General features: G+C 65.2%; 41 protein-coding genes and 2 pseudogenes. 22 read left to right on the top strand and 21 right to left on the bottom strand.

The window, feature by feature from the left end; genetic code table 11:
* Nucleotides 1–1006: pseudogene (locus SPHV1_RS02145) on the bottom strand (PD40 domain-containing protein); the annotation flags it as partial.
* Between the two features lie 94 nt (nucleotides 1007–1100).
* The gene (locus tag SPHV1_RS02140) at nucleotides 1101–1709 is read right to left on the bottom strand and encodes an FMN-binding negative transcriptional regulator (RefSeq protein WP_054944464.1); all 609 of its coding nucleotides are present in this window, start codon (nucleotides 1707–1709) and stop codon (nucleotides 1101–1103) included.
* Between the two features lie 217 nt (nucleotides 1710–1926).
* Here SPHV1_RS02140 and SPHV1_RS02135 point away from each other — a divergent pair, with 217 nt between their 5' ends.
* From SPHV1_RS02135 to SPHV1_RS02115, 6 genes and pseudogenes are all read left to right on the top strand, one after another.
* A complete protein-coding gene (locus SPHV1_RS02135) occupies nucleotides 1927–3390 on the top strand; it encodes a PLP-dependent aminotransferase family protein (protein ID WP_054944463.1) in 1464 nt (487 codons plus the stop codon).
* Between the two features lie 392 nt (nucleotides 3391–3782).
* Nucleotides 3783–3947 (top strand): annotated as a pseudogene (locus SPHV1_RS25625) (amidohydrolase family protein); the annotation flags it as partial.
* A gap of 165 nt (nucleotides 3948–4112) precedes the next feature.
* Nucleotides 4113–6272, top strand: a complete 2160-nt coding sequence (locus SPHV1_RS02130) for a TonB-dependent siderophore receptor (protein ID WP_054944462.1) — start codon at nucleotides 4113–4115, stop codon at nucleotides 6270–6272.
* A 117-nt stretch (nucleotides 6273–6389) separates the two neighbouring features.
* Nucleotides 6390–7343, top strand: coding sequence for an alpha/beta hydrolase (locus tag SPHV1_RS02125; RefSeq protein ID WP_054944467.1), 954 nt, complete (start codon nucleotides 6390–6392; stop codon nucleotides 7341–7343).
* Nucleotides 7344–7404: 61 nt separating this feature from the next.
* Nucleotides 7405–9039 carry an NAD(P)/FAD-dependent oxidoreductase gene (locus SPHV1_RS02120; RefSeq protein ID WP_054944461.1) on the top strand — a complete coding sequence of 545 codons (1635 nt, stop codon included), beginning with the start codon at nucleotides 7405–7407 and terminating at the stop codon, nucleotides 9037–9039.
* Nucleotides 9036–10226 carry an NAD(P)/FAD-dependent oxidoreductase gene (locus tag SPHV1_RS02115; protein WP_054944460.1) on the top strand — a complete coding sequence of 397 codons (1191 nt, stop codon included), beginning with the start codon at nucleotides 9036–9038 and terminating at the stop codon, nucleotides 10224–10226. Before SPHV1_RS02120 ends, SPHV1_RS02115 begins: the two co-directional genes overlap by 4 nt.
* Nucleotides 10227–10275: 49 nt before the next feature.
* On the opposite strand, the gene SPHV1_RS02110 is transcribed toward SPHV1_RS02115, so the two are convergent.
* The 4 genes from SPHV1_RS02110 to SPHV1_RS02095 all read right to left on the bottom strand — a co-directional run bounded on the left by SPHV1_RS02110 (nucleotide 10276) and on the right by SPHV1_RS02095 (nucleotide 14792).
* Nucleotides 10276–11463 (bottom strand): hypothetical protein, encoded by a 1188-nt coding sequence (locus SPHV1_RS02110; RefSeq protein WP_156367202.1) that lies wholly within the window; start codon nucleotides 11461–11463, stop codon nucleotides 10276–10278.
* A 93-nt stretch (nucleotides 11464–11556) separates the two neighbouring features.
* Nucleotides 11557–12231, bottom strand: a complete 675-nt coding sequence (gene msrA / locus SPHV1_RS02105) for a peptide-methionine (S)-S-oxide reductase MsrA (protein WP_054944458.1) — start codon at nucleotides 12229–12231, stop codon at nucleotides 11557–11559.
* 107 nt (nucleotides 12232–12338) lie between these two features.
* Nucleotides 12339–13385, bottom strand: coding sequence for a LacI family DNA-binding transcriptional regulator (locus tag SPHV1_RS02100; RefSeq protein ID WP_054944457.1), 1047 nt, complete (start codon nucleotides 13383–13385; stop codon nucleotides 12339–12341).
* 87 nt (nucleotides 13386–13472) lie between these two features.
* On the bottom strand, nucleotides 13473–14792 hold the full coding sequence (locus SPHV1_RS02095) for an MFS transporter (protein WP_054944456.1): 1320 nt from the start codon (nucleotides 14790–14792) through the stop codon (nucleotides 13473–13475).
* A gap of 517 nt (nucleotides 14793–15309) precedes the next feature.
* Between SPHV1_RS02095 and SPHV1_RS02090 the strand changes: the two genes are divergently transcribed.
* The gene (locus tag SPHV1_RS02090; RefSeq protein ID WP_054944455.1) at nucleotides 15310–20052 is read left to right on the top strand and encodes an NAD-glutamate dehydrogenase domain-containing protein; all 4743 of its coding nucleotides are present in this window, start codon (nucleotides 15310–15312) and stop codon (nucleotides 20050–20052) included.
* 66 nt (nucleotides 20053–20118) lie between these two features.
* Here SPHV1_RS02090 and SPHV1_RS02085 read toward each other — a convergent pair whose 3' ends face one another.
* On the bottom strand, nucleotides 20119–20580 hold the full coding sequence (locus tag SPHV1_RS02085; RefSeq protein WP_054944454.1) for an Lrp/AsnC family transcriptional regulator: 462 nt from the start codon (nucleotides 20578–20580) through the stop codon (nucleotides 20119–20121).
* 107 nt (nucleotides 20581–20687) lie between these two features.
* Between SPHV1_RS02085 and phhA the strand changes: the two genes are divergently transcribed.
* From phhA to SPHV1_RS02055, 6 genes are all read left to right on the top strand, one after another.
* Nucleotides 20688–21554, top strand: coding sequence for a phenylalanine 4-monooxygenase (gene phhA / locus SPHV1_RS02080; protein ID WP_054944453.1), 867 nt, complete (start codon nucleotides 20688–20690; stop codon nucleotides 21552–21554).
* Entirely contained in the window at nucleotides 21551–22666 is a 1116-nt protein-coding gene (gene hppD, locus SPHV1_RS02075) for a 4-hydroxyphenylpyruvate dioxygenase (RefSeq protein ID WP_054944452.1), read from the top strand. Before phhA ends, hppD begins: the two co-directional genes overlap by 4 nt.
* A 115-nt stretch (nucleotides 22667–22781) precedes the next feature.
* The gene (locus tag SPHV1_RS02070) at nucleotides 22782–23351 is read left to right on the top strand and encodes a VOC family protein (RefSeq protein WP_054944451.1); all 570 of its coding nucleotides are present in this window, start codon (nucleotides 22782–22784) and stop codon (nucleotides 23349–23351) included.
* 14 nt (nucleotides 23352–23365) lie between these two features.
* Nucleotides 23366–24001: a maleylacetoacetate isomerase gene (gene maiA / locus SPHV1_RS02065; protein WP_054944450.1), complete on the top strand. Its 636-nt coding sequence runs from the start codon at nucleotides 23366–23368 to the stop codon at nucleotides 23999–24001.
* A 131-nt stretch (nucleotides 24002–24132) separates the two neighbouring features.
* Nucleotides 24133–25098 (top strand): GGDEF domain-containing protein, encoded by a 966-nt coding sequence (locus SPHV1_RS02060; RefSeq protein ID WP_231634405.1) that lies wholly within the window; start codon nucleotides 24133–24135, stop codon nucleotides 25096–25098.
* A complete protein-coding gene (locus tag SPHV1_RS02055) occupies nucleotides 25065–25700 on the top strand; it encodes a phosphatase PAP2 family protein (RefSeq protein WP_082430731.1) in 636 nt (211 codons plus the stop codon). The genes SPHV1_RS02060 and SPHV1_RS02055 overlap by 34 nt, the downstream gene beginning before the upstream one ends.
* Nucleotides 25701–25718: 18 nt before the next feature.
* Here SPHV1_RS02055 and SPHV1_RS02050 read toward each other — a convergent pair whose 3' ends face one another.
* From SPHV1_RS02050 to zwf, 10 genes are all read right to left on the bottom strand, one after another.
* Nucleotides 25719–26981, bottom strand: coding sequence for an N-succinylarginine dihydrolase (locus SPHV1_RS02050; protein WP_054944448.1), 1263 nt, complete (start codon nucleotides 26979–26981; stop codon nucleotides 25719–25721).
* A 9-nt stretch (nucleotides 26982–26990) separates the two neighbouring features.
* A complete protein-coding gene (locus tag SPHV1_RS02045) occupies nucleotides 26991–28010 on the bottom strand; it encodes an arginine N-succinyltransferase (RefSeq protein WP_054944447.1) in 1020 nt (339 codons plus the stop codon).
* Complete coding sequence (locus SPHV1_RS02040) at nucleotides 28010–29212, bottom strand: hydrolase (protein WP_054944446.1); 1203 nt, start codon at nucleotides 29210–29212, stop codon at nucleotides 28010–28012. The genes SPHV1_RS02045 and SPHV1_RS02040 overlap by 1 nt, the downstream gene beginning before the upstream one ends.
* Nucleotides 29209–30627, bottom strand: a complete 1419-nt coding sequence (astD, locus tag SPHV1_RS02035; RefSeq protein WP_054944445.1) for a succinylglutamate-semialdehyde dehydrogenase — start codon at nucleotides 30625–30627, stop codon at nucleotides 29209–29211. Before astD ends, SPHV1_RS02040 begins: the two co-directional genes overlap by 4 nt.
* Entirely contained in the window at nucleotides 30624–31655 is a 1032-nt protein-coding gene (locus SPHV1_RS02030) for a 2-oxoadipate dioxygenase/decarboxylase family protein (RefSeq protein ID WP_054944444.1), read from the bottom strand. Before SPHV1_RS02030 ends, astD begins: the two co-directional genes overlap by 4 nt.
* Before the next feature lie 183 nt (nucleotides 31656–31838).
* Nucleotides 31839–34625, bottom strand: coding sequence for a phosphoenolpyruvate carboxylase (locus SPHV1_RS02025; protein ID WP_054944443.1), 2787 nt, complete (start codon nucleotides 34623–34625; stop codon nucleotides 31839–31841).
* On the bottom strand, nucleotides 34622–35248 hold the full coding sequence (gene eda, locus SPHV1_RS02020; RefSeq protein WP_054944442.1) for a bifunctional 4-hydroxy-2-oxoglutarate aldolase/2-dehydro-3-deoxy-phosphogluconate aldolase: 627 nt from the start codon (nucleotides 35246–35248) through the stop codon (nucleotides 34622–34624). The genes SPHV1_RS02025 and eda overlap by 4 nt, the downstream gene beginning before the upstream one ends.
* On the bottom strand, nucleotides 35245–36219 hold the full coding sequence (locus tag SPHV1_RS02015; protein ID WP_054944465.1) for a glucokinase: 975 nt from the start codon (nucleotides 36217–36219) through the stop codon (nucleotides 35245–35247). The genes eda and SPHV1_RS02015 overlap by 4 nt, the downstream gene beginning before the upstream one ends.
* Before the next feature lie 14 nt (nucleotides 36220–36233).
* Nucleotides 36234–38048 carry a phosphogluconate dehydratase gene (gene edd / locus SPHV1_RS02010; RefSeq protein ID WP_054944441.1) on the bottom strand — a complete coding sequence of 605 codons (1815 nt, stop codon included), beginning with the start codon at nucleotides 38046–38048 and terminating at the stop codon, nucleotides 36234–36236.
* A gap of 78 nt (nucleotides 38049–38126) precedes the next feature.
* Nucleotides 38127–39569 carry a glucose-6-phosphate dehydrogenase gene (gene zwf / locus SPHV1_RS02005; RefSeq protein ID WP_054944440.1) on the bottom strand — a complete coding sequence of 481 codons (1443 nt, stop codon included), beginning with the start codon at nucleotides 39567–39569 and terminating at the stop codon, nucleotides 38127–38129.
* A 304-nt stretch (nucleotides 39570–39873) separates the two neighbouring features.
* Here zwf and SPHV1_RS02000 point away from each other — a divergent pair, with 304 nt between their 5' ends.
* Entirely contained in the window at nucleotides 39874–40872 is a 999-nt protein-coding gene (locus tag SPHV1_RS02000) for a cell wall metabolism sensor histidine kinase WalK (RefSeq protein WP_054944439.1), read from the top strand.
* Nucleotides 40873–40922: 50 nt separating this feature from the next.
* Here the strand turns inward: SPHV1_RS02000 and SPHV1_RS01995 are convergent, their stop codons facing one another.
* On the bottom strand, nucleotides 40923–42350 hold the full coding sequence (locus SPHV1_RS01995; RefSeq protein ID WP_054944438.1) for an OprO/OprP family phosphate-selective porin: 1428 nt from the start codon (nucleotides 42348–42350) through the stop codon (nucleotides 40923–40925).
* Between the two features lie 349 nt (nucleotides 42351–42699).
* Here SPHV1_RS01995 and SPHV1_RS01990 point away from each other — a divergent pair, with 349 nt between their 5' ends.
* From SPHV1_RS01990 to phoB, 7 genes are all read left to right on the top strand, one after another.
* Nucleotides 42700–44103 carry a porin gene (locus tag SPHV1_RS01990; RefSeq protein ID WP_054944437.1) on the top strand — a complete coding sequence of 468 codons (1404 nt, stop codon included), beginning with the start codon at nucleotides 42700–42702 and terminating at the stop codon, nucleotides 44101–44103.
* 265 nt (nucleotides 44104–44368) lie between these two features.
* Nucleotides 44369–45415: a substrate-binding domain-containing protein gene (locus SPHV1_RS01985; RefSeq protein WP_054944436.1), complete on the top strand. Its 1047-nt coding sequence runs from the start codon at nucleotides 44369–44371 to the stop codon at nucleotides 45413–45415.
* A gap of 18 nt (nucleotides 45416–45433) precedes the next feature.
* Nucleotides 45434–46807 (top strand): phosphate ABC transporter permease subunit PstC, encoded by a 1374-nt coding sequence (pstC, locus tag SPHV1_RS01980; protein WP_054944435.1) that lies wholly within the window; start codon nucleotides 45434–45436, stop codon nucleotides 46805–46807.
* Nucleotides 46800–47690, top strand: coding sequence for a phosphate ABC transporter permease PstA (gene pstA / locus SPHV1_RS01975; protein ID WP_054944434.1), 891 nt, complete (start codon nucleotides 46800–46802; stop codon nucleotides 47688–47690). The genes pstC and pstA overlap by 8 nt, the downstream gene beginning before the upstream one ends.
* Nucleotides 47691–47694: 4 nt before the next feature.
* Nucleotides 47695–48456, top strand: a complete 762-nt coding sequence (gene pstB / locus SPHV1_RS01970; RefSeq protein ID WP_054944433.1) for a phosphate ABC transporter ATP-binding protein PstB — start codon at nucleotides 47695–47697, stop codon at nucleotides 48454–48456.
* Nucleotides 48457–48469: 13 nt separating this feature from the next.
* Complete coding sequence (gene phoU / locus SPHV1_RS01965) at nucleotides 48470–49165, top strand: phosphate signaling complex protein PhoU (protein WP_007012105.1); 696 nt, start codon at nucleotides 48470–48472, stop codon at nucleotides 49163–49165.
* Nucleotides 49162–49848 (top strand): phosphate regulon transcriptional regulator PhoB, encoded by a 687-nt coding sequence (phoB, locus tag SPHV1_RS01960; protein WP_054944432.1) that lies wholly within the window; start codon nucleotides 49162–49164, stop codon nucleotides 49846–49848. The genes phoU and phoB overlap by 4 nt, the downstream gene beginning before the upstream one ends.
* Nucleotides 49849–49955: 107 nt before the next feature.
* Here phoB and SPHV1_RS01955 read toward each other — a convergent pair whose 3' ends face one another.
* Together SPHV1_RS01955 and SPHV1_RS01950 are read right to left on the bottom strand one after the other, a co-directional pair.
* Nucleotides 49956–51026, bottom strand: coding sequence for a glycosyltransferase family 1 protein (locus SPHV1_RS01955; protein ID WP_054944431.1), 1071 nt, complete (start codon nucleotides 51024–51026; stop codon nucleotides 49956–49958).
* The gene (locus tag SPHV1_RS01950) at nucleotides 51023–51940 is read right to left on the bottom strand and encodes a UDP-2,3-diacylglucosamine diphosphatase (protein ID WP_054944430.1); all 918 of its coding nucleotides are present in this window, start codon (nucleotides 51938–51940) and stop codon (nucleotides 51023–51025) included. The genes SPHV1_RS01955 and SPHV1_RS01950 overlap by 4 nt, the downstream gene beginning before the upstream one ends.
* A gap of 177 nt (nucleotides 51941–52117) precedes the next feature.
* On the opposite strand from SPHV1_RS01950, the gene SPHV1_RS01945 reads away from it, so the two are divergent.
* A complete protein-coding gene (locus SPHV1_RS01945) occupies nucleotides 52118–52792 on the top strand; it encodes a response regulator transcription factor (RefSeq protein ID WP_054944429.1) in 675 nt (224 codons plus the stop codon).
* Between the two features lie 6 nt (nucleotides 52793–52798).
* On the opposite strand, the gene SPHV1_RS01940 is transcribed toward SPHV1_RS01945, so the two are convergent.
* Nucleotides 52799–53374: a TMEM165/GDT1 family protein gene (locus SPHV1_RS01940; RefSeq protein WP_054944428.1), complete on the bottom strand. Its 576-nt coding sequence runs from the start codon at nucleotides 53372–53374 to the stop codon at nucleotides 52799–52801.
* Between the last annotated feature and the right edge of the window lie 311 nt (nucleotides 53375–53685).

Genomic DNA, 53685 nt, shown 5'->3' with positions numbered 1-53685 from the left:
CGCGCGCGGTCAGCTTGCGCGCGATCGCCCGACTGCTGCCGTCGGCAATCGCGCGCCGTTCGAAACGTCCGCCATGGCTGAGGATCAGGGCATCCCCGATGGGCGTGAAGGCCATGCCCGGGACCATGCCCTGCCATGACGATGCTTGCAGCGCGTCGAGCTCGGTTTCGCCCAAGGCCACGTCCTCACCGGTTTTCAGGTAGCGCAGGCGCAGGAAGCTGCGTCCCTCGCGCCGCGTAACGTAGGCGAGTTGGGTGCCATCGGGTGAGATGTGCGGGGCGAAGAACGTCTCTTCCCCGGTACCGCGTCCGCCCGATCCGGCGATCACTTCCACTTCCTTGCCGGTGGCAAGGTCACGGCGCAGGATCGTCCATTTTGTCGGCACGTCGAATTCGAGCCCGTCGATCCGGCGCGCATAGTAGAGATATCGCCCGTCGGGCGACGCCGCCGCGCCGAGCGTGGACCGCCAAGCCGAACGTGGCGCGTCCTTGGCCGGCTTGATCGGTTCGAGCAGGCTGGCCGCGCCGGTCAGGGGAAATCGCCAGAACTCGTAGTTGTTGAGGTCGGGCCGGTAGCGGCTGGCATAGACTGTCCTGCCGTCGGCGCTCCAGGTCGGCGAGGCCATCGCGGTATCGTCGTCGAAGGCGGAAATGCGCCGGGCCTGCGAGCCGTCAGCATGCGCGATCCAGATGTTTTCCGACCCGCTGCGGTCACTGGTGAAGGCGATCCATCGCCCGTCGGGCGAGAAGGTGGGCTGCGTATCGAAGGCCAGGCCCTCGCTGATCTGCAGCGCTTTCCCGCCGCTGGCAGGCATCGTGTAGAGATCGCCGAGCACGTCGAAAACCAGCGTGCCGCCATCGGGAGAAACCGTCACCGAGGACCATGTCGTGCGATCGGGATGGAGCGTAAGCACCCGCTCGGGCCTCAGCGGAAGATCTGCCAGTGCCGCGCCGGGCAGGCCCAGCGCCGTGGCAAGCAGTGCGGCGGCGAGTGCTTTGCGCATCATGTCCCCGTGTGCTGGCGGCCCGTCAGGCCGCTGCGGTGTTGCATCGGTATGGCCGCCGGTCCGGTGTCATGGCAATGGGCGAGGTCGAACGCCCTCACTTGCGCCGGTCCCGGTTGAACGCCTCCATCCACTCCCGCAGATCGGCGTCCGGGTGGCTGGCAAGGATGGCCTCCAGCACGTCCGGGCTTTCGTCCTGCCCCAGCTTGAACGTGGCATCGAGCGCGGTGACGCGCGCCTCGAAGCCGATGATCATGCCGAGCATGCCGGTATAGCGCTCTTCCAGTTCGGCAACGTTCCAGGGCTGCTCGCGCCCTTGCTCGCAGGTGGAGACAAGGCGCGCGACGGCCTGCGCGGTCAGCGTCTCGTCGATGTGCACATCGGCTTCGATGCGCGCTTGCGCGTAGTTCCACGTCGGCCCCCACTTGCGGCGACCGGCATGTTCGGCCGAGACATAGCCTTGGGGACCGGTGAACAGGAACTGGGCCTTGCCCTCGCGTTCGAACAGTGCGTGCAGAGGATTGCGGCGCGACATGTGGCCGACAAGGCCGGTGAGCGCGCCGTCTTCGCCATATGTCCCCAGCATCGGCAGCAGGCTGGCCGATGCCGCGGGCGCACCCGGGCAAAGCACCCAGGCGAGCGGATATTCGGCGATCAGCCGCCGCATGTCCTCATGGCTGTAATGGTCGAATGCCGGGTTCAGCATGGGCCTGCGATCCGTTTCATGCCGTCCTGTCTTGCGCGCGCGGTCCAGTCTGCGCCCATTGTCTTGCCCCTGTCGTCGTGCCCGAGTGTCCTTGATCATCGTCGGACTGGTCCAGCACAAGTGCCAATACCGAATATCTCTATGGTCCAACGCGCTGGGGCCTGTTAGGCAGGCGGCGTGGAGGGCGCGTGAACGACGCCCACGGGAGACTGAAAATATGCTGCGGCCCTGGCAGGTCACCTTGAGTGAACGGATCGATCCCGAACGCGGGACGCCGATCTACATGCAGATCATCCACGCCCTGATCCGGGATATCGAGACCGGGCGCCTGACCTCCGGCACGTTCCTGCCCAGCAGCCGCGAACTGGCCGGCGCGCTGGGCGTCAACCGCAAGACCGTGGTCCTCGCCTACGAGGACCTCATCGCGCAAGGCTGGCTCTCGACCGAGGGGACCCGCGGCACCATGGTCTCGCGCTCGCTGCCCAGCAGCCCGTCGCCGCAGGCGAGCGCCGAACCGGGCATGAAGCTCGACCAGATCCACTACCGCTTCGCCGAGCCGCCCGAGCGCGCACTGGCCCTGCCCGGCGGCAAGGGGATCAAGCTCGACGAAGGCGCGCCGGACGGGCGGCTGTTTCCCGCCGACCAGCTCGCCCGAGCCTATCGTTCGGCGATCAGCCGGGCCTCGCGCGCGAACCGCCTGCAATACCGCGATCCGCGCGGATCGGAGGGTCTGCGCGAACAGGTGGCCGAAATGCTGCGCAGCCAGCGCGGCCTGCCGGTCTCGATGGAGAACATCTGCATTACCCGCGGCAGCCAGAACGGCCTGTTTCTTGCGCTGCAGGTCCTGATCGAGCCGGGCGACACGGTGATCGTCGAGGAACTGACCTACGAACCCGCGGTCGCGGCGATCCGGGCGCTGGGTGGCAAGGTCATCCCGGTCGGTCTCGACGAGGAAGGCATCGACGTCGCCGAAGTGGAGGAGTGCTGCCGCCGCCACGCGGTGCGCGCGATTTTCCTGACGCCGCACCATCAGTTCCCGACGACGGTCGCCCTGCGGCCCGAGCGGCGCCTGCAGATCCTCGATCTTGCCCGCCAGTTCGGCGTGGCGATCATCGAGGACGACTACGATCACGAATTCCACTTCCAGTCCCAGCCGCTGTTGCCGATGGCAGGTTATGCCCCGGGCCAGGTGATCTACCTTGGATCGATGTCCAAGCTGCTTCTGCCTGCCCTGCGCATCGGCTACATGGCCGCGCCGAAAAAGGTCATCGATGCCATCGCCCACCGTGTTTCGCTGACCGACGGCATGGGCAATACGGTGACGGAGGATGCCGCCGCTGAGTTGATCCGCAACGGCGAGGTGCGGCGCCATGCCCGCAAGGCCTGGCGGGTCTATTCCGAGCGGCGCGAGTCCTTTGCCCGGCTGCTGCACGAGCATCTGGGCGAACATTGCCAGTTCGCGGTTCCGGATGGCGGTCTGGCTTTCTGGTTGCGCTTTTCCGGCGATCTCGACCCGATCGAGGCTCGGGCGCGGGAGCAGGGGCTGCGCTTTGCCAGCCACCGCTCGTTCATGGCTCGCGAAACGGCGGCCAAGGGCATGCGCCTCGGCTTTGCCAGTCTCAACGAAGCGGAAGCCGAACGCGCGATCGCAGCTCTCGCGACGGCCACCAAGGCGGGTTGAGCGGCCGGGGCTGTAACGCGCGCACCGCTCGTCATCCCGGCCTCGATCCGGAGGCCCGCTTGCTTGCGCGGGAGCGAGAGTGGCGCGGATTATCCTCGATTTCGCGCGATCGAATTGGCCCCATCGTTTTTTTCGATCTGGACGTTTTGGACACCATTTCGGGCGCTAATTGCGGCACATTGGCAAAGAGCCCGACGGGTACGCATTGATCAGGAGACTCGGCCGCCGCAGATCTTTCTCCCGTTGGGATCTGTGGCGGCCGAGCGGTATGTTTGCGCCAGGGCGGTTCGCTTCCGGTCCTTTCATCCTGTCGCGGTCATTCCCGTTCAGCACTAACGGCTGCGGCTTCCACGGCTAGGCAGCCGGTTCGGCATCTCGAATATCGTGAAGTCATGTTATGTTGCCTGTGCGGTGCGGCCCGGGCGGCAAGGCATGAAGCCCACACGGGAATCCTTGCTTCGGGCCGGTTTGCCGATTTTGTCGTTTGGGATCGAGACCTTACGCGGATCGATCCGGAAGCGTTGGACAAGGCGCGGGTCGTGGAGACCCGGTTGGGAGGGAAGAAAGTCCACGGCCGATCCCTTGGTCCCCTGAACTCACAAAACTTGGATGTTTTGCTGGACTATGGGCGGGGGGATTGTGGCGAAGTGGCGGCCCGCAGGGAGGACCGCCCGACACGAGCAGATCGCAAGAGCGAAGATCGTTTGCCAGTGGGGGTTAACATGAAGAATGATTTTGAGGTCACTCGCACCAGTGTTTCCGCGGCGCTCCGGCAGCGCGGCAGCCTGACCGTCCTCGCCGCCGCGCTTTGCGCCATCGCCAGCCCGGCCGCCGCCCAGGACTCCAGGGAAATCGTCGTTACCGCACAGCGGGTCAACGCCACCCACGTCGAGAATGGCGGTTCGGCGGGCGTGCTGGGCAACAAGGCGGCCGAAGACCTGCCTTTCAACGTGCGCAGCTTCGATGAAACGCTGATCCTCAACCAGCAGCCCAAGTCGCTTGGCGAAGTGCTCGAGAACGACCCGACCGTGCGCACGACCTACGGGTTCGGCAATGCGGCGGAAAGTTTCGTCATCCGCGGCTTCGAGCTGTTCGGCGACGACGTCGGCCTCAATGGCCTCTACGGCATCACCCCGCGCCAGCTTATTGCGCCGGAACTGTTCGAGAGCGTCCAGGTGCTCAATGGCTCCTCGGCCTTCCTCAACGGCGCAGCCCCGGGCGGTTCGGGCCTTGGCGGCAGCGTCAACCTGCTGCTCAAGCGCGCCGGCGACGCGCCGCTCAACCGCGTGACCGCAGGCTATACTTCGGACTCGCACTTCGGCGGCAGCTTCGACGTATCGCGCCGCTTCGGCGATTTCGGCGTCCGCGTGAACGGCAACTACCAGGACGGCCAGCTTGGCATCGACCGCGAGGATCGCATGTCGGGCGTGCTGGGTGCCGGCTTCGACTGGTCCAACGGCCCGGTCCGCGTTTCGCTCGATCTCGGCTACCAGAAGGTACGGGTCGACGATCTGCGCCCCAAGGTGACGATCTTCACCGCGACCATCCCGCGGGTGCCCAAGGCCGGCGCGAACTACGCGCAGAAGTACACTTACAGCAAGCTGCGCGACATCTTCGGCGTCTTCAACTTCGAGTACGACTTTGCCGAGAATGCGACGCTCTGGGCCAAGGCCGGCGCGCGCGACGGCAGTGAGGACGGCATCTACGGCGGCTTCAACCTGTTCGATGCGACCACCGGCGACGGATCGGGCAATGCCCTTTACGTGCCGCGTACCGACAACAACGAAGCGGCCGAAGCCGGTGCCCGCGTGAAGGTGGGCAGCGCGGTCACGCACGAGATCGTCGTGGGCGGCAATGCCAGCTGGCAGGTCAACCGCAATGCCTTCGACTTCCTCTACGGTGACGGTTTCGCGGGCTTCCCGACCAATCTCTACGATACGCCGCAGCTCGATCCGCTGAGTTCCTCGCTGGTCGGCGGCGACCTCGACGACCCCTATCCGATCTCGCGCACGCGGCTGTGGTCGGCATTTGCTTCCGATACCGTCGGCTTCCTTGACGATCGCATTCTCGTGACCGGCGGCCTTCGCCTGCAGACGCTCAACATCAAGTCCTACGGCTACTACGACGGCGGTGTGCTGGGTTCGACCTATGATGCCGATGAAGTGACGCCCGTCGTCGGCGTGGTCGTCAAGCCGGTCGAGGGGCTCTCGCTCTATGCCAACCGGATCGAGGCGCTGCAGCAGGGGCCGACGGCAGGCTTCGGCGCGGCCAACTTCGGCGAGGTCTTCCCGCCCTACGTCTCGACCCAGTACGAGTTCGGCGGCAAGGGCAAGATCGGCCCGATGTTCGTGAGCCTCGCCTTCTACCAGATCAAGAAGCCCAACGGTTTCATCGATAACGATACGCTGGTCTTCGCGGTCAACGGCGAGCAGCGCAACCGCGGTATGGAAATTACGCTCAATGGCGAGATTGCGCCTGGCCTGCGCCTGATCTCGGGTCTCGCGGTCAACGACGCCAAGCTGACCAAGACCGGCGATGCGACCGAGGGCAACGACGCCAAGGGCGTGCCGGACTGGACCGCCAATGCGAACATCGAGTGGGATACCCCGATGATCGAGGGCCTGACCCTGACCGGGCGCGTGATCTACACCGGCAAGCAGTGGGTCGACGCGGCCAACACGCTGCGCCTGCCGGACTGGGCCGTGTTCAACCTCGGCGCGCGCTACGTGCTCGCCGCTGGCGACGTGCCCGTCACGCTGCGCTTCAACGTCGATAACGTCGCCAACAAGCGGTACTGGGCCTCGGCCTACGACGCCTTCTCCTCGGCCCTGCTGCAAGGCCAGCCGCGGACCTTCAAGGCTTCGATCTCGGCTGACTTCTGACGAAGCCAGCCAAGACTGCGGCCCGGCGCCTTTCCTCTCCCTCCCGCCGGGCCGCAGATCCCTTCCGATACGAGAGGGCGAGCGCCGGATGCTCCGGCCGTGCTCCAAGAGAAGTTCATGTTCGAAAACGACGACGTCGATCCGCAGATCCGGGATTTCCTGAACCGCATGTTCGCGTCCTCGGTCGCGCTCGGTTCGCGGCCCGGGCTGTCCGCGCCGGAACGGCGTGCGATTGCCGAGCGTCAGCGCGAGCCATGGGTGCGGGGCGGCCCTGCGATGCATGCCAGCGAAGAGCTGCGCGTCGGACCGTCCCAGGTCCGCGTCCGGATCCACCGACCGGTGGCGGAAGCGGACCTGCCGGTGCTCGTCTATCTCCACGGCGGCGGCTGGACCCTGTTCAGCATCGATACGCATGACCGCCTGATGCGCGAATATGCGGCGCGCTCCGGGTGCGCCGTTCTCGGTATCGATTATGCGCTGGCGCCCGAACACCGCTTCCCCCGCGCGCTGGATGACATTGCGCAAGTGTTGGACTGGCTGGCCGCGAACGGTGCCGATCACGGGCTCGATCCGGCGCGCTTTGCCCTTGGCGGTGACAGTGCGGGCGCCAATCTCTCGGTTGCCGCGGCCATCGACCGGCGCGATGCCGGGGCCGCAATGCCCTGCGGACTGCTCCTGAATTACGGGGCCTTCGACGGCGAATGGCGCGCCAGCTACGGGCGTTACGGCGACGGCGATCGCTATATGCTGACCGGGCCCGAGATGGACGAGTTCTGGGAAAGCTACCTTGGCGCCGATGCGCTCTCGCCCGACAGGATGGATCCGCGCGCCCGCGTTTTCCATGCAGAATTGCACGATTTGCCGCCGAGCTGGCTGTGCGTCGCGCGCTGCGACATTCTCCTCGACGAGAACGTGCTGATGGCCGAACGCCTGACCGCGGCGGGCGTCGAGACGCACCTGAAGATCTACGACGGTGCCACGCACAGCTTCCTGGAGGCGGTGGCGATTTCCTCTATTGCCGAGCAGGCTCTTGCCGAAGCCTCTCAGTGGCTTGCCTCGGTTCTGGATTAAAATCCTGCGAGCAGGTCGCAAGGCCATGGCATGCGGACGCTATCCCGTATAAGGCGTCGCCATGCTTCGCCTATCCGACCTGGCACTCCCTCTCGATCACAGTTCCGCCGAGCTCGAGCAGGCCGTCATCGACCGCCTTGGCATCGAACCGGCCGATCTTGAGCGCATGACCATCGTGCGCCGGGGCAACGATGCCCGCCGCAAGGCCGCGATCAAGCTGGTCTATTCGCTCGATGTCGTCCTGCGCAACGAGGCCGAGGTACTGGCCCGCTTCGCCGATGACCAGCACGTGCGCCCGACGCCGGACACGTCCTACAAGTTCGTGACCCATGCGCCTGCGAACTACGACGGTCCGCGGCCGGTCGTGATCGGCGCGGGCCCATGCGGGTTGCTGGCCGGGCTGGTGCTGGCGCAGATGGGCTTCAAGCCGATCATCGTCGAACGCGGCAAGGCTGTGCGCGAACGGACCAAGGACACCTGGGGCCTGTGGCGCCGCTCGGTGCTGAACCCGGAAAGCAACGTGCAGTTCGGCGAAGGCGGTGCGGGGACCTTCTCGGACGGCAAGCTCTACAGCCGCATCAAGGACCAGCGCCATCTTGGCCGCAAGGTCCTGTCCGAATTCGTCAAGGCGGGTGCGCCGGACGACATTCTTACCGAGGCGCATCCCCATATCGGCACCTTCCGCCTGGTGACGATGGTCATGTCGATGCGCGAGACGATCGAGAAGCTGGGCGGGGAATATCGCTTCCAGACCCGGGTCGAGGACTTCGAGATCGAACGGGACGCCGACGGCGAACGTCGCCTTGTTGGCCTGCATCTGTCGACCGGCGAATACCTTCCCGCGCGTCATGTGATCATGGCCGTCGGCCATTCCGCGCGCGATACCTTCTACAAGCTGCATGAGCGCGGCGTGCATGTCGAGGCGAAGCCCTTCGCCATCGGCGTGCGCATCGAGCATCCCCAAGGCTGGATCGATACCGCCCGCTACGGGCCGAGTGCGGGCAACAAGATCCTGGGTGCAGCGGCCTATTCGATCTCGCACAAGTGTTCGAACGGGCGCGTGGTCTATTCGTTCTGCATGTGCCCGGGCGGGCGCGTCGTGGCCGCCACGTCCGAGGAAGGCCGCGTCGTCACCAACGGCATGAGCCAGTACTCGCGTGCCGAGTTCAACGCCAATTCCGGCATCGTCGTCGATATCAACCCGGAGCGCGACTATCCCGGCGATCCGCTGGCGGGCATCGCCTTCCAGCGCAAGTTCGAGGAACTGGCGTTCAAGGCGGGCGGCTCCAACTACAAGGCACCAGGCCAGAAACTGGGCGACTTCCTCGCCGGACGGCCCTCGACCGAATTCGGTGTCGTCACGCCCAGCTATCAGCCTGGCGTGCACCTGACCGACCTAAGCGAGTGTCTGCCCGACTATGTGATCGAATCCATTCGCGAGGCGCTGCCCGTGTTCGGTCGGCAGGTGCCGGGATACGATCATCCCGACGTCGTGATGACCGGCGTTGAAACGCGGACCTCCTCGCCGGTGCGGATTACCCGCGGACGCGACTACCAGAGCCTCAACACCCGCGGTCTCTACCCGGCAGGTGAAGGTGCCGGCTATGCGGGCGGCATCCTCAGCGCCGCGGTCGACGGCATTCGCGTGGCCGAGGCTCTGGCGCTCGAACTGGTGCCCGAGCCGGTTCCCGCGTGACCGACAGCTACGATGCAATCGTGCTCGGCGCAGGCGCGGCCGGGCTGTTCTGTGCTGCCACGGCGGGCCAGCGCGGGCGGCGCGTGCTGCTGCTCGACCATGCCGAGCAAGTGGGCAAGAAGATCCTGATTTCCGGCGGCGGGCGCTGCAACTTCACCAATATCCATACCGGATCCGACCGTTACCTGTCGCAGAATCCGCATTTCGCGAAGTCGGCGCTCAGCCGCTATACCGCGCAGGATTTCCTGGCGCTGGTGGAAAGCTACGGCATCGCCTGGCATGAAAAGACGTTGGGCCAGCTCTTTTGCGACCAGAGCGCCAAGCAGATCGTTGCGATGCTGCTGGAGGAATGCGCCAGAGGCGGTGTCGTGGTCCACTGTGGCGATGCCATCGGCGGCGTCGACCATGCCGACGGCGCCTACCGCGTGCGCTATGGCGATCACGAGGCCAGCGCGCCCGCTCTCGTGATCGCGACCGGCGGTCCGTCGATCCCGAAGATGGGGGCAAGTGGCTTCGCCTACGATCTGGCGCGCCAGTTCGGCCTCAAGGTCGTGCAGCCGCGCCCGGCTCTGGTGCCCTTGACCCTGCCGGGCGAAGATACGCTGTTCCGCGAGCTTTCGGGCGTGTCGACCGAAGTGATCGCCCGGATCGAGGGCAAGGGGAAGGGGGCTCCGGCCTTTCGCGAGGCGGCGCTGTTTACCCACCGCGGCCTTTCCGGCCCGGCGATCCTGCAGATCTCCAGCTATTGGCAGCGCGGGGATACCGTGACCACGCAGTTCGTGTCGGATCGCGCGGAAGGCTGGCTGAAGCAGGCCAAGCGCGATCGCCCCAAGGCGACCTTGCGCAAGCTGCTCTGCGAAGACCTCCCAGATCGCCTTTCCCAGGCGCTGTGCGACAGGCTCGGCCTTTCCGGCGATCTCGGCAACCTCTCCGACAAGGCGCTCGGCGCGGCGGAAGCGAAGCTGGCGCGCTGGCCCTTCGTGCCCGATGGCAGCGAGGGCTTCGCCAAGGCGGAAGTGACGGCCGGCGGAATCGATACGCGCGGAATTTCGTCCAAGACCATGGAAGCGCTGAAGGTGCCCGGCCTCTACGCGATCGGCGAGGCCGTCGATGTCACCGGTTGGCTGGGCGGCTACAATTTCCAGTGGGCCTGGGCGAGCGCGAGGGCGGCCGGGCTGGCGATCTAGTTCTGCCGGGAGGTGCGCCTTTGGACTCCCCCAACCCATGCCTTCTGGTTCATTCGTCCAGCAACTTGCTCTGGATACTCTCGCGAGAGAACAGCCGTTCGACATGCTCGTCGTCCACGGTCAGGCCGGAGGTGAACTGACCGTCGCCAAACAGGGCGGCGAGTTGGCCGATGCTTTTGAGGCCTGAAAGGTCGGAGCCATTCCAGGTCAGGCCATGGCGCAGGGCCGCGCGATTCATTAGATCGCGGTGCATGGCGACGATTGCCGAGCGGGCAACGCATTCCTGCACGGTGACGGACTGGAAAATCCAGCCATCGCTCGTGCGAACGACATATTCGATGCTCACTGCGTGGCTCGGGTTGTCCTCGTCTGCGTATTCCAGGTCCTTGATGGCCAGGTACTGGCCTTCGGCTTCATTGAACGGGAACAGGCTGAGGAGTACGCGCCGGCTGTCCTTGGTCGAAACCTCGAATTGGCCGGTGTCGAGAAGGCGAACGGTCGTCGGGAGGAGCCCATCCTCGTGATAGGGGTTGGCCTGAAGGTAGCGGCCGGCCAGCCCCTCTGGCTTTGCCGGTGCGCCCAGCGTTCCCAAGGAGCCGGGCTGCAGGTTCACTCCGACCAGCGCGGGTGGCATCGAGTCCGGATCGAGCCGCAGTTCCTCGCCCGGCGCTGCGCGCGCGCCCGGCGCCAATAATATCGTACTGCGTTGCATGCTCAGGGCGCCAAGGAACTCGGGATCGCGAAACAGTGCCAGCACCGCATCGGCCGTAAGCGGGCTTTCGATCGTGGTGCCATCGCCAACATGCAGGCTCAGTCCGTGACGTGCGGCAATGCTGCGTGCGTAAGCCACGTTCTGGTCCGCGAACGGGGTCTCGCGGGACAGTTCGATCGTACTCATGCCCCATGCGCGCGACTTCAACCGTTCAAGCACTGCGTACTGAACCGTTTCCTCGTCCGTGTTCATCACGAAGAGGAAGGAGTCGGGCCCGGCAAGGGGGATCACCTGATTGTGCGTCGTTTCCGCGCCCTTGCGGTCGGTGACCCAGATGACGCCGTCGTTCTTGTCCCGGCGGAACAGGTCGTAGGCGATAGATGAGGGCGCATCGTCAATATTCAGGCGCTGGCCGAGCAGGTCAGCCGGCTGGACGAGGACGGAGCGCTCGAAATGCGGATTTTCACTCTGGAAGCATGCCGCCAACAACAAGGGCAGCATAGCGGTGCAAAGACGCCTGATCATGACGGCCCCCCGGCAGGTTTGATCGACCAGGGTTCTACCGCAGATTGCAGTGTGCTGCACGCTGTCAGATAAGTGGGCCGTTACGGCCCCTGTTCAGTTGCGGTAGAGGCTGGGATATTCCTTGCGGAACGCGGCCAGCTTCGGCTTGTCCCACCGCACGATGTAGGGGTGCTGCGGGTTCTTGCGCATGAAGTCCTGATGATAGGCTTCGGCAGAATAGAAAGTCCCGCTTTCCAGCTTGGTGGCGATCGGTTTCGAGAAGCTCTTCGCCTTGCTTAGCTTGGCGATATAGGCTTCGGCGGTGGCACGCTGGGCGGCGTTCTGCGGGAAGATGGCGGAGCGGTAGCTGGGGCCGACATCGGGGTATTGGCGGTTCACCTGGGTCGGATCGTGGGCGACCGAGAAATAGATCTGCAGCAAGGTGCCGTAGCTGACCTTGGCCGGATCGTAGACGATCCGCACGGCTTCGGCGTGTCCGGTCTTCTCCAAGGAGACGTCGCCGTAGTTGGCCGTGCTCTTTGTCCCGCCGGCATAGCCCGAGGTGACGGACTTCACCCCGCGCACATGTTCGTAAAGCCCCTCGATGCCCCAGAAGCAGCCTCCGGCCAGAACCGCCACCTGATCGCTGCCCGGCACCGCCTTTTCAGCCGGGGGCGGGGGAATGCGGCTTGCCGCGCTGCTGCTTTCGGCGGGCAGCATGGTTCCGACTGCGAACGCAAGGGCACCTGCTCCTGCCAGCAGGACGACGGGGATGGGGCGAATAGCCATGGTTGCTTCTCCCGGTATCTGGGAACGCTGAACGATAGTCCGGCGCCACCCTTAGCGCCGGGAACCTGAACCTGCGCTAAAGCAACGGCTTGCGACCCGAAAAAAGGTCAGGCGGCCTTTCTGGTCGATTCGCGCACGATCAGTTGCGGTGCGTTGACGAGGTGGTCGGTATCTTCCCCGGAGATGCGCGCCTTGAGCTTGTCGACCAGCGCTTTTGCCCCCAGACCGATTTCCTGCCGGATCGTCGTGAGCGGCGGCATCGTCTGCGAGGCGAGCAGCAGATCGTCGAAGCCGACGATCTGCACGTCGTCGGGTACCTTGCGCCCGATCTGGTGCAGCACGCGCAGCGCCGACATCGCGATCAGGTCGGACGCTGCAAACAGGCCATCGGCCTTACAGTCAGGCAAGGCCGCTTCGAGCTGGGGCCCCATCGTGGCCGCTGCAAGGTCGATAGGCAGGTGGACCAGAGGGATCCCCGCAGCTTCGGCAACGGCCTTGGCTGCCTCGTAGCGGGCCCTGATCTCGATGCCGGTCGTGACGCCGAGGAAGGCAAGGCTGCGCGCGCCGCGCGCGATCAGGTGTTCTGCGGCCATGCGGCCACCAAGGGCATTGTCGGTTCCGACCACGCAGTGCGTCTGTCCCGGGGTGCGATGTCCCCACACGGTCATCGGATGGTAATGTTCGGCGACGCTTTCGATGACGTCGAACTGGTCCGACTGGCCGATGACGATGACGCCGTCGACCATCCCCGAACCGGTCAACCGTTCCAGCCAGTCGGTCGTATCGTCGGGGATTACGCGGCGCAGCATGACGTCGTAGCCGCTTTCGGTCAGTTCGTCGGCGATTTGCCCGAGCAGGGTGAGGAAAAACGGATCGGAGACATGCTGACGCTTTTCGTGGCCGAGGGGGATCACCACGCCGATCAGGCCGGTCTTCTGCGAGCGCAGCTTGCTTGCCATCTGGTTGGGTCGGAAGCCGTGTTCGCGCGCCAGTATCTGGATGCGATCGCGGGTCTCGGCATTGACCAGCGACTTGCCGGCCAGGGCGCGCGAAACCGTGCCGGCCGAGACGCCGGCGATGCGGGCCAGATCGGCTAGAGTGCGGACTTTCTGCTGTTCCCCGTTCTTGCCGGGGTGATTTTCGTTATTCTTCATATGTCCCCATTCCGGCCGCGGCTCTTACCACCAAGGGGGGCGGGCAGGAAGTTGCTTGTCATGGAGATGACTACTTATTCATAATCATTAACGAACCCTTGGCTTGCCACCTGCCGAAACGAACAGTGTCGCAATCGCGCCGAGCAGCATCAGCATCCCGGCCAGCATCAGCGCATTGCGTGAATCCCCACCGAGCAGGGGCGTGTAGATCAGGGGCATCGTCAGCGTTTCGATCAGCATGGGAATGACGATGAACATGTTGAAGATGCCCATGTAGATTCCATAGCGCTCGGGCGGGATGGAATCGGCGAGCATGACGTAAGTGTTGCCCATCATGCCCGCCCAACCCAGGCCGATTCCCGGCATGAGCGCGTAGAGCAGCGACGGCGAGCCGACGTTGGGGATTGCCAGCATGGCGAGGCCCGAGGCCGCAAGGCACGCGGCGTGAACGCTGCGTGCGCCCTGGCGGTTGACGATCGGGATCAGGGCGAGGGCGGCAAGGAAGGCGATGAAGTTGAAGAAGGCGCCCAATTGCTGCGCGGTCAGTATGCCCGAACGGAAACCTTCCGAACCGGGATCGGTGGTATTGTACAGCGAGCGCGACAGCGCGAAGGCGATGTACTGCCAGTATACGAACATCGCGTACCACTGGCACAGCATGGCCAGCGCGAGCTGGCGCATGGGGCGCGGCATCTGCCGGATGGCGCTGCCGATCTCGCGCAAGGTGGCACCCGCGGTGAGCGGGGATTCTTCGATATGCGCGCGTTCTTCTTCGGTGAGCGGCAGCTCCGGCACGCGCCAGACGGAATAGACGATCGTCGTGATCGACAGGATCGCGCCGATCACGAAAGCGATGCGGATCACGATGGGAATGCCGTTGGGATCGAGCGCGTTGCGGTCGATCGCGGCGGTCAGCAGCGAAGGACTGAGATAGGACAGGGTCTGGGCCAGGCCGGTGAAGGCGCTCTGGGTTAGGAAGCCGGTCGGTCGCTGGTCGGACGCCAGGCGGTCCGCGACATAGGCGCGATAGGGCTCCATCGCGATGTTGTTGCCAGCATCCAGCAGCCACAGCATGCTCGCGGCAACCCAGAGCGTGGGCGAATAGGGCATGGCCAGAAGGCACAGCGAACAGATCACCGCGCCGATCAGAAAATAGGGCGTGCGGCGGCCGTAGCGCGATTGGGTGCGGTCGCTCATGGCGCCGATGATCGGCTGGACGACAAGGCCGGTGATCGGGCCGGCCAGCCAGAGCAGCGGCATGATTGCCTCGCTGGCGCCGAGGATGCCGTAGAAGGGCCCCATGTTCGCCTGCTGCAGGCCGAAGCTGAACTGCAGGCCGAAGAAGCCGACGTTCATCTCGACAATGCGAGCGAGCAGCAGGCGCGGCCTGTGCTGCGCGATCGACATGGGCCTTTCTCCGCTGCTGGAGGCGCTCGACATCGCTTGACCGGACCATGGCTCGCACAACCGGCCTCGTCCTGCAAATCGATTGGGCATATCTGTGTGCCAAGTGCATGAAATTTCTTGTGCTCTGCAGGGATCCACGAATTGCGACGGCCTGCCGCGCCGGGATTACCATGCATCGAAAAGGGCAGCTTCGGGCGTGCCGGGCGCGAATGGCTGGCGGAGGTGGAACCCCATGATCTCGCGTCGGGGGCGGTAATTTCGACATTACATGCTGAAGAATGATTATTGTTCTTCGCGGTAATTTCGTTACATGCGTGACAGAGGATATTCCCTGTGTGGACGAGCCATCGGGTCGCAACCAAGCGTATAAAAAACCATTTAAAAATAAGGCTGTCGCGCGGGAAAGGCGAAGGCGGCTGATGCCGGAAAGCAATTCCGGGCCTATAACAACGATTGTCGAGTCGGACCCTCCGGCGAGGGCAAGTTCCGATCCCGACAGCAAATCGCGGAGAAGGAAATGAGTGCAGGCGAAGTGGCCGTAACCGGCAAGGGACGGTCGAGGCAGTCTTCCAAAGGCGCATTCGGGCAGCTGGAGGAAGTGATTGCGGATCGCATTCGCGACTCGCTGCTACCGGTCGACGGACCCGCGGACGCCTCGTGGATCGAGGATGCCGCGCGCAGCCTTCTCGAAGCAGCCGCCAACCGCCCCACCGGCGAACCGGTGGTCGATCTCACTTCCGCGAGCGACGAACGGCGCTACTTGCGCATTGCCCTGATCAACGACGACATGCCGTTCCTTGTGGACTCGGTCGCCGCGGCGATTGCCGATGCCGGACTTGTCATCGATCGTCTGGCCCACCCCGTGCTGTCGGTGAAGCGCAACGCCAAGGGCAAGCTCGAGGACCTTCCCGGACTGGACGCTCCGGGCACCGTGCGCGAATCGATGATCTACATCGAGACCGCGCGCGTGGATGCCCGCCAGCGCCGCGCCCTCATTCGCTCGCTCGAATCCACCCTGGCCGATGTGCGCAGCGCGGTGAAGGACTGGCCGCGCATGGTCGAAGCCATGACCATCGATGCCGAGCAGGTCGACGATGCCGAAGGCGCCGCGCTGCTGCGCTGGTTCGCCGGCGGGATGCTCACCCAGCTGGGGCATGTCACGCGCCGGCGCGACGGCACCCATGGCCAGTTGCTGGGCGTCTGCCGTCGCGCTACCCGCGATATCCTGTCGGCCTCGAGCTACGATCAGGCCTTCGCCGAGTTCGACCGACAGGTCGAGGCGGGCTCCATCGTGTCGCCGATGGTGATCAAGGCCAACCGCATGGCCACCGTGCACCGCCGCGTGCCGATGGACCTGTTCATCGTCCCGGTCATCGACGAGGGCAGGGTCACTGCGCTTTCCGTTCATGCCGGGATATGGACGAGCGCCGCGCTCGCGGCCCCTCCGGGCGATGTTCCGCGCCTGCGCGTGCTGCTGACGGGCCTTGCCGGCAAGCTCGGCCTCGATCCGATCGGCCATACCGGCAAGGCGCTTGCCCATGCCCTGACCAGCCTGCCGCATGACCTCGTTCTCGGGCTTGGTGCCTATGACGTGGAGCGGCTGGCGACCACGATGACCGGGCTGGTGGACCGCCCGCGGCCACGCCTGCTGATCACCAGCGCACCGCTTTCGCGTCACCTCTTCGCCTTCGTCTGGCTACCGCGCGATATGGTCTCGACCCAGATGCGCCGCCGCATCCAGTCGATGATCGAGGAAGCGGCCGAAGCGCCGACCATCGACTGGAGCCTGCAGGTCGAGGCGGGCAACCTGGCGATGATGCGCTTCACGCTCGACATTCGCGAAGGCGCCGGCGCGCTCGATGAGGAAGCGCTCGACCAGCACTTGCAGGTCATGCTGCGCGGCTGGGGCGAAGCGGTCGAGGCGGTTCTCGCGCAGGGCATGGACCCGGCGCGAGCGGCGGCCGTCGCCGGGCGCTATGCCGATGCCTTCCCGCTGTCCTACCGCACCGATTACGGCCCTGCCGAAGCCGCGCTGGACATCTCGCACATGCGCAAGGTGGTTGTGGGCGAGGCGGCGGAAGGCGAGCATCGCCATGGCATGCGCGACGCGCGACTCTATCGCCATGCCAGCGACGATGCCGCGCACCTGCGCCTCAAGGTCTATCAGGCGGAGGGCAGCCTGCCGCTGTCCGATGCGGTGCCCGCGCTTGAGAACTTCGGCTTCCGCGTGCTTGCCGAGGTCCCCACGCCGCTGGAAAGCGGGCGCATCGGCACGATCCACGATTTCACGCTGGCGCTGCCGGTCGGCCGCAATGCCGAAGAGGTTCTCGGCCTTGGCGGGATGATCGAGGATGCGCTGTGCGCGGTCCTCAACAACGAGAGCGAAAACGATGCGTTCAACCGCCTCGTACCGATGCTCGGCCTGTCCAAGCGCGAGACCAACTGGCTGCGCGCTTGGTATCGCTACTTGCGTCAGGGCGGCACCCATTTCGGCATCGCCACCGTGGTTGACGCGCTGCAGGGCGCGCCGCGGGTGACGACGGCGATCATCGCGCTGTTCCGCGCCATTCACGATCCGCAGTTCGAAGGCGACAGGGAGCAGGCGACGCAGGAGGCGGAAGACCGGATCCGCGAAGGCTTGGCCGATGTCGTCGCGATCAACGATGACCGGTTGCTGCGCGCCTACCGCGATCTCGTGCTGGCGATGCAGCGCACCAATGCCTTTGCCCATGCCGGGCAACTCGCGCTGGCCTTCAAGTTCGATTCCGCGCTCGTTCCCGGCCTGCCCAAGCCGCTGCCGTGGCGCGAGATCTTCGTCTATTCGCGCCGGGTCGAAGGCATCCATTTGCGCGCCGGACCGGTGGCGCGCGGCGGCCTGCGCTGGTCCGATCGCCGCGATGACTACCGCACCGAGATCCTCGGGCTGATGAAGGCGCAGCGCGTCAAGAACGCGGTTATCGTGCCGACCGGGGCCAAGGGCGGCTTCTATCCCAAGCAGCTTCCCGATCCCGCGCTCGACCGGGCAGGATGGGCCGCCGAGGGGCAGGGCTGCTACGAGGTGTTCATCGCCACCCTGCTTTCGGTGACCGACAACATCGTCAGGGACAAGGTCGTCCATCCCCAGGATGTGGTGATCCTCGACGGCGAAGACCCCTACTTCGTCGTCGCTGCCGACAAGGGCACCGCCAAGTTCTCCGACGTTGCCAACGGCATCGCGGAATCACGCGACTTTTGGCTCGACGATGCTTTCGCCAGCGGCGGTTCCAACGGCTACGACCACAAGGCCATGGGCATTACCGCCCGCGGCGCTTGGCTCTCGGTGCGCCGCCATTTCCTCGAAATGGGCGTCGACGTGCAGAGTGAGCCGGTGCGCGTCATCGGCTGCGGCGACATGTCGGGTGACGTCTTCGGCAACGGCATGCTGCTGTCCAGGGCGATCAAGCTGGTTGCCGCCTTCGATCACCGGCACATCTTCTTCGATCCCGATCCGGACCCGGCAAGCAGCTGGGCGGAGCGCAAGCGCATGTTCGACCTGCCGCATTCGAGCTGGGACGACTATGACAAGTCGCTGATTTCCAAGGGTGGAGGGGTCTTCCCGCGCAAGCTCAAGTCGATTCCCCTCTCGCCCGAAATGCGCGCTGCACTGGGCGTCGACGGCGAGGCGCTCGACCCGGATTCGCTGATCACGGCGATCCTCTCCAGCCAGGCCGACCTTCTGTGGTTCGGCGGCATCGGTACCTATGTGAAGTCTGCAGGCGAAAACAACGTCGCTGTGGGCGATCCGGCCAATGACACACTGCGCGTCAATGCGGCCGACCTGCACGTCAAGGTCATCGGCGAGGGCGCCAACCTCGGCGTGACGCAGGCGGGACGCATCGAGTTCGCGGCGCGCGGCGGGCGTATCAACGCCGACTTCATCGACAATTCGGCAGGCGTCGACTGCTCGGACAACGAGGTCAACATCAAGATCGCGCTCGCGGCGGCGCGCCGGTCGGGCAAGCTCTCGGAAAGGAAGCGCAACGAACTGCTGCGCGAGATGACCGATGAAGTGGCCGAGCTGGTGCTGGAGGACAACCGCCTCCAGGCCCTCGCGCTGTCGATCGCCCAGCGCGGCGGGGCCTCGGCCATGCCGTCGCACATCCGCCTGATCGAGATGCTGGAGGAAAGCGGTAATCTCGACCGCCGGACCGAGGGGCTGGCCGAAAACGACCTGCTCCAGCGTCGCGCGCTCGATGGGCAGGGGCTCACCCGTCCCGAGCTGGCCGTGCTGCTTTCCAGCGGCAAGCTGGTGCTGCAGGACGCCATCGAGCAGAGCGACCTGGCCGCCGATCCCAGCCTGACCGACCTGTTGCTGGGGGCCTTCCCGGAACCGATGCAGGACAGGTTCGCGCGCTTCATCAAGGGCCATCGCCTGGCGCGTGAGATCATCGCGACCAAGCTGGCCAACCGCATCGTCAATCGCCTCGGCATCGTCCATCCCTTCGAACTGGCCGAAGAGGAAGGGGTGGGACTGGCGCAGATCGCAGCGGCCTTTGCCCTTGCGGTCCAGCTCTTCGATCTCGAAACGCTCTGGGAGCGGCTGGAAATCGCGCCGATGTCCGAAGATGCGCGCCTGCTGCTCTTCGACCGGGTCGCGGTTGCCACGCGCGGTCATATGGCCGACCTGCTGCGCGCCGGGGCCGGACAGGTCCCGCCGCACGAGTTCTACGACCGCATCGGCAAGCATGTCGCCGCGCTTGGCGTCGGCACGCAGGCCCTGCTGGGCGAGCGGACCCTGGCCCATTCGCAGCGGCTGCGTGCCGCGCTGCTGGAACGCGGCGCACCGGAGGCGGAGGCCACGGCCGTGGCGCACCTGTTCGATCTCGACGGTGCGGTCGGCATTGCCGAACTGGCCGACAGTACCCGGATCGAACCGCGCAAGCTGGTCAACGCCTTTACCCGGATCGGTACTGGCCTCGGCCTCGACTGGGCGCAGTCGAGTGCGGCGATCATGAACCCTTCGGATCCCTGGGAGCGCCTGCTGGTTGCCGGGCTCGCCCGCGATTTCCAGCAGATGCGCCTTGAGTTCCTGCGCTCGCTGGCGCGCAGCAAGGTGGGCAAGTCCGATCCGATCGCTGCAGTCGAGGAATGGGGCCGCCACCACCGGACCTCGATCGGCACGTTCCGGGCTACCGTGGCGCGGGCGGAGAATACCGCCCCGATCACCCCGGCCATGCTGGCCCAGATCGCCAGCCAGGCCCGCAACCTGCTGGGACGCTGAAGAGCGGTCCCGATGTTCGCCGTCGCCCCGGATCGGATCCGGGGGGCGGCCATCGATCGACTCCGCTCAGTCCAATGGCATCGCGCGCGTTTCCTTGATCGTCTCGAGGACGATGATCGACTTCACGTCGCGTACGCCGGGAATGCGCAGCAGCGACTTGAGCGTGATCTGCGAGAGGTGCTCCACGTCGCGGGCGATGACGTGAACGAGGTAGTCCATGTCCCCGGTCACCGCATGGCAGGCAATGACATAGGGATTGTCCTGGATCGCCTGCTCGAAGCGCGAGATGTTGTCGTCGCTATGGGCGTCGAGGTTGATCAGCACATAGGCGTCGAGTTCGAAGCCGAGCTTTCGTGCATCGAGGATCGGCTGGTAGCCGACGATCACCCCGTCGTCCTCCAGCCGCTTGATCCGGCGGCTGACCGGGGTGGCGGAAAGGGCCGTGCGTTCCGCGACTTGCGCCACGGGCATGCGCGCATCGATCTGGAGCGACTGGACGATCTTGCGGTCGAATTCGTCAAGAGGCACGAATCACCTATAAAAGTGGATTTTTATGGAGGAATCTACCAATATCACAGCTATGCCATATGACAATCGCACGAATATGAAGCGAAGTCCGTGGTATTATCCACGCTATGAAGAAGCCCAGCACGGATACCAGCGCCAGCGGCCTTCGTGGCGAGTACGAAGGGGCCTGCGACGATTATACCGTCGGACAGGACTGGCACGCCTACACCCCGCAGATGCACGAGCGTTGGCGGCGGCTTCATGCGCGCCAGTCGGCCCTGACCGACCGCTATGCCTGCCGCTCGTTTCGCGAGGGCCTGGCCCGGCTCGATTGCGCCGACGGCATCCCGCGCTTTGAAGACGCCAACGCCATCCTCGGTCCTGCAACCGGCTGGCAGCTCGTCGCGGTACCCGGCTTCATTCCCGATGCCGTCTTCTTCGATCATCTGGCCCACCGCCGCTTTCCGGTAACGCGCTGGATCCGCGAGGAGCACGAGCTGGACTATCTGGTCGAGCCGGACGTGTTCCACGATTTCTTCGGCCATGTGCCGATGCTGCTCGATCCCGCGATTGCCGACTTCCTCGAACTCTACGGCAAGGCCGGCGAGCGGGCGATGGCGATGAACGCGTTGCCGATGCTGGCCCGCATCTACTGGTACACCATCGAATTCGGCCTCGTGCGCGAAGGCGATGAACTGCGCGTGTTCGGCGCAGGCATCATCTCGTCGCACAGCGAGACCGTCTATTCGATCGACGATCAAGGCGTCCTGCGCCTGCCCTTCGATCCGGTCCGGGTCATGCGCACCGGCTACATGATCGACGATTTCCAGAAGACCTACTTCGTGCTCGAAAGCCTGCCCCAGCTCATCAACGACCTGGTCGGCCTCGATTTCGGGCCCGTCTACGAACAGTGGCGCGATGCGCCTGCGCTGCCGGCGGGTGAATGCCTGCCCGGCGAAGCTCCCTACAATCCGAAACGCGAGATGACCCCATGACGACCCAGTCCCCCACCGACCTGTTCGACAATCCCATCGGCCTCGACGGCTTCGAGTTCGTCGAATTCTCCGCGCCCGAGAAAGGCGTGCTGGAGCCGGTGTTCGAAGCCATGGGGTTCACCAAGATCGCCCGCCACCGCTCGAAGGACGTGGAACTTTGGCGCCAGGGCGAGATCAACTTCATCACCAATTACGAGCCGCACAGCCCGGCATGGTTCTTCAGTCGCGAGCATGGCCCGAGCGCCTGCGGCATGGGTTTCCGCGTGCGCGATGCGCGCAAGGCCTATGAAGAACTGCTCGCCCGCTCGGCCGAGCCGGTGCAGGTCGCGACCGGTCCGATGGAACTGCACCTTCCCGGCATCCGTGGCATCGGCAACTCGATCATTTATCTCATCGACCGCTACGAGCGTGACGGCGATGGCGCGCTGTCGATCTACGACATCGACTTCGAATACCTGCCCGGCGTCGAACGGCACCCCGAAGGCGCAGGCTTCGACCGCATCGACCACCTGACGCACAACGTCTACGGCGGTCGCATGGCCTATTGGGCGGATTATTACGAGAAGCTCTTCAACTTCCGCGAAATCCGCTACTTCGATATCAAGGGTGAGTACACGGGCCTTACCTCGAAGGCGCTCACTGCGCCCGACGGCAAGATCCGCATTCCGCTCAACGAGGAAGGCGAGGGCGGCAAGGGCCAGATCGAGGAATTCCTGCGCCAGTTCAATGGCGAGGGCATCCAGCACATCGCGCTGATTACCGATGATCTGGTGAAGGCCTGGGACCGCCTGAAGGCGCTGGGCGTACCGTTCATGACTGCGCCGCCCGAGACTTATTACGAGATGCTCGAAGAGCGCCTGCCCGGTCACGGTCAGCCCGCCGGTGAACTCAAGGCACGCGGCATCCTGCTCGACGGTACCACCGAAGGCGGCAGTCCGCGCCTTTTGCTGCAGATCTTCGCCGAGGCGCAGGTCGGACCGGTCTTCTTCGAGTTCATCCAGCGCAAGGGTGACGAAGGCTTTGGCGAAGGCAACTTCAAGGCCCTGTTCGAATCCATGGAGCGCGACCAGGTCCGCCGCGGCGTGCTCAAGGTGGAAGAACCGGCCGAGTAACACCCCTGGGGCCAGCGCGTCGGCGCCCGATGCGCGGCCCTTCAAGGCCTGCCGGACCGAAATCCGTTCCGGGTCGCCGGTCCGGCAGGTTCAAGAAGATGCGGAGAGCGAGACGATGACTGAAGGCCAGATTGCGAACGGCGCGCCCCGACTGGGGGGCATCCACCACGTCGCCTATCGTTGCCGGGACGCGAAGGAGACGGTCGAGTTCTACCGCGATGTCATGGGCATGGATTTCATGCTCGCCATCGCCGAGGACAACGTGCCTTCCACGGGCGAACCCGATCCCTACATGCACATCTTCATGGATGCCGGTGGCGGCAACGTGCTGGCCTTCTTCGAACTGCCCAACGCGCCCGACATGGGCCGTGACGAGTCGACCCCTGCCTGGGTGCAGCACATCGCCTTCAAGGTCGACAGCGAGGAAGACCTCATGGCCGCCAAGGCACGGGCCGAGGGCCATGGGCTCGAAGTCGTCGGGCCGACGCATCATGGTGTCTTCAAGTCGATCTATTTCTTCGACCCCAACGGCCATCGCCTTGAACTGGCGTGGCAGTTCGGTACCCCCGATCAGATGAAGCGCCTCAACGACGTGGCCGAGGACATGCTGGAGGAATGGTCGCGCACCAAGAAGGCGCCGCGTCATGCCGCCTGGCTGCACGAAAAGATCGCACAGGAAAGCTGAAGGGGCGAGCCGGGATGCGTCTCTACTCCTACTACCGCAGTTCGACGAGCTATCGCCTGCGCATCGCCCTCAACCTGAAAGGGCTGGAGTACGAAATCGTGCCGGTAAACCTGCTCAAGGCAGAGCAGCGTGGCGAGGACTTCCGCAGGATCAATCCCTTCGCCGGTGTACCTGCGCTTGAGGCCGATGGCCGGGTCTATGCGCAGTCGATGGCGGTGCTCGAATGGCTCGATGAGCGTTATCCAGACCGGCGCCTGCTGCCGGTGGACGTCGAGGACCGCTTCGTCATGCGCGAACTGGCCATGGCCATCGCGACCGAGCTGCACGCCCCGCTCAATCTTCCCGTGCTCCGGTACCTCAAGACCGAACTTGGCCATTCGCAGGAAGAGATCGACACCTGGTACCGTCACTGGCTGGAAAAGACCCTTGTCCCGCTGGAGGCGAAACTGGCGGCGCGCGGATCGGGTGATTTCCTGTTCGATGCACCTGGCCTGTTCGAATGCGTGCTGGTGCCCCAGCTCTACAATGCGCGCCGGTTCGACTTCGACCTGACAGCAATGCCGCATATGTCCCGGATCGAGGCGGCGTGCCTTGCTCACCCCGCCTTCGTGGCCGCTCATCCCGACAATCAGCCGGATTGCCCGGCCTGACCTTGTGGGGCTTTTTTTCGGCGCCATGACGTCAGACCACTAAGGTCGTTTACTTAGAATTAGTCATAGTGTGTACATTAGTGCGCATGACTTCGAGACGCCAAACGGAACGGAGATGGGCCCGCCATGATGTGCATGGCCTGCAGCACTCCTACCTTTTCCGCGTTTCACCGCGCATGGCCTGGGCGATTGTCGTCGCGATGCTCGCATTGGTCGCGAGCATCGAAGCCAACTCTTCTCCCGCAATGTGGTTCGGCCCCATTTACCTTGCGATCATGGCTTTTGCTGCATGGTCGCTCAATTCACTGGTAGCGGTTGCCATCGGCCTCGGCATTCTCGGCGCTCGACTTGCAACAGGCGAATTGGCTGTCGCTGCAAGCACCGGGCCTGCCGGCACGCCCAATCTGGCGGTGCGCGTGCTGGGAATCATGATCGTGGTGCTCGTCATAGGTGCGGCGCGCAAGGCTTGCGAGCGGGAGTGGCGCGCGGCCCGGATCGATTCGCTGACCGGGGCATGGAACCGCTCGGCCTTCTTCGAAATCCTGCGCAAGAACCAGCATCGCGGCGGCTGGCATGCGTTGATCTACGCCGACCTCGATGGCCTCAAGCGGGTCAACGACGAGGAAGGCCACGCGCAAGGGGACGAGAACCTCAAGGTCTTCGCTGAAACCGTGCGCAAGACCATCCGCAAGGGCGACGTCTTCGCCCGCATGGGCGGTGACGAGTTCGTCATCTTCATGAAGCTGAAGGACAAGGATGCCGGTACCGCCGTCGCGAACCGGCTCGATACGGCCCTCAACACCGAGTTCGGCGAGAGCCGCTTCCACTTGTCCTGCAGCCTTGGCATTCTTCTTTTGCCCGAAGGTTCGACCTCCATCGACGGCGAACTGCGCGCGGCGGATGAACTGATGTACATGGCCAAGAAGTCGCGCTCCGGCGTGCTCGTGTCGACAGCCTGTGAAAGCGGCGGCAGGATCGAGTTTTCACCGTGCTCGATCGCAAAGGAGGTGCCTCGCGACGACACCGTGGTCAGACAAGCCGACAGGGCACCCACGAGCGAGCCATGCATGACACCGGATACCCACGCCGTCGCCTGACTGCGGAACGGCGCCGCGCATGGCGTCTTGCACAGGTGACCCTACAGGCCCTCCTGCACAGATCCCCGGATGTCCTCGGGCTTGCCTTCGTCGCCGTACTGGCAACGAGCGCAACACCGGCGTGGGCGGGTGACGGCACATGGCGCGATATCGGCAATGTCGGGCGCGATGTGCTGGTAGTGGCCGCATTGGGCGTTCCCCTTGCCCGGGGCGATACCGCCGGGGCGCTTCAGGCGGGGGGCAGCCTGGGCTCGGCAGAACTCGTATCGCTGGGGCTCAAGGAAGCGTTTCCCGAGACACGGCCGGACGGCAGCGACCGCAAGAGCTTCCCGTCCGGCCACACCGCCATTTCCTTTGCCAGCGCGGCGACCCTGCAGAACCGCTACGGCTGGAAGGTCGGCCTGCCCGCGCAAGTGCTGGCCGCGATGGTCGGCGTGTCGCGCGTGAAGGCGGACAAGCATCACTGGTATGACGTTCTGGCCGGGGCCGCGATCGGCGAGACTGCAGGGTTCCTGATCACCTCGCGCCGGGACGAGCGAGTGCGCGTCATGCCCTGGGGCGATACCAGCAGCGCCGGCGTTTCCGTTTCCGCCCGGTTCTGAGCGCGGCTTCCCGCCCGCTCAGAACCCGTCGCGATCCAGTTCCTGCAGGCCCAGTTCGGCGCATAGGGCAGAGCGTGCGGCCACAAGTTCCTCCCACAGCGCGGGTGAGGACAGATCCTCCACCGCGAGCTGTTCGGGCCAGTGCCTGCCGACGAGCGCCTCTATCGCCGTCAGATTTTCCGGCGTTGCGATGAAGCGCGGGTCGACCGTCGCTGGATCGGCGACCACGCGCAGGCGCAGGCAGGCGGGGCCGCCGCCATTGGCCATCGACTCGCGCAAGTCATGCACGAAGAGGTGCCGGATCGGCCCGTTGCCCGCGACATGGGCTTCCAGCCATTGCCACACGGCGGGCGTTTCGCGCGCCTCGCCGGGCAGGACCAGAGCCATTTCCCCCGAAGGCAGCGTCACGAGCTGGGCGTTGAACAGGTAGGAGGTGATCGCATCGGCGAGGCTCACGGCGCTTGCCGGCACTTCGACGATCTCTATTTCCGGGAGCTTGTCGCGCAGCTCGGCATAGAGCCCATCACGATCGGCGAAGGCCTGTTCGTGGGTGAACAGGACCCGCTCGTTGGCGACCGCGACAACGTCGTTGTGGAACGCGCCTGCAGCTATCGCAGCCTCCGACTGGAGCGCCAGCACCGTGCGTTCCAGGGAAAGCCCGTGCAGACGCGCGACCGCGGCGCTGGCCTCGCGGTGTTGGCGCGCCGGGAAGGGGCCGCCGCTTTCGCCATAGACGAAGACCTCGATCCCGGGGCGGTCATGGCTCGCACACAGCCGCATGTGATTGGCCGCGCCTTCATCGCCGAAGGGGGCCGGGACCGGCGCGTGAACCGCAAAGTGCGCTTCGTCGGCGAAGGCGATCTGCAATTGCGCCAGCGTCTCGCGCCATTCGTGGCTGCGGTGGGGCATCGTGACCAGATTGGCCGCGGTCAAGTGGCAGCGCCCGTCGGCGGTGTCCGGGCCGGGAGAGACGGTGGCAGCGTTCGCCGCCCACATCGACGAGGCGGACAGGGCATTGGCGCGCAAGGGCGCGCTGGCCGAAGCCATGTCGGTGCCGAGCTGACGCAACCAACCTTCGTCCGGGCGACGTTGCGGCAGGAAGAAGCCTTGCGCCAGTCCGCGGTCGAGGTTCGCGCGCATCTTGGCCAGGCCCTGCAGCGCCGCGGCGCGGGGCCGCGCGATCTTGCCGGCGTTTTTCGCGGAAGCGAGGTTGCCGAGGCTCAGGCCGGCATAGTTGTGGCTGGGCCCGACAATTCCATCGAAGTTGATTTCCGTCAGCATCAGATCACCTCAGGCAGGGGCGTAAGTCACGGCGTCGCCGATGCCCACGCCCAGCAGCTTGGCCGCCGGTTCGTCGAGGCTCACCCCGCCTTCGGTCTCGGCAAGGTGCCCGAGGCAGGCGCGAAAGCCGGCAAGGTGGCCGGTGGAGACGAGGTGCGAGGGGCCTTCCTCGACATTGGCCGTAATCAGCGCGACCTTGGCATCCTTCGCCTCGCGGATGGTGCGGATGCTGTCGGTCTCGACCATCATCGACGGGCCGCCGTCGAAGATGTCGATGTAGTTCTGGAAGGCGAAACCCTCGCTCTCGAGCATGCGCATGGCCGGGCGGCCGGAGAAATGGGGCTGGCCCATGACCTGCCGGGCGCCTTCGGACAGCAGCGCGGTGTAGATCGGGTGCTTGGGCATGAGGTCGGCGATGAACTGGTTGCCGTGACGGGCGTTGAATTCGTCGGCATCGCGAAAGCTCATGTCGAAGAAGCGGCCGGCCAGTCCGTCCCAGAACGGTGAATTTCCGGCATCGTCGATCGCTCCGCGCAGTTCCGCCAGGGTACGGTCGGCGAACCGGGCGCGGTGGGCGCGGATGAACAGGTAGCGGCTGCGCGCCAGCAGCTTGCCCACGCCCGCGGAACGCTCGGTCGCATCGAGGTAGAGCCCGCCCACCTCGCTCGATCCGTCGAGGTCGGTACACAAGGTGAGCATCTCGGCCCGGAAAGTGCGATCCAGCTCCTTGGAGTGCTGGGTGATGCGCCCGATGCGGTAGGAATAGAACGGCCACTCGGTGCCGACCTGCGAGAAGATCTGGCAGGTGCCGTGGACCTTGCCGGTCTCGGTATCCTCGAGGATGAAGACGAAGAGATCGTCGATCAACGTATCCTCGTCACGGGCGAAGGCGCGGGCGGCGCGTTCCAGTTTCCCTTTCAGCGTCGGTTTGTCGGGCGGCAGATTGGTGAACCCGCCGCCGGTGCCCTTGGCCATGCGGTAGAGGGCATCGAGATCCTTTTCCCGGGCCGTGCGCAGCAGGAACGTCATCAGGCAACTCCGTGTCTGTCGAGGCGGTGCATCACCAGCGCCGTCAATTGCGCGCGGGCATCGAGCGAGTCCGCCAGCAGGAACTCGTCCGGCGAGTGGATCGCGCCGCCGCAGGCACCCATCGTGTCGATCACCGGCACCCCGCAGGCGGCAATGTTGTTGCCGTCGCACACGCCGCCGGTGTCTTTCCACGTCATCGCCTGCCCCAGATCGGCAGCGGCCTGCGAGACGAGGCCGAACAGCTTCTCGGTCCTTTCGCCCACTTGCTTGGGAGGGCGCGAGACGCCGCCGTGCAGGTTGACCTGCACTTCGTGGCGGGCGGATACTTCTGCGATTGCCGTTTCGATCATCTGCCCGGCGTGCTCGGCCAGTTCGGGCGTGCGCGGGCGGATATTGAAATGAACGATGGCAAGGTCGGGCACGGTATTGTTGGGCGCGCCGCCCTCGATCCGCGCCGGGTTGACCGAAAGCCCCTCGCGCTTGCCTGCCGCCAGCCGTATGGCAAGTTCCGAGGCCGCGACGATGGCATTGCGCCCGTCCTCGGGATTGCGCCCGGCATGGGCGGACCTGCCCGTAATCACCGCGGCATAATTGCCCGAGCCGGGGCGCGAGCGCGCCATGATGCCGCCGGGAAGGGCTGGTTCATATGTCAGTGCAGCCAGCTTGCCTTCGGCGAGACGGGCGATCAGCGTCGCCGAAGACAGCGAGCCGGTTTCCTCGTCGGCATTGATCATCACGTCGTAGCCCAACGTGGGCTCGCCGCGCTCATAAGCATCCAGCCCTGCCAGCATCAGCGAAAGGCCGCCCTTCATGTCTGCGGTGCCGGGGCCGTGGAGCGTATTGTCGTCTAGCCAGTCGCACGTCTGGAAGGGGTGGTCCTTGGCATAGACCGTGTCCATATGGCCGGTCAGAATCACCCGGCGCGCGGCCCCGGGCCGCACGGAGACGACGAGATGGCGGCCATGCGCGACCTCGTGCACCTGGCCCTTGGCATCGACTTTTTCGACCGGCGCGGGCTCGACCAGCGATACCTCGCCCGGCAGCACGGCAAAGGCATCGGCAAGGCGCGAGGCCATGGCGGCGAGGCCCTCGAGGTTGCCGGTGCCGCTGTTGATCGCGGCCCAGTCCAGCGTGCGTTCGAGGATCGGCGCGCGCTCGACCGGCGCCAGCAGGGTGCGTTCGTCGTGCGTCAGCCCGGTCATCGACGCAGCATTCCGTCGAGCGCGCCCATATTGCCGCTCGGGTCGGAGGCTTCGAAGCTTGCCATCGGGTAAGCGCAGTAGTCGGCGGCGTAATAGGCGCTGGGGCGGTGGTTGCCGCTCTCGCCCAGACCGCCGAAGGGCATCGAGCCTGCCGCGCCGGTCGTCGGCCGGTTGCGATTGACCACGCCCGCGCGGCTTTCGAGCACGAAACGCTGCCACAGCGCGTCATCGGCGCTGACAAGCCCCGCGGAAAGGCCGAAGCGGGTGTCGTTCGCCGCTGCCATCGCGGCATCGAAGTCCGCCACGCGGCACACCTGCAGGACCGGGGCGAAGATCTCTTCGTCCGGAACCGATACGCCGGTTACGTCGAGCATGGCAGGGCGCACGAAGGCGTCGCTGCGGCCCTCGATGCCCGCGAAGGGCCTGATCACCTGCGCGCCGCGATCGACCAGTCCCTCGAATTGGGCGCGGGCCTTGGCGGCGGCGCCGTCCGAGATCAGCGGGCCGATGTAGGGCTCGGGCGTCTCGTTCCACGCGCCGATCAGCAGAAGCTGCGAAAGGCTCGCCACGGCCTCGACAAGGGCGCTCCCGAAGGCGGTATCGGGCACGATCAGGCGGCGCGCGCAGGAGCAGCGCTGTCCGGTGGTGACGAAGGCGGACTGCACGACGATGGCCGCGGCTTCGTCCACGTCGCCGTCCCATGCAACGAGCGGGTTGTTGCCGCCCAGTTCCAGCGCGAGGATGACATCGGGCCGGTCGGCGAAGACGTGCCGGAAATGCGCGCCCGCACCGGCCGAGCCGGTGAAGAGCAGACCGTCGATCGCACCGGAAACCAGCGCCTCGCCGGTTTCGCGCGCGCCCTGGATGCACTGGAACACGCCTTCGGGAAGACTTGCCTCGGCCCAGGCATCTGCCATCGCCGCGCCGGTCGCAGGTGTCATCTCGGAGGGCTTGAAGACAACCGTGTTTCCCGCGAGCAGCGCAGGGACGATGTGGCCGTTTGGCAAGTGTCCGGGGAAGTTGAACGGGCCGAGTACCGCCATCACGCCATGCGGGCGATGGCGCAGGATAGCTGCGCCGAAGGGCATGTCGCTGCGCTTTTCCCCGGCGCGTTCGGCTTGCGCGGTGATCGAGATGCCGACCTTGCCGATCATCGATCCCAGTTCGGCGAGGCCTTCCCAGCGCGGTTTGCCGGTTTCGCGGCTGATTATCGCGGCGATCTCTTCCTTGCGCGTTTCCAGCACGGCCCTGAAGCGCTGGACGGCAGCGACCCGTTCTTCGACGGGAAGCGCGGCCCAACCCGGAAAGGCCTGGCGCGCGCGGCGCAGCGCGGCGTCCACTTCGGCACGGCCGGCAGGAGCGCCTTCCCAGACCAAGGCGCCGGTTGCGGGATCGATCGACTGAATATGGCTCATTGCTGCCTCGTGACTGCGAAGATGCCGGTGGCGTTCCCGGAGTCGAACGTCAGGTCCAGCATACCGGTTGCAGGATCGATGTCTCGGGTGATGAATTCGTAGAACGAGCCGGGCACCTCGCGCCTGATCTCGGAGCCGTCGGCAAGGCGGAACGGGCGCTCGACCTTGTCGGCAAGGATCGCGGTCTGGCGCACGCGGCCGTTCTGCGAAATCTCGACGCTGGGCTTCATCGGATAGCCTTGCTCGCGCAGGTCCTCGGCCAGCTGGACGACATTGTCGGTGCGCGTGGTGGCGTGATTGAAGGCATTGCCTTCGGTCGCGATCCAGGCGGCTTCCTTGCTGTGTTCGAGCAGGGCTTCGTAGTCGGCGAGAGCCGGTGCCGGGTGCTGGCGTTCGAAGGCGCGCAGGGCTCCGGCAACGATCGTCGTCGCCTGTTCGGGCGAGCAGTCTCCCTGCGCCTCCAGCGCCTGCAACGCCGACCACGCTGCCGTGCCGAGGGGGTCGCGGGAATAGCCGAACACGCGATCTGCAGCCGCCTGTGCCGTCTCGGGCAGTTCGTGGACATGAAGTTCGGAGACGAAGAACTGCGGCACCGCTTCGGGCAAGTCGCGATGGACGAGGGCGCGGCCGGTCATCTTCAGCTTGGGCAGCGGGTAGAGCCCACCGACTTCGTAGCCCATCGGCGCGAGGAAGCGGGTGAAGGCCTCGCAGCCCGAAGGCAGGTCGCCGGTCGCTCCGTCGATGGTGCGCAGCGCGCCATGGTCGAAGGCGATCGTTTCACCTTTCGCGCGGATCTGCGCGACGTAGCGGGCGGCCGTCGGGACCCGCTCAAGCAGGTCGAGAAACAGCGCGGCGTTGAGCGCCATGGCCACTTGCGCACGGGAGGGCCGCTCGTCCGTGCCCTGCAGCGCCGGGTCTATCGAAAGCGTCGTCAGTGCGAACTCGGCGCGGTCTTCACCGACGGTGGAAGCGAGCAGGCGGAACAGGGTCCACTGACTGGTGATGGCGGTGCTGGGGGCGGCAACCATGGCATCCTCGTTGTTTATTTATTGCGCGTACTTGCAATATATGTAACGCGCAGGGCGAAGTCCACCACCGCGCGAAACTTCGCGCAAATGGCTGGAAACCCGCTTTTTTCGAGGATGTCTTGAAGGAACCGTGCGGCAGCCGCCGGGCGGAACACCTCTCCGCCCGGCGCGCCGTGGTATACGTCAGCCGTGTGCGCCGAATTCGTTGGCGATGGCGGTCGTGATCCGCAGGCTCAGGCCATAGGACCGGGCGATCGGATCGATGTAGTCGCGGTGGATCTGCGAGTAGCCCGAGGCGCTCGAGTCCGGATAGTCGCTGGGCAAGTCGACGCTGAAGTCGTTGATCGAGGGGAAGCTGATCGGGAAGGCCCGACGCAGCTGGGCAAGACCGTCGTCGACGCGCAGCGTGAAGAACATCTCCAGCACATCCTCGCGGCTGATGTCGTTGGCGCGGCTGAAGGCCGGGACCATGACCGCGCGCAGGAACATGTGCTTGAACAGCGCGATCCGCAGCGACTGCAGAACGCCGAGGCTGCGACGGGTATGCTCGCGGTCGGGCAGCGGCGATTCGTCCGGGATCAGGTCGAGCAGGCGGTGTAGCTTCATCGCATCGACCCGCAGGCGCGAGGCGAGGCGGCGGAACACGCCGGTCCGGTCGTCCTTGGTCAGGTACTCGCCGATCTTGAGGCAGGCGTCGGAGATGTGCTGTTCGTCGCCGCGGTAGGGGCGGCTGGCCCAGTAGGCCGAGTTGAACAGTTCGCCATAGGCCGCCACCGTCTTGATCGAGCCGAGCGCATTGGCCGCGCGGGCGAGCCGGATGAGCTGGCGTCCGCGTTCGCTTGCGATGAGCAGGCTGGCGATTTCCTCGATGTTGCCGTCCGACGCCGTGCCGATGCCTGCGATCACGTTCACCGGATAGCCCAGCTGCTGGAGGATTGCGTTGTGCGGGATGGCGCGGATCTGGCGCAGGCTCATCGTCCTGTCGCCGGACAGGTCCGACTGGCGGCGCGACTTGCGGCTGCCGGTATCGTTGAGCAGGCCGAGCCCGAAGGCAGTGATTGCGCGCGAGTAGGTGTGGCTTTCGAGGTGATCGTGCTGGACGCCGCGGATCGCCCGGTAGAAGTCGAGGCTGAGGTCGGTGCGGCGATAGAACACGTCGGTCGGTGTGTTGGTGTCCGCGCCCCACAGCGGCTTTTCGGCCATGCGGGTGAGCGTTGCCAGCGCCAGTTCGTCCGATCCGAACCAGAGGTAACCATCGCCGCCCTGGAACGAGACTTCGGGCTCCAGCCTGATCCCGGCGCGCAGGAAGCGGCGGCGGGCCCAGGGCGACATCTGCCAGTCGAAGCGGTCCTCGATGCTGGAAGGATGGGCGCCGCGGCCCATGGATTCGCCGCCGGTATTGAAGATCAGCGCGGCAACGTCGGTCATCGCATTCGCGGCCATCGCTTCGGCGAGGCGTCCCTGCAGGCGTTCGATGGCCAGCGCTGCGGGGATCTGGCCGACGAAGCGGCCCGCGTCGGAAAAGCCGGTCTGGATCGAGACGCGCCCGCGCTTGCGGGCATATTCGCGATAGGCCGGCTCGGACAGCACCGCGTCGAGGAAGCGACCGCCGTGTTCCAGCGCGCTTTCGGTCTCGAACAGGGGCGAGACGTCGACCTTGTCGTCGATCCCGAACATGCGTGCGAAGTAGAGGGCGGCCAGCACCGTGGTCGGCTGTTCGCATTCCGCCACGAGCATGCGGATCGGGGTATCGGAATCGATGTGCTGCAGGATCTGCGCCATCGCCAGGAACTGGCGCACTGCCGTGCTGTTCTCGATCGCCAGCGCCGCGAAGTTGGAGCGCAGCGGTTTCACTTCGGCCAGAAGCTCGCGCATGCGCACCAGCGCGGCCTGGCTGGCGAGGCTGAGCTTGCCGTCCGGATCGATGCGGCGGCGGATCGCGTTCTGGAGCTGCGAGGAGTTCACCCGGAAGTGGATCCAGCCCATGCCCAGGCCATCGGAGCGCATCGCGGCGGCCACGACGAGCAACTGGCGCGCGATGTCCTGATCGGCGTGACGGGCTTCTTCCTCTAGCTCGGCAATCACGCCTTCGAGGCTGACGAGCTTGTCGGGGTGTTCGGCGGTCAGCGCATTGGCCGCAGCCGAAAGCGCTTCGGGCTGGGACAGGTCCTCGGCAAAGCGCGCGGCCATTTCGGTTGCGAGCTGGCCCGCCCGTTCGAGCCGCTCGGCAATCGCGGGCTCCATCGACCTCAGGTCCTGCGCATAGCTGGCCAGCCGCATCGCCTTTTCCTCGAGGCGGTAGCGGATCGAGGTGGACCACGAGATATCGGTGCGCCCGTCCATGTCGTAGCCGACCCAGGTGGCGAAGCGTACCGGCATCGGCTGCAGGCTCTTCCAGCGCTTGGGCCATCGGGCGGCGGCGATGTCGAACAGGCGGGCGCTGATCCGGTCGCGCGCCTTCTGGCCGCGGCTGAGGGCTGCCATCGCCTTTTCGTGTTCGTAGTCGAGCGTGATCGTGTCGCGTTCGGGCGAGGCGGCGCAGACCGATGCCTCGCTGAAATCGCCGTTTGAGGCCGAGTGGGTTACCGCTTCGGTCTGTCCGGCGGTGAGCAGGAACGTGGGGTGCGCGGTGAAGACCACGTGAGCCGCCGGGCGCTGCCAGCGGGCGGCGAACTCGGTGAAGTCTTCTTCGTTCGCGATGCTGTCGATCCGCGCGTCGTTCTCGGCGACGGGGACCGGTTTGACCAGGCGGTCGAGCCGGGCAGCGCGGGCCCGCAGGCCCTCGCATTCCATCTCGGCGACCAGCCGCTCGATGTCATCGAGCGACATTTCGCCGTTCTCGAGCTTGCGCGAAAGCTCAAGCCCGAGCTGGAAAACCGGATTGTAGAGCGGGGTCTGCGCCGTCAGGGGGTGCAGTTCCCGCAGGCGGGCGTTGAGGTCTTCGACCGTGTTCAACGCCGGCCCGCTCATCGTGCGAGCCCCGCTGCAGTTCTTGCGTCCGCTTCGATCTTCTTGGGATCGGGCTTGCCCTTGGGGACCATCCAGCTTCCTCCGACGCAGATTACGGCATCGAGGGCGAGCCATTCGGGCGCATTGGCCGGAGTGACGCCGCCGGTGGGACAGAACCTGGCCTGCGCCAGCGGGGCGGAGATCGCCTTGAGTGCGGGCGGTCCGCCGGCCGCCATCGCCGGGAAGAACTTCAACCGGTCGAAGCCCATGTCGAGCGCGAGCATGATGTCGCTGGCATTGGCGGTCCCGGGCAGGAACGGGATTTCGCGCTTGAGCGCCGCTTCGCCGAGGCGGGGGGTGAGGCCGGGCGAGACGATGAACTCGGCGCCGGCGTCCAGTGCCTTGTCGAGATCGTCGGGATTGAGCACGGTGCCGGCGCCGACGACGGCACCGGGAACCTGCTTCATGGCCTTGATCGCTTCGATCGCGCAATCGGTGCGCAGCGTCACTTCCAGCGCGGGCAGCCCGCCGGCGACGAGCGCTTCGGCAATCGGCAGGGCGTGTTCGATATCTTCGATGACCAGCACCGGGATCACCGGTGCGAGGCGCATGACCTTTTCGACCGATGCGGAAAGGTTGCTCATGCAGTATGCTCCCTGACGAAGGCGGCAGCCGCGCCGAACAGGCCGGGCTGCGGATGGGTGATCAGCTTGACCGGCAGTTTCGCCATCATGCCGGCAAAGCGGCCCTTGGCGCAGAAACGGTCGGAAAAGCCTGACTTGAGAATGGTTTCGCGGATCCGATAGCCGAGCCCGCCGGCGATCACGACGCCGCTGGCGCCCTGCGCGAGGGCATAGTCGCCCGCTGCCGCACCGAGCGAGAGGCAGAAGCGGTCCACGGCTGCGGCGGCAAGGCTGTCCTCGCCGGAGGTCCCGGCGGTCCAGATCTCGACGTCGCTCAGTTCATGGATCGCGCGCCCTTCGAGCGCGGCAAGCGTCTGGTAGATGTCGACGATGGCAGGGCCGGAGACGACACGCTCCACCGAAACGCGGTTGTGGCGCTTGCGCAGTCGGGCGAGGATGGCGTCCTCGATCTGGTCGAGCGGGGCGAAGTCGATGTGGCCGCCCTCGGTCGCCTGGACGTGATAGGTGCCCTTTCCGTCCCGCCAGAGATGGGCGACGCCAAGGCCCGTGCCCGGGCCGAGCACGCTCACCGTTCCCGACGCGGGCAGCGGCGTGTTTTCGGGGCCGGCCAGATCGAGGAAATCGTCCTTGGCGGCGCAGGCCACGGCATGGGCCACGGCAGCGAAGTCATTGACGATGGTGTGCCGCGTCGCGCCCAGTTTCTCCTCGATGAGGGCAGGGCGGATGATCCACGGGTTGTTGGTGAAGTGGATCACTTCGCCGCCCACCGGTCCGGCCACCGACATCGCGACCGCATCGGGCAGGGTGCCGCCGTTCATCTCGCGAAAGGCTTGCCAGGCGAGCTGGAAGCTGGCGTGATCCTTGGTGTGCAGCGTGGACGGCTCGCCCAGCGTGATCGCTCCGTCCGCGTTCACGCTGGCGATGGCGAAGCGGGCGTGGGTGCCGCCGATGTCGACGGTGACGAGTTCCATTTCGGCAGCCACCGTTACAGACCTGCCACTTCGAGCATGGCCGAACCGCCCTGTTCGGCGCCACCGGCGCTCATCCGGAACATGGCGAAGAGTTCACGGCCCATGCCCATTTCGGCGGCAGGCGCCGGGGCCGGTTCGCGGGCGGACAGGTCGGCCGTCGTCGCAAGCGTCCCGTCCTCGGCGGAGAGGCGCACCACGTCGCCATCGCGCAGCAGGGAGAGCGGTCCGCCGCCAAGCGCTTCGGGCGTGACGTGGATCGCCGCAGGAACCTTGCCCGAAGCACCGGACATGCGTCCGTCGGTGATCAGTGCGACCTTGTGGCCGCGGTCCTGCAGCACGCCAAGCGGCGGGGTCAGCTTGTGCAGTTCGGGCATGCCGTTGGCACGCGGCCCCTGGAAGCGCACGACGACGACGACGTCCTTGTCGAGTTCGCCGTCCCTGAACGCCTGGGTGACGGCTTCCTGCGTTTCGAAAACGCGGCAGGGCGCCTCGATCGTCCAGCGTTCCTTGTCGACCGCGGACGTCTTGAAGGTGGCGCGGCCGAGGTTGCCGGAAACAAGGCGCATGCCGCCATCCCGCTGGAACGGGTCGGAGACCGGGCGCAGCATCGTATCGTCGCCGCTCTTCGCAGGCGCGGAAGTCCAGGCGAGGGCTTCGTCCATCAGCACCGGTTCCTGCGCGTAGTCACGCATGCCGCCCGGCGAGACGGTCAGCACGTCCTCGTGGGCAAGCCCCGCGTCGAGCAGTTCGCGGACCACCCAGGCCATGCCACCGGCGGCATGGAAGTGGTTCACGTCGCCCGAGCCGTTGGGATAGACGCGGGTGATCAGCGGCACCGCCGAGGAGAGTTCCGACAGGTCGTCCCAGTCGAGGACGATGCCGGCCGCGCGGGCCATCGCGGGCAGGTGGATGGCGTGGTTGGTCGAGCCGCCGGTTGCGAGCAGGCCGACGCAGGCGTTGACGATGGCCTTCTCGTTCACGACTTGCGCCATCGGGCGGTAGTCTTCGCTCTTGCGGCCCATTCCGGCGAGGCGGTGGACGGCGGCTCGGGTGAGCGCCTGGCGCAGCGGCGTGTTCGGCGGGACGAAGGCCGCGCCCGGCATGTGCAGGCCCATCATCTCCATCATCATCTGGTTGGAGTTGGCAGTGCCGTAGAAGGTGCAGGTGCCGGCCGAATGGTAGCTGGCGCTCTCGCTGGCGAGCAGGTCTTCACGCGTGGCCTTGCCTTCGGCGTAGAGCTGGCGGGTCTTCTGCTTTTCCTTGTTGGAAATGCCGCTGGGCATCGGCCCCGAGGGCACGAAGACGGCGGGCAGATGGCCGAAGCGCAGCGCGCCGATCATCAGGCCGGGCACGATCTTGTCGCAGATGCCGAGCAGGGCCATGCCGTCGAACATCGCGTGGCTCATGGCGATCCCGGTCGACATGGCGATGGTATCGCGGCTGAACAGCGAGAGTTCCATGCCGTCGAAGCCCTGGGTGACGCCGTCGCACATGGCGGGCACGCCGCCGGCGACTTGCGCCGTTGCGCCCACTTCGCGGGCCCAGAGCTTCATCTGCTCGGGATAGCGGCCATAAGGCTGGTGGGCCGAGAGCATGTCGTTGTAGGCGGTGACGATCGCCAGGTTTTTGGCGCTGCCGGTGGCAATGGCGGACTTGTCCTCGCCGGCCGCGGCAAAGCCGTGGGCCAGGTTCGAGCAAGAAAGGAAACTGCGGTCCGAATGGCGGTCCGCCTCGCGCGCGACGAGATCGAGGTAGCGGGCGCGGCTGTCCTTCGAACGCTCGATGATGCGGTCGGTAACCCGAGCCACTGCCGGGGCGAGATCAGTCATTATGTCACTCCTGCTTTCGGGCCTTGCTCCTCTCCCCCTCAGAGCGCGGTCCTTTTGCGGTCCTGCGACCGCTTCTGTTTATTCGTGCCAGGTAACGCCGTCGCGTTCGGCGAGGGCGATGGCTGCCGAAGGGCCCCAACTGCCGGCCGTGTAGGTCTTGGGCTCGAGCCCCTGCTCGTCCCAACCGGCGCGGATAGCATCGATCCAGTCCCACTGCGCCTCGACTTCGTCGCGGCGCACGAAAAGCGTCTGGTCGCCCTCGATCAGGTCGAGCAACAGGCGTTCGTAGGCGATGCGCCGCTGCGGGCCGGCAAAGGCATCGGGCATGGTGATCGCCAGCGGTACGCTGCGCAGGCCGATGCCTTCGCGGTCGAGGCCGGGGATCTTGGCCATCAGCGAGAGGGTGATGTTCTCTTCGGGCTGGATGCCGATGACGAGGCGGTTGGGCACCGTCTTTGCGCCGCGACCCGAGAAGATAGAGTGCGGCACGTTGCGGAACTGGACGACGATCTCGGTCGTGCGGCGGGGCAGGCGCTTGCCGGTGCGCAAGTAGAAGGGCACGCCCTGCCAGCGCCAGTTGTCGATATGCGCCTTGATCGCGACGAAGGTCTCGGTGTTCGAATCCTTGCCCAGTTCCTCGTCGTAGCCGGGCACGGCCTGGCCGGTGATGGCGCCGGCGCGGTACTGGCCGGTGACCGTTTCGCTGACGTTGACCTTGCGCAGGCTGCGCAGGACCTTGACCTTCTCGTCGCGCACGTTGGTCGCGTCGTAGGACACCGGCGGCTCCATCGCGACGAGCGCGAGAAGCTGTAGCATGTGGTTCTGGACCATGTCGCGCAGCGCGCCGGAATCGTCATAGTAGGCCACGCGCGATTCCAGGCCGACGGTCTCGGCGACGGTGATCTGGACATGATCGATGTGTGCCGCATTCCACAGCGGCTCGAACATCAGGTTGGCAAAGCGCAGCGCCAGCAGGTTCTGGACCGTTTCCTTGCCCAGGTAATGATCGATCCGGTAGATCCGGTCCTCGGGAAAGGCCGAAGCGACGGCATCGTTGATGACGCAGCTGGACGCCAGATCGATGCCCAGCGGCTTTTCAAGGCCGATGCGCACTTTTGGGCCGGCAAGACCGCTGTTCTGGAGGCCGTGAATCGTCGGCTCGAACAGGCTGGGCGCGGTCGACAGGAAGATCGAGAGGCCTTCTTCGGGCTTGCCGACCTTTTCGGCGAGCGCCTTGAAGCCGTCCATCTCGTTTGCGTCGAGCGCCTGGTAGCTCAAGCGGTTGAGGAACGTGGCCATGCCGCCGCGGCGGTTGGCGGGCAGGAACTGCTCCAGCGACTGGCGTGCGAAATTGCGGAACGACTGGTCGTCCATGTCGGAACGCGCCGTGGCGATGATCTCGATGCGGGGATCGAGAAGCTCTTCGGCATCGAGCGCACACAATGACGGCAGCAGCATCCTGCGCGAAAGATCGCCAGTGGCACCGAATAGCAGCAGGCGATCGGAAGTGAATTTCGTCACGTATACGTTTCCATCATGGACAAGGTGCGCCGGGGCAGACGCGCATGGGAAATGGCGAGCGCATTGACCCTCGCAAATGCAGCATATCAAGAGTGCCCTGAGAACGCTAGGTTACCGGCATACGAATTCCCGGCACACCCCTGTTTTCGATCCCCTCTAGGCCGCTGAAATGGAAGCAAACGGGTAAAAGCTGTCAATGCTTTGGTGCACGCCGTTCCCATGTGGCGATCGCTGCCATATCACTGTCTTTCGAGTTTCCTACGCTGGCGGGCCCCACGACCGGGGCAACAAGGAGAGCGCATTCATGACGGTGGAGGGTGTCGGCCTTCTGGAACATCTGCAGACGCCCGCCATGGTCGTGGCGAGAGGGCAGGTCCGCTTTGCCAATTCCGCGGCCAAGGCGTTGCTGGGCGTGCATATCGTCGGGCAGGATGTGCGCATTGCCATTCGCGATCCCAAGGCGGTGGCCGCGATCCTCAGCGACAAGGGCGGAACCGCGCAGGTCTCCGGGCTTTCCACGGGCGGCAGCGTCTGGCAGGTCGATTGCCGGGTGCTGGGTTCGAACGAGCGGCTGGTCAGCCTCTACGACCTGTCAGAGCGGGTCAGCGTCGCCAAGTCCCATGCCGACTTCGTCGCCAACGCCAGCCATGAACTGCGCACGCCGCTCGCCAATGTGCTGGGCTACGTCGAGACCCTGATGAATCCCAAGGCGGGTGGCGACGAAGGCGTTCGCCAGCGCTTCCTCGAGACGATCCGGCACGAGGCGCAGCGCATGCAGTCGCTGATTTCCGATCTCATGTCCCTGTCACGGATCGAAGCGGTCAAGCACGAGGTGCCCGCCGATCGCGTCGACATGGTCGCGCTCTCGCATGAAATTGCGGGGGAATTCCGCACCGGGGCGACCGTCACGGTCAGGTCGAACTGCGAGAAGGCCGTCATTGCCGGCGATCGCGGGCAGATCGGGCAAGTCCTGCGCAATCTCATCGATAACGCGCTGAAATACGGCAAGGCCGAAGGTCCGGTCGAAGTCTCGATCGAGGCGGCGAGTACCGGCTGGGTCCTTGCTACCGTACGCGACGAGGGCGAGGGCATTGCACCCGAACACCTGCCGCGCGTGACCGAGCGCTTCTACCGCGCCGACACCAGCCGCAGCCGGGCCGTTGGCGGGACCGGGCTGGGCCTGTCTATCGTCAAACACATTGTCGAGCGTCACCGCGGCCGCTTCGATATCGACAGCCGCCCCGGTGCCGGGACGACTGCCTCGATGATGCTGCCCTTGCGCGAGGAGCAGCCGGCGGAGTAAGTCTGGCAGCGCGGCGGCAGAGACGGTTGTCCCTACCGCCGCGGCGATCGTCAGAAGTCGAGTTCGAAGCGGGTGCCGATGACCTGCGCGTTGTAGTCCCGATCACCCGAGGGCAGGGCCGTCGCGCCGCTGTAGTCGAGCAGCGCATAGTTCACGTTGAAGCGCAGGTTCTCGATCGGCGACCAGATCAGGCCGACGATGTAGCCGTTCTGCGTTCCGCCGCGGATGTCGCGGCTGTTGAGGTCGAGCCAGTCGTAGCGCAGGTTGACCTGGATCGAGCCAATGCCGTCCTTGCCCAGCGGATGGGCCGGTGCCGACGAAGAGAAGATGCCGTCCTTGTAGCCGCGGCTGTCGCCCGAGGTGAGGAAATAGCCCACTTCTGCATAAGCGCCGCGGAACGTCACGTCGGGAAGGCCAATGCGATTGGCGCGCTGGGCGTGGACTTCGCCCACACCGTGCCAACGGCCTGAGATCGCGGCGAGTTCGAGGCCATAGTGCGTTTCGTCCGACAGGTTCATTGCCGGGGTCCCGATCAGGCGGGTATTCGTGGAGTGGACGAACGGGCGCTGGCGATAACGCGTGGTGCTGTCCTCCAGGCGGTTGAGCTTGCGCCAGTGCGCCGAGCCGCCGAAGTGCAACTGGGTCTTGCCGATCTTCGGCGCGAATACGAGGCGGCCGTCGAAGCTGATCGAGTTGTTCTCATCGCCGCCGTTCGCGCCGTCGCTGCTGTTGGAAAGCGCGCCGATGTCGTCGGTGAACACGCCGACCTGTGCCAGTAATGGCCCGCGCGAGTATTGCGCTCCAAGGCCGAGGCGACGTTCGAAATTGAACGCATCGGTGAATGCTGCGCGCTCCATGACGCTGCCGGTGGTGTCGCCGGTGAGTTCGTCGAGCGATTGGAAGCTGTTCTGGTTGCCGAGCGTGATCAGCCAGGGGCCCTTGGAATAGCTGAGATACGTATCGACCAGATCGACCGAGTTATCTGAGAGTTCCAGCTCCAGCTTGTATCCGAATCCTGCCCCCAGCTTGCCCTGCGCGCCCAGACGGATGCGGCGCATCTCGTTCGAGAAGCCAAGGCCCCTGTCGGCAAGGCTCGAGGGTGCCGAGACATAGTTGGCGTCGGCCTGGATGCGGCCCTTTACCTTGAACTGCTTGTCGCCCTCAGTGAATTGCGGGCTGCCCTTCCATGCAATCTTCGTGGCGGGCTTGGCGGCCGGCTTTTCGCTCGCGGCCGGTGCTTCAGCCTGCGTGGCCGGAGAGGTTGAAGCGACTGCGGCCGCGCCGGTCTGTGCGGGCGTACCGGTCTGATCGGCGCCGGTTGCAAGGCGGCTCTCGAGCGCTTCGAGTCGCGCGCGAAGTGCTCGGATTTCCTCGCGCATGTTCTGCGCTTCGGCATCGCCGATCTCTTGCGCCATCGCAGACGCGGGGAAAGCAGCGATAACGGCTGCCAAGGCTGTCGTGGCCAGAAGTCGGCTCATCTTCGTCAAACTCCGCATTGTGCCCCCGAGGTATGTCCTCGGCCCAATGGGGTTGGGCCAATATGACCTCTCAATGACAGTTTGGTGACAAACATGACTGCATTGTAACAAAATATTGACGGAACGAAGGCGGTTTGCCCGATCTGACGCTGTGCATCCGCGCAATCCCCTAGGCCTTCCCAAATCGGCAGACACAATTTGTAACTATGTGCGTGAACCAGCCGGTCTGCTCGATCGGTTCAATCGTGGTTTGGTCGCAATCCCCAAAACCGAATGTCCGGTCGTTGTTGCATGTACATCGCTCGTGGGTCGCCGAACAAAATATATCGGAAGTATAAGGACAGGTTCAGTGAGAAAATTTCAGGCAATCTCGGCTCTGGCCGTTGCCGTGTCTGCCGGTTGGGCGCTTCCCGCACAGGCGCAGGTGGCCAATTCGGCGGCAGTTCTGGAAGAATTGAAGGCCATGCGCGCCAAGATGGAAGCCATGGCGCAACGTATCGACAGTCTCGAATCTGAACTTGCACAGGCCAATGCGAAGGTCGAAGTCGCCAGCCAGTCCGCACAGGCTGCAAGCGCCACGGCCATTTCGGCCAAGGAAACCGCGCAGAAGGCAATTCCGGTCAAGGTCGACTGGAAGGGGGCGCCCAAGTTCAGCAATGACAAGGGCTGGAGCTTCAAGCCGCGCGGTCGAATCCAGCTGGACGTCGGCGGTATCGACGCACCTTCCGGCCTTTCCAGGAATGCCAATGCCTCGCTCGGCACTTCGACGGAGCTGCGCCGCGCGTGGCTCGGTGTCGAAGGCACGATGCCTGGTGGCCTCGGCTACCGCTTCGAAGCCGACCTGACCAATTCCAGCCTCGCGCTTGCAGATGCCTACATCAGTTACAAGGCGAATCGGAACCTGACCTTTGTTCTGGGCAACCAGCGCCCGTTCACCGGCCTTGAGGACATGACCGCAGTCCTCAACACGACTTTCATGGAACGCAGCGCCTTCAGCCAGGCTTTCGGCTTCGAGCGGCGGATCGGCCTCGCCGCGAACTACAAGACGAAGGACGTGCTCGTCGAAGCGGGCGTGTTCTCGGATGACACCGCCAGTCTGAGCACTGACACGAACAGGAACTGGAGCGTCAATGGACGCGTGGTGTTCATGCCCAAGCTGGGCAATGGCTCGCTGCACCTGGGTGCGTCGGCGCAGTATCACGATTTCGCCGGTTCGGTCGCGAGCACCCGCTATCGTACGCGCCCCTTCCTCCACGCAACGAGCGTGCGCTTCGTGGACACCGGCACCATCGCAGCCACTGGCGAGCGCCGCTACGGCGTTGAAGCGGCCTACATGACCGGGCCGTTCCACGCCGTTGCCGAGGGCAATATGATCAGGGCGGCGCGCCCCGGCATGAGCGATCCGACGTTCAAGGGCGGTTACGCCGAAGTCGGCTACGTCATCACTGGTGAGAAGGCGCCGTACAAGGACGGGGTCTTCGATCGCCTGCGTCCCGCCAAGGGCATCGACGCGGGCGGCATCGGCGCGATCCAGGTCAACTTGCGCTACGATCACCTGGATCTCAACGATGCGGAAATCGTCGGCGGTCGCCAGGAAACGGCGGGCGTGTCGGTGGTCTGGGCGGCGACAAATTACCTGCGATTCGTGGCAAACTACGGGCACCTGTGGCTGCGCGATGCGGCGATCACCGCGGATGGCGATGATCGCTATGGCGTCGATGCCATGGGAATGCGCGCCCAGATCGATTTCTGATCCTGGGCCGGATGAATCGGTTCGCCCCGCATTCGGGGGGCGCTGATTCCCTTGCAAGGCCAAGCGTCTACTTATAGACCAGCCCCCGATCGGCCGACGTTGCCGATCGGGGGTTTCCGGTTTGCGGACAATTGCGCCCCTTGCTGGAAAACGGAAGATCTTTCCGCAATTTGAAGGGATGCAGCACAATGTCACTTCATCGTCATAGAAGTGTCATTGTACCCCAATAGGGGCGTCCCAGAATTGAAGCCCAAGGGGTATTGCCATGCATACGACCAAGACTTTCTTCATCGCCGCGGTTTCCGCCATGGCGCTGTCCGCTTGCGGCGGCTCGGGTGGTTCGTCCTCCGGCGCGCGTGACCAGATCAAGGCTGTCGGCTCGTCGACCGTCTATCCCTTCGCGACCGCGGTCGCCGAAGCCTACGCCAAGTCCACCGGCGAAAAGTCGCCCGTGATCGAATCGACCGGCACCGGCGCCGGCATGAAGCTGTTCTGCGCCGGCGTTGGCGCCCAGCACCCCGACATCGAGGACGCCTCGCGCCGGATGAAGAAGTCCGAGTACGAGATGTGCCAGAAGAACGGTGTGACCGACATCGTCGAAATCCAGGTCGGCATCGACGGCATCGCCTTCGCCGAAGCCAAGAACGGCCCTGGCATGAAGCTCACCCCGACCGACATCTACAAGGCGCTGGCCGCCAACCCGTTCGGCAAGCCCAACACCGCCAAGACCTGGAAGGACGTCAATCCGTCGCTCCCGGCCGAGCCGATCCTCGTTTACGGCCCGCCGTCGACCTCGGGTACGCGTGACGCGCTCAAGGAACTCATCCTTGAAGCCGGCTGCAAGACCGATCCGGCGATGAAGGCACTCAAGGACAGCGACAAGGACAAGTACGAGGCGACCTGCCACGACATCCGCGAGGATGGTCCCTACGTCGACGCCGGCGAGAACGACAACCTGATCGTTCAGAAGATTTCGCAGAACCCGAAGGCCATCGGCATCTTCGGCTACTCGTTCCTCGAAGAGAACGCCGACACCATCAAGGGCATCGCGATGTCCGGTGTCGAGCCGACGTACGAGACGATTTCGAACTTCTCCTACCCGGGCGCCCGTCCGCTCTACATCTACGTCAAGAAGCAGCACCTTGCCCCGATCAAGGGCCTTCAGGGCTACGTCGAGGAGTGGGTGAAGCACTGGGGTCCCGATGGCGACCTCAAGGCGAAGGGCCTGATTGTCGCGCCGGAAGACGTGCGCGCCAAGAATGCCGAAGTCATCGCCAACATGACCCCGCTCGACCCCTCGGTCCTCAAGTAAGCGTGTAAACGGCCAGATATGATCTTCACTGCAGTCCTGCTGGCCGTTTTCGGCCTTGGCCTCGTCGGCTGGTTTGCCGCACGGGCCAGGGCCAGGCTGCTCTATACCGGCCGGGGATCGATGCATTCGATGCCCGGCTACCATGGCTGGCACATGGCGCTGTGGATCGTGGCCCCGGCGCTGCTTGCCTGGGGTGTGTGGTCCGCAATCATGCCGGGCCTCGTCGAAAGCGCGGTCCTGGCCGATCCGGCCGCGGCCCAGTTGCCGCCGGATGCCATGAACCGCGCGGCGATCCTCGCCGATGCCAATGCCATCGCATCCAATCCCGATGCCGTTGCCTTCAATCCGCTGTCCAACGCCCTGGCCGAGCCGATGCGCGCGGCCCAGCAGCGCTTCGGCCTGATCGGGTCCCTGCTTGTCGTCATCGCGGCGCTGGCAGGCGGGGGCTACGGCTTCACCAAGCTGCGCGCGGGCTTCCCGGCGCGCACGCAGGTCGAGCGCGCCGTGCTCGGCCTCCTGCTGACCGCATCGCTGATGGCGATTCTCACCACGTTCGGGATCGTCGCCTCGCTGGTGTTCGAGGCCGGCCTGTTCTTCAGGGACGTCTCGCCCATCGCCTTCCTGACCGGCACCCACTGGGCGCCGGGCAATGCGGCTGGTGCCGACCTCAACGAGAATTTCGGCGCCGTGCCGCTGTTCTGGGGCACGATCTACATCGGCGCTGTCATCGCCATGCTGGTCGCCATCCCGCTCGGCCTGATGAGCGCGATCTACCTGACCCAGTATGCCTCGGGCCGCATCCGCAAGATCCTCAAGCCGATCCTCGAAATCCTCGCGGGCATTCCGACCGTCGTCTACGGCTATTTCGCCGCCCTGACGGTGGCCCCGATCATCCGCGATTTCGCCGGCTCCATGGGCATGGCGAATCCCTCGACCGAGAGCGCGCTGGCCGCGGGTCTCGTGATGGGCGTGATGATCATTCCCTTCGTCTCCTCGATGGCGGACGATGCACTGGCTGCCGTGCCCCGCGCCATGAGCGACGGCTCGCTCGCGCTGGGTGCGACCAAGTCGGAGACCATCAAGAAGGTGCTGCTGCCCGCCGCGCTGCCGGGCATCGTCGCCGGCGTGATGCTGGCGATCAGCCGTGCCATCGGCGAAACCATGATCGTTGTCATGGCCGCCGGCGCCGCCGCGCGCCTTTCGGTCAATCCGTTCGATTCCATGACGACCGTGACCTACCAGATCGTCCAGCTGCTGACGGGCGACCAGGAATTCAACAGCCCCAAGACGCTCTCGGCCTTCGCACTGGGCCTGGTGCTGTTCATCGTCACGCTGATTCTCAACATCATCGCCCTTCGGGTCGTGAAGCGTTTCCGGGAAGCATATGACTGACGCAGGCTGGCAATCGCCCGAGTTCGCCCGGCGCCTGGCCAAACGCCATGCCGCCGAGCGCCGGTTCAAGTGGCTCGGCTTCAGTGCCATCGCGCTGAGCCTCGCCTTCCTCGCGCTGCTGCTCTTCATCATGCTGCGCAATGGCCTTGGCGGGATCGACTGGCAGTTTCTGTCGGGTTCGGATTCGACCAGTGCCAACGTCGCGGGCGTGTGGGGCGCGACCAAGGGCTCGCTGCTGACGATGCTCGTCACGCTGCTGCTCTCGTTCCCGATGGGCGTGCTGGCTGCCGTCTATCTCGAGGAATTCGCGCCCAAGAACCGCCGCTGGGTGGAATGGGTCGAAGTCTCGATCAACAATCTGGCCGCGGTGCCGTCGATCATCTTCGGCCTGCTCGGCCTTGCCGTGTTCATCAACACGCTGGGCTTTCCGCGCTCTTCGCCGCTCGTTGGCGGCTTGACGCTGGCGCTGATGACGATGCCGGTCATCGTCATTTCGGGCCGCAACGCGATCAAGGCGGTGCCGCCCTCGATCCGCGATGCCGCGCTGGCGATCGGCGCAAGCAAGGTGCAGACCGTGTTCCACCACGTGCTGCCGCTTGCCCTGCCGGGCATCCTCACCGGCACGATCATCGGCATGGCCCGCGCGCTGGGTGAAACCGCGCCGCTGCTGATGATCGGCATGCGTGCCTTCGTCGCCACCCCGCCGGGCGGGATCACCGATCCTTCCAGCGTGCTGCCGATGCAGATTTTCCTGTGGTCGGACGAAATCGACAAGGCCTTCGTCCAGAACACTTCCGCCGCCATCATCGTCCTGCTGGTCTTCCTGCTGGCGATGAACGGCCTTGCGATCTACCTTCGAAACAAGTTCGAAGTCCGCTGGTAGGGACATGACCGAAACCAAGCTTACAGCCCGCAACGTCGACGTTTACTATGGCCAGAAGAAGGCCATCGACAACGTCTCGATCGATATCGACAACGGTCTCGTCACGGCATTCATCGGCCCTTCGGGCTGCGGCAAGTCGACCTTCCTGCGTTCGCTGAACCGCATGAACGACACGATTGCCGATGCCCGCGTGACCGGCGAGATCCTGCTCGACGGCGAGGACATCTACGCCGCATCGATGGACCCGGTCGCCCTGCGCGCCCGTGTCGGCATGGTGTTCCAGAAGCCGAACCCGTTCCCCAAGTCGATCTACGAGAACATCGCCTACGGTCCGCGCATCCACGGTCTGGCCTCGAACAAGGCCGACATGGATGTGGTCATCGAGCGTTCGCTGACCAAGGCCGGCCTTTGGGAAGAAGTGAAGGACCGCCTGCACGACGCCGGCACCGCACTTTCCGGCGGGCAGCAGCAGCGCCTGTGCATCGCGCGCGCCATCGCAGTCAGCCCCGAAGTGATCCTGATGGACGAGCCGTGCTCCGCGCTCGACCCGATCGCGACTGCGAAGATCGAGGAGCTCATCGACGAGCTCAAGGAAAACTACGCCATCGTCATCGTCACCCACTCGATGCAGCAGGCCGCGCGCGTTTCGCAGCGCACCGCATTCTTCCACCTTGGCAACCTTGTGGAGTATGGTGAGACCGACCAGGTCTTCACCAATCCGCGCGAGGAAAAGACCAAGGACTACATTACCGGCCGCTACGGCTGACAAGGAAATAGCCATGGTTGACCATACCGTTAAGGCATTTGACTCCGAGATCGGACAGCTTCGTGGGCTCGTCGCCGAAATGGGCGGCCTGGCCGAAGTGGCGATCCGCGACGCGATTCAGGCGCTGACAAACCACGACGAGGAACTCGCCGGACAGGTCGTTGCCGCCGACGCCAAGCTCGACGCGCTCGAGGCCGAAGTGGACCGTCTCGCGGTGCGCACCATCGCCCTGCGCGCCCCGATGGCGGACGATCTTCGCGACGTCATCGCCGCACTCAAGATCTCCGGCGTGATCGAGCGTATCGGCGACTATGCCAAGAACATCGCCAAGCGCGTGAATGCCCTCGACGGGCGCAACAAGGTCGAGCCGATCACGCTCGTGCCCGCGATGGCCGAGATCGCCGAGGGCATGGTTCGCGACGTGCTCAACGCCTACGGGTCACGCGATGCGGCGCTGGCGGTGGAAGTCATCCGCCGCGACCAGAAGCTGGACCAGTTCTACAACACGCTGTTCCGCTCGCTGCTCACGCACATGATGGAAAGCCCTTCGACCATTACCGTGGCGACGCAACTGCTCTTCATTGCCCGTAACCTCGAACGCATCGGCGATCATGCGACCAACGTCGCCGAGATGGTCTACTATGCCGCGACCGGTGAATACTGTACCGAGCGCGACAGCCAGACCGATGATACGGGGGCTCCGGAATGAACCCGAACGTCCTTGTCGTCGAAGACGACCGCGCGCTGTGCGAACTGTTGACCTGGAACCTCAGTGCCGAAGGCTATGAGGTGCGCAGCACCGGCGATGGCGAGGAAGCGCTCCTGCTGGTGCAGGAGCAGGCACCCGATGCCATCGTCCTCGACTGGATGATCGAGAACGTGCCGGGCATCGAGGTCTGCCGCCAGCTGCGCAAGGACAAGGAAACCGCGCAGATCCCGATCCTCATGCTGACCGCGCGCGGTGAGGAAGAGGACATGATCCGCGGTCTCAAGACCGGCGCCGACGACTATGTCACCAAGCCGTTCAGCCCGCGCGAACTGTTGGCCCGCATCGAGGCGCTGCTGCGCCGCTCGCGGCCATCGCTGGCGGGCAGCGTGCTGCAGTGGGGCGATATAGAGCTCGACGCGACCTCGCACCGCGTGCGTCGCGGCGGCGAGCCGCTGCACCTGGGTCCCACCGAGTTTCGCCTGCTGCGTTATTTCATGGAACGACCCAATCGCGTCGTGTCGCGCCAGCAGATCCTCGATGGCGTATGGGGCATGGATTCGGATATCGACGAACGCACCGTCGACGTCCACATCCGCCGCCTGCGCAAGGCGATCAACCGTGCCGGTGAAACCGACCCGATCCGTACCGTCCGCGCCGCGGGCTACGCGATGGATGTCAACTGACGCCGATCCGGTAAGGCGAGGGGCCTGCGCTGTGATCGCGCGGCCCCGGCCATCATGCGCATCTCTCAGGTTATATTCCGCTCAGGATGAGCGGCGCGTGCGATTCTCTAGGCGGCTGAGAGCAGGTCTCGTTCGGCGTCGTCCGCGGCGGTGGAGATCGCGCTCAGGAACTGGTCTGTGGCGCGTTCCCAGGAATAGAGGTCTCCGAGCCGCGCCGCATCGTCGCGGCTGACCGTCAGGGCACGGGTAATGGCTGTGTCGAGTGCGTTATCGACGGCGCCTGCCGGGCGCGGCAGGCGGGCATCCACACCGCATCCATCGGTTCCGAGAATGTCGACCGGACCAGTGACCGGGAAACCCGCAACCGGCGTGCCGCAGGCCAGCGCTTCGATCACGACAAGCCCGAAGGTGTCGGTCAGGCTGGGAAACACGAAGCAGTCGGCGGCGCGGTAGGCGCTCGCCAGTTCCTCGCCCGACAGCGCGCCGAGGAAGTGGACGTGCGGATAGCGCCGGCGCAGGCTTTCGAGCGCCGGGCCGTCGCCGACGACGACCTTGCTGCCCGGTACCTCCGCATCGAGGAAGGCTTCCAGGTTCTTCTCCGGCGCGACACGGCCGACGTTGAGCAGGACCGGGCCGGGCAGGGCGCACATGGCCGGGTGGCGTGGGCCTACGGGCGTAAACAGGTGCTGGTCGATGCCGCGGCTCCAGCGCCGGGTATGGCCGATCCCGCGACCTGCCAGTTCCTGCGCGAAACTGCGGGTGGAGACGAGCACGGCGCGGCTCGGCGCATGGAAGCGCTGCATGATCGGCCAGAAGCACTCGGCGCTGATCCCGGTGCGCACCGCGGCATATTCGGGAAAGCGGGTGTGGAACGCCGATGTGAACGGCACCCCGCGCGACAGGCACCAGCCCCGAGCGGCCCAGCCGATCGGTCCTTCGGTGGCGATGTGGACGATGTCGGGCCGGGACCGGTCGAGCATCCGGCGCACGCCGAAACGCGGTGCCATGGCCAACCGGATCGAGGCATAGCCGGGCATCGGCACGGTCAGGAAGTGCTCCGGCGTGACCCGGTCGACTTCGTGCCCCCGGCGCTGCAGTTCGTCGAGCGTGGCCGAGAGCGAGCGGACGACGCCGTTGACTTGGGGAAGCCAGGCGTCGGTCGCGAGGGTGAGCCTCACGCGCCGACCCTGGCAGGAGTTTCTGTCGGGGTGCCTGCCGGGGTTGCCGCTCCGGAGGGCACGCCAGCCGGTGAAGCGTGGTCGTGGCCGCCGGTTTCAGCGACCCAGTCGATGATCGCGATCTCGCCGGAAAGGCTTTCGGCCAGCGCCGTGCAGCTCTCGACCCAGTCGCCGTCGTTGTAATAGGTGATGCCGCCGAACTGGCGGATCTCGGCGCAGTGGATATGGCCGCACACGACGCCGTCGAAGCCGCGGTTGATCGCTTCGCTTGCCACCGCTTCCTCGTAGCTGCACACGTACTGGACCGCGTTCTTCACCTTCTTCTTCATATAGGCGGAAAGCGACCAGTACGGCATCTTCAGGCGGCGGCGCACGGCGTTGAAGGCGATGTTGGCGCGCAGCAGCATGCCGTATGCCTTGTCGCCCAGGAAGGCGAGCCACTTGTGGTAGAGCACGACGCCGTCGAAGGCATCGCCGTGCGTCACCAGCAGGCGGCGCCCGTCGAGCGTCTCGTGCACTGCTTCCAGCACCAGTTCGACGCCGCCGAAAGTCAGCCCGGCATAGTCGCGCAGCATTTCGTCGTGATTGCCGGCGATGAACACCACACGTGTGCCGCGATGCGCCATCTTGAGGATGCGGCGGATCACTTCGTTGTGGGCATCGGGCCAGTACCAGCCTTTACGCAGGCGCCAGCCGTCGACGATGTCGCCGACCAGATAGAGCGTCTGGCATTCCACCGAGCGCAGGAAGTCCACAAGCATTGCGGCATTGCAGCCGCGCGTTCCCAGGTGAACGTCGGAAATCCAGATCGTGCGATACTTGCGCTTGGGCCGAAAGCCCTTCGGGTCCGGCAAGTCCAGCCAGGCCGGAATTTTGCCGCTGCGTTCGAGAAGACTGTCGACATCGGTCCGCATCAGAATGCTTCCCCCGGTTGTTACCGGTGTTTGTCTTCGCATTTTCCGGTTGCGCGGGCGTGACGTTTGCGGGTCAGTTTGATGACAGTGCCAGTTTTCACGCACCTGTCATCGATATGTCACCCGTTCGTCACACTACAGCGGCAGTAACCCCAACGTATTGACAAGGCGGGGGCAATGCGGCGCATCGACATTCTATTGGCAAGCGAACTGACCGGAGGGCTGGCGCCCTTCCGGCACGACGACTTTGAGGTTGTACTGCATCGCTGGACCGATTTTGCCGAACTGCCGCTGATCGAAGGGGCGCTCTGGATCTTCATCGACTGGGTTCTGCCCGAGATGTCGGGTCTTGAACTGTGTCGGCGGCTGCGTGCCGATGCGATCACGTCGCATGCGCACGTCACGATCGTTCTGGAAGAAGACAACGTCGAGGACCGCAAGCGCGCGCTGCGCATGGGCGCTGACGACTACATGGTCGGCCCGCTCACCCGCAACGCGCTGCTTGACCGGGTCCTGGGCGCGAGCGTGAGCGAACAGGACAGCGCCGGGATCCGGGTGGTCGCGCAAGGCGAACTGACCGTCGATCTTGCCGCATTCCAGGCTCGCTGGCAGGGCAAGCCGATCTCGCTGATGCCCAACGAACTGCGCCTGCTGCGCTATTTCATCGAGCATCCCGGCCGGGTCTTCACCCGCACGCAGCTCATCGCCGCGCTCGGCAAGCAGGAGCCGCCGGTGGACGAACGCACCGTCGATGTCTGGATCGGACGCCTGCGCCGAGCCCTGAAGGGCGTGGGCGCAGGCAATCCTTTGCGTACGGTGCGCTCGCTCGGCTACGTCTTCGACACGCTCTGAGGCGGCTCAGCCGAGCCAGCCCGCGGTCTGCGCCAGCAGCCACAGGCCAATCACCAGGAACAGCAGCGCCGCGACCGTGCGCACGACGTTGAGCGGTACCCGCTTGATGATCTCGTTGCCGAGGAACACGGCCGGTACGTTGGCGATCATCATGCCGATGGTGGTCCCGGCCATCACCGGCAGGACGCTCTGGAAGCGCGCGCCCAGCGCGATCGTGGCAAGCTGCGTCTTGTCGCCCATCTCGACGATGAAGAAGGCGATCGTGGTCGCCAGGAACGGGCCGAAGCGACTGGGCCTGGCCTCTTCGTCCTCGTCGAACTTGTCGGGGATCAGCGTCCAGGCGGCCATCAGGATGAAGCTGGCGGCAACCAGATAACGGAACCACAGGCCGTCGAGGAAGGCAGCGGCCTGTTCGCCGACAAGCGCGGCCAGGAAGTGGTTGGCCAGCGTCGCGACGAAAATGCCCGCGACGATCGGCCAGGGACGCTTGAACCGCGTGGCCAGGACGATGGCGAGCAGCTGCGTCTTGTCACCGATCTCGGCGAGGGCGACGACGGCTGTCGATGTGAGCAGGGCTTCCAAGGTATTCTCCGGGCCGGGCGACAGACAAGACAATAGCGCGGCAGAACCCGCCCGGCCGAGCGGAGCTGCAACGCCATTGGTCTCGCCCGAACGGTTGTCCGTTCTCCTGTGCGCCATGGTCTCTCGACCAAGTATGTTGACGACAGGCCACTGACGGTCCGCTTGCGCGGGCGCCAGCTGGCTACTCCCCAGATGACAGCGCGCCTCTAACCGCTGGCCTGCCGCTTGGCAAGGCGTTGCTGAGCAAGAGAAGCGCGGGATTACAGGCACGAAGACAGAAAAAGGGGGGCCCCCCCCCCCGCGGCCCCGGG

It is taken from the genome of Novosphingobium sp. KN65.2 (genome assembly GCF_001368935.1).
GTDB classification, from domain to species: domain Bacteria; phylum Pseudomonadota; class Alphaproteobacteria; order Sphingomonadales; family Sphingomonadaceae; genus Novosphingobium; species Novosphingobium mathurense.
This window is presented reverse-complemented; position numbering and strand designations above follow the sequence as displayed.

Bases quoted from the DNA above. Each gene is read 5' to 3' on its own strand.
- SPHV1_RS02140 (WP_054944464.1), bottom strand. From the start codon at position 1,709: ATGCTGAACCCGGCATTCGACCATTACAGCCATGAGGACATGCGGCGG.
- SPHV1_RS02135 (WP_054944463.1), top strand. From the start codon at position 1,927: ATGCTGCGGCCCTGGCAGGTCACCTTGAGTGAACGGATCGATCCCGAA.
- SPHV1_RS02130 (WP_054944462.1), top strand. From the start codon at position 4,113: ATGAAGAATGATTTTGAGGTCACTCGCACCAGTGTTTCCGCGGCGCTC.
- SPHV1_RS02125 (WP_054944467.1), top strand. From the start codon at position 6,390: ATGTTCGAAAACGACGACGTCGATCCGCAGATCCGGGATTTCCTGAAC.
- SPHV1_RS02120 (WP_054944461.1), top strand. From the start codon at position 7,405: ATGCTTCGCCTATCCGACCTGGCACTCCCTCTCGATCACAGTTCCGCC.
- SPHV1_RS02110 (WP_156367202.1), bottom strand. From the start codon at position 11,463: ATGATCAGGCGTCTTTGCACCGCTATGCTGCCCTTGTTGTTGGCGGCA.
- msrA (WP_054944458.1), bottom strand. From the start codon at position 12,231: ATGGCTATTCGCCCCATCCCCGTCGTCCTGCTGGCAGGAGCAGGTGCC.
- SPHV1_RS02100 (WP_054944457.1), bottom strand. From the start codon at position 13,385: ATGAAGAATAACGAAAATCACCCCGGCAAGAACGGGGAACAGCAGAAA.
- SPHV1_RS02095 (WP_054944456.1), bottom strand. From the start codon at position 14,792: ATGTCGATCGCGCAGCACAGGCCGCGCCTGCTGCTCGCTCGCATTGTC.
- SPHV1_RS02090 (WP_054944455.1), top strand. From the start codon at position 15,310: ATGAGTGCAGGCGAAGTGGCCGTAACCGGCAAGGGACGGTCGAGGCAG.
- phhA (WP_054944453.1), top strand. From the start codon at position 20,688: ATGAAGAAGCCCAGCACGGATACCAGCGCCAGCGGCCTTCGTGGCGAG.
- hppD (WP_054944452.1), top strand. From the start codon at position 21,551: ATGACGACCCAGTCCCCCACCGACCTGTTCGACAATCCCATCGGCCTC.
- SPHV1_RS02070 (WP_054944451.1), top strand. From the start codon at position 22,782: ATGACTGAAGGCCAGATTGCGAACGGCGCGCCCCGACTGGGGGGCATC.
- maiA (WP_054944450.1), top strand. From the start codon at position 23,366: ATGCGTCTCTACTCCTACTACCGCAGTTCGACGAGCTATCGCCTGCGC.
- SPHV1_RS02055 (WP_082430731.1), top strand. From the start codon at position 25,065: ATGCATGACACCGGATACCCACGCCGTCGCCTGACTGCGGAACGGCGC.
- SPHV1_RS02050 (WP_054944448.1), bottom strand. From the start codon at position 26,981: ATGCTGACGGAAATCAACTTCGATGGAATTGTCGGGCCCAGCCACAAC.
- SPHV1_RS02045 (WP_054944447.1), bottom strand. From the start codon at position 28,010: ATGACGTTCCTGCTGCGCACGGCCCGGGAAAAGGATCTCGATGCCCTC.
- SPHV1_RS02040 (WP_054944446.1), bottom strand. From the start codon at position 29,212: ATGACCGGGCTGACGCACGACGAACGCACCCTGCTGGCGCCGGTCGAG.
- astD (WP_054944445.1), bottom strand. From the start codon at position 30,627: ATGAGCCATATTCAGTCGATCGATCCCGCAACCGGCGCCTTGGTCTGG.
- SPHV1_RS02030 (WP_054944444.1), bottom strand. From the start codon at position 31,655: ATGGTTGCCGCCCCCAGCACCGCCATCACCAGTCAGTGGACCCTGTTC.
- SPHV1_RS02025 (WP_054944443.1), bottom strand. From the start codon at position 34,625: ATGAGCGGGCCGGCGTTGAACACGGTCGAAGACCTCAACGCCCGCCTG.
- eda (WP_054944442.1), bottom strand. From the start codon at position 35,248: ATGAGCAACCTTTCCGCATCGGTCGAAAAGGTCATGCGCCTCGCACCG.
- SPHV1_RS02015 (WP_054944465.1), bottom strand. From the start codon at position 36,219: ATGGAACTCGTCACCGTCGACATCGGCGGCACCCACGCCCGCTTCGCC.
- edd (WP_054944441.1), bottom strand. From the start codon at position 38,048: ATGACTGATCTCGCCCCGGCAGTGGCTCGGGTTACCGACCGCATCATC.
- SPHV1_RS02000 (WP_054944439.1), top strand. From the start codon at position 39,874: ATGACGGTGGAGGGTGTCGGCCTTCTGGAACATCTGCAGACGCCCGCC.
- SPHV1_RS01995 (WP_054944438.1), bottom strand. From the start codon at position 42,350: ATGAGCCGACTTCTGGCCACGACAGCCTTGGCAGCCGTTATCGCTGCT.
- SPHV1_RS01985 (WP_054944436.1), top strand. From the start codon at position 44,369: ATGCATACGACCAAGACTTTCTTCATCGCCGCGGTTTCCGCCATGGCG.
- pstC (WP_054944435.1), top strand. From the start codon at position 45,434: ATGATCTTCACTGCAGTCCTGCTGGCCGTTTTCGGCCTTGGCCTCGTC.
- pstA (WP_054944434.1), top strand. From the start codon at position 46,800: ATGACTGACGCAGGCTGGCAATCGCCCGAGTTCGCCCGGCGCCTGGCC.
- pstB (WP_054944433.1), top strand. From the start codon at position 47,695: ATGACCGAAACCAAGCTTACAGCCCGCAACGTCGACGTTTACTATGGC.
- phoU (WP_007012105.1), top strand. From the start codon at position 48,470: ATGGTTGACCATACCGTTAAGGCATTTGACTCCGAGATCGGACAGCTT.
- phoB (WP_054944432.1), top strand. From the start codon at position 49,162: ATGAACCCGAACGTCCTTGTCGTCGAAGACGACCGCGCGCTGTGCGAA.
- SPHV1_RS01950 (WP_054944430.1), bottom strand. From the start codon at position 51,940: ATGCGGACCGATGTCGACAGTCTTCTCGAACGCAGCGGCAAAATTCCG.
- SPHV1_RS01945 (WP_054944429.1), top strand. From the start codon at position 52,118: ATGCGGCGCATCGACATTCTATTGGCAAGCGAACTGACCGGAGGGCTG.